Annotated in this window: 24 protein-coding genes and 1 pseudogene; 6 read left to right on the plus strand and 19 right to left on the minus strand. The window is 61.1% G+C overall.

The window, feature by feature from the left end:
• Positions 1-665 (plus strand): metal ABC transporter permease (locus tag KBY85_RS07850; protein WP_254960960.1); only part of this gene is annotated, 665 nt, incomplete at its 5' end.
• Here the strand turns inward: KBY85_RS07850 and KBY85_RS07855 are convergent.
• Genes KBY85_RS07855 through KBY85_RS07875 form a run of 5 tightly spaced genes read right to left on the minus strand, consistent with a single transcriptional unit; the run spans position 574 to position 4,766 of the window.
• Entirely contained in the window at positions 574-1,476 is a 903-nt protein-coding gene (locus KBY85_RS07855; protein WP_254960961.1) for an alpha/beta fold hydrolase, read from the minus strand. The two genes, KBY85_RS07850 and KBY85_RS07855, sit on opposite strands and share 92 nt — an antisense overlap.
• Entirely contained in the window at positions 1,473-2,183 is a 711-nt protein-coding gene (locus tag KBY85_RS07860; RefSeq protein WP_254960962.1) for a phosphoesterase, read from the minus strand. Before KBY85_RS07860 ends, KBY85_RS07855 begins: the two co-directional genes overlap by 4 nt.
• The gene (locus KBY85_RS07865) at positions 2,183-3,004 is read right to left on the minus strand and encodes a metallophosphoesterase (protein WP_254960963.1); all 822 of its coding nucleotides are present in this window, start codon (positions 3,002-3,004) and stop codon (positions 2,183-2,185) included. Before KBY85_RS07865 ends, KBY85_RS07860 begins: the two co-directional genes overlap by 1 nt.
• 5 nt (positions 3,005-3,009) lie before the next feature.
• Positions 3,010-3,759, minus strand: a complete 750-nt coding sequence (locus tag KBY85_RS07870; RefSeq protein ID WP_254960964.1) for a GTP-binding protein — start codon at positions 3,757-3,759, stop codon at positions 3,010-3,012.
• Entirely contained in the window at positions 3,756-4,766 is a 1,011-nt protein-coding gene (locus tag KBY85_RS07875) for a GTP-binding protein (protein WP_254960965.1), read from the minus strand. The genes KBY85_RS07870 and KBY85_RS07875 overlap by 4 nt, the downstream gene beginning before the upstream one ends.
• Positions 4,767-4,904: 138 nt before the next feature.
• On the opposite strand from KBY85_RS07875, the gene KBY85_RS07880 reads away from it, so the two are divergent.
• A complete protein-coding gene (locus KBY85_RS07880; RefSeq protein WP_254960966.1) occupies positions 4,905-5,102 on the plus strand; it encodes a hypothetical protein in 198 nt (65 codons plus the stop codon).
• Positions 5,103-5,288: 186 nt separating this feature from the next.
• Here KBY85_RS07880 and KBY85_RS07885 read toward each other — a convergent pair whose 3' ends face one another.
• From KBY85_RS07885 to KBY85_RS07915, 7 genes are all read right to left on the minus strand, one after another.
• The gene (locus KBY85_RS07885; protein ID WP_254960967.1) at positions 5,289-5,735 is read right to left on the minus strand and encodes a PIN domain-containing protein; all 447 of its coding nucleotides are present in this window, start codon (positions 5,733-5,735) and stop codon (positions 5,289-5,291) included.
• Positions 5,708-5,968 (minus strand): prevent-host-death protein, encoded by a 261-nt coding sequence (locus tag KBY85_RS07890; RefSeq protein ID WP_254960968.1) that lies wholly within the window; start codon positions 5,966-5,968, stop codon positions 5,708-5,710. Before KBY85_RS07890 ends, KBY85_RS07885 begins: the two co-directional genes overlap by 28 nt.
• A 27-nt stretch (positions 5,969-5,995) precedes the next feature.
• Positions 5,996-6,565, minus strand: coding sequence for a hypothetical protein (locus tag KBY85_RS07895; RefSeq protein WP_254960969.1), 570 nt, complete (start codon positions 6,563-6,565; stop codon positions 5,996-5,998).
• A gap of 9 nt (positions 6,566-6,574) precedes the next feature.
• Positions 6,575-6,874 carry a hypothetical protein gene (locus KBY85_RS07900; protein WP_254960970.1) on the minus strand — a complete coding sequence of 100 codons (300 nt, stop codon included), beginning with the start codon at positions 6,872-6,874 and terminating at the stop codon, positions 6,575-6,577.
• Between the two features lie 49 nt (positions 6,875-6,923).
• Positions 6,924-8,549, minus strand: a complete 1,626-nt coding sequence (locus KBY85_RS07905; RefSeq protein WP_254960971.1) for a transposase — start codon at positions 8,547-8,549, stop codon at positions 6,924-6,926.
• 65 nt (positions 8,550-8,614) lie between these two features.
• Positions 8,615-8,878, minus strand: a complete 264-nt coding sequence (locus KBY85_RS07910) for an IS3 family transposase (protein WP_254960972.1) — start codon at positions 8,876-8,878, stop codon at positions 8,615-8,617.
• A gap of 161 nt (positions 8,879-9,039) precedes the next feature.
• Positions 9,040-9,207, minus strand: a complete 168-nt coding sequence (locus KBY85_RS07915; RefSeq protein WP_254960973.1) for a transposase — start codon at positions 9,205-9,207, stop codon at positions 9,040-9,042.
• Between the two features lie 319 nt (positions 9,208-9,526).
• Between KBY85_RS07915 and KBY85_RS16055 the strand changes: the two genes are divergently transcribed.
• The gene (locus tag KBY85_RS16055) at positions 9,527-9,784 is read left to right on the plus strand and encodes a DUF1517 domain-containing protein (RefSeq protein WP_396121830.1); all 258 of its coding nucleotides are present in this window, start codon (positions 9,527-9,529) and stop codon (positions 9,782-9,784) included.
• On the opposite strand, the pseudogene KBY85_RS16060 reads toward KBY85_RS16055, so the two are convergent.
• Positions 9,735-10,933 (minus strand): annotated as a pseudogene (locus tag KBY85_RS16060) (ISAs1 family transposase). The gene KBY85_RS16055 and the pseudogene KBY85_RS16060 overlap by 50 nt on opposite strands.
• 92 nt (positions 10,934-11,025) lie before the next feature.
• On the opposite strand from KBY85_RS16060, the gene KBY85_RS07935 reads away from it, so the two are divergent.
• Complete coding sequence (locus KBY85_RS07935; RefSeq protein WP_254960976.1) at positions 11,026-11,199, plus strand: DUF1517 domain-containing protein; 174 nt, start codon at positions 11,026-11,028, stop codon at positions 11,197-11,199.
• Between the two features lie 107 nt (positions 11,200-11,306).
• On the opposite strand, the gene KBY85_RS07940 is transcribed toward KBY85_RS07935, so the two are convergent.
• Positions 11,307-39,887, minus strand: a complete 28,581-nt coding sequence (locus tag KBY85_RS07940; protein WP_254960977.1) for an Ig-like domain-containing protein — start codon at positions 39,885-39,887, stop codon at positions 11,307-11,309.
• 281 nt (positions 39,888-40,168) lie between these two features.
• Between KBY85_RS07940 and KBY85_RS07945 the strand changes: the two genes are divergently transcribed.
• Both KBY85_RS07945 and KBY85_RS07950 read left to right on the plus strand, forming a co-directional pair.
• Positions 40,169-40,789 carry a class I SAM-dependent methyltransferase gene (locus KBY85_RS07945; RefSeq protein ID WP_254960978.1) on the plus strand — a complete coding sequence of 207 codons (621 nt, stop codon included), beginning with the start codon at positions 40,169-40,171 and terminating at the stop codon, positions 40,787-40,789.
• A 10-nt stretch (positions 40,790-40,799) separates the two neighbouring features.
• Positions 40,800-43,322 carry a tetratricopeptide repeat protein gene (locus KBY85_RS07950; protein WP_254960979.1) on the plus strand — a complete coding sequence of 841 codons (2,523 nt, stop codon included), beginning with the start codon at positions 40,800-40,802 and terminating at the stop codon, positions 43,320-43,322.
• Between the two features lie 21 nt (positions 43,323-43,343).
• On the opposite strand, the gene KBY85_RS07955 is transcribed toward KBY85_RS07950, so the two are convergent.
• The 5 genes from KBY85_RS07955 to KBY85_RS07975 form a co-directional block, all read right to left on the minus strand.
• The gene (locus KBY85_RS07955) at positions 43,344-43,739 is read right to left on the minus strand and encodes a type II toxin-antitoxin system VapC family toxin (RefSeq protein ID WP_254960980.1); all 396 of its coding nucleotides are present in this window, start codon (positions 43,737-43,739) and stop codon (positions 43,344-43,346) included.
• Positions 43,736-43,981, minus strand: a complete 246-nt coding sequence (locus KBY85_RS07960) for a FitA-like ribbon-helix-helix domain-containing protein (protein ID WP_254960981.1) — start codon at positions 43,979-43,981, stop codon at positions 43,736-43,738. The genes KBY85_RS07955 and KBY85_RS07960 overlap by 4 nt, the downstream gene beginning before the upstream one ends.
• Before the next feature lie 85 nt (positions 43,982-44,066).
• Positions 44,067-45,626, minus strand: coding sequence for a class I SAM-dependent methyltransferase (locus KBY85_RS07965; protein WP_254960982.1), 1,560 nt, complete (start codon positions 45,624-45,626; stop codon positions 44,067-44,069).
• 134 nt (positions 45,627-45,760) lie between these two features.
• Positions 45,761-46,564, minus strand: coding sequence for a TIGR03032 family protein (locus tag KBY85_RS07970; protein ID WP_396121831.1), 804 nt, complete (start codon positions 46,562-46,564; stop codon positions 45,761-45,763).
• 1,043 nt (positions 46,565-47,607) lie between these two features.
• Positions 47,608-47,847 (minus strand): hypothetical protein, encoded by a 240-nt coding sequence (locus KBY85_RS07975; RefSeq protein WP_254960984.1) that lies wholly within the window; start codon positions 47,845-47,847, stop codon positions 47,608-47,610.
• Between the last annotated feature and the right edge of the window lie 247 nt (positions 47,848-48,094).

A 48,094-nucleotide genomic window follows, 5' to 3' on the forward strand; every position in this document is an offset into this window, starting at 1 on the left:
TGTTCGCCCTGCTGGTGAACCAGCTGGTGGCCCGCAGTGGCCTGCCGGCAGACGCCCTGCTGAACATCGTGTATTCCACCTCCCTGGCCTTTGCGGTGGTGGCCCTGAGCCTGGTGGAGACCTACCGCGGCGGCATCCAGCAGCTGCTGTTCGGCGACATCCTCGGCATCAGCTGGAGCGATCTGGTGGTGATCGGCCTGCTGCTGCTGATTGCATTGGGCTATCTCGCCTTGAGCCTGCGGGCCCAGGTGCTGCTCACCCTCAACAGCGATCTCGCTGGAGCCTTCGGGGTGAGGGCCAACCGTCACCGCCTGATCTTCATCGTGCTGCTGGCGGTAGTGGTGGCGGTGTCAATCAAAGCGGTGGGAGTGCTACTGATCAGCGCCTTTGTGGTGATCCCTGCCTGCGGGGGGCGGCTCGTGAGCCGCCACTTCCCGCTCTATGCCCTCGCCTCAGCCACCTTGGGCGGCAGCTGTGCATTGCTTGGCCTACTGGGCTCGGGCCTCACCAACCTGCCCTCCGGTCCGTGTGTGGTGATCGTGCAATTTGCAGGATTCCTGCTGGCGCTGCTGGTCAGCCAGCAGACACGCAACTCTCCAGCAGTTGCCGTGCCAGTAGGGCCCCAAATTCCTGGTGCAGCCCCAGTCGACCAGGAATCACGCTGAGCTGATCAGCCGCCTCCCAGGCCAGAACCTCCATCTCTTTCTTTGAGCGCGGCGGAGCCTCAGCCGCCAGCACCACCTGCAGCGGGCATTTGAGCAACCGCGCCTGCTGCAGCCACCAGGTGCGATCACCTACCGGATCAAGGCCACCGCTCACGAAGGCCACGCTGGCAAAGCGCGCTCCGGGGCGGCGGGCAAGAAGCTGCTGTTCGCGGATCCGAGCCGGTGTGAGCAGGGCGGGGGCGACCCAGACATGACGCCGCAGCATCAGGCGCAGCAGCATTCGGCTGGTGTTGAGCCGGTAGAGCGCCGGGCCGATCCATGGTGCTGCCACAAGACTCCGCAGCCAGTTGAACTGCTGCTGCGGCAAGCCGGTCATCGTCGGCAGGGGGCCGCGCCAGGTGGGGGCCACCAGCACAAGCTCCTGCCACAGCCCAGACCATTCGGTGGCCAGCCCCAGGGCCACCGAGACACTGTGGCCGGCGGCAACCACAATTGGCAGCTGAGGGGTTGTGGTGCGGAGGTAGGAGAGCACGGCCCGCAGCGCCGAGCGCAGCAGGGCGGCGTCGTAGGCAATCGCTGGCCGGTCACTGTCGCCGAAACCGGGCCAGTCGAAGCTCACCAGCTGGCGCCGATCGCCCATCACATTCGCAAAGGCTTTCCATTCACCGCGGCTCGACACGGTGCTCAGCGCCGGCAGCAGCAACCAAAGGGGGGCCGCCGCATGCCCCCGGCGCTCCAGCACCAAGCGCAGCTGTCGGCCGGCCAGGTCAACCTGCAGGGTCTCCAAAGTCCCCCCCAGCTGCGGGGTCATGCAAACCCCCGCGCCCGCTCCTGGGACCTGCTGCCGGCGGTAAGAAAGTCAAAGCGATCAGTGCCGGGGTCGTAGATGGTGTAGTGGACGCCAGCCCCGATGCCGATCACCTGGCGCTTGGGAACGCTCTGCTGCTGGTGCCGTTGGCCCTCCAGATCCCGCACCTGCGACTCAATGCCGCCGCCAGTGAGTTCGATGCTGAACTGCTGGCCGCTGCGCGCTGTGAACAGCCGGTTCACCTCCATGCGGGTGAGCCGATCAAGCAACAACAGGGGTGAGCTGTCCGGGCCCAGGCTGTCTTCCACGGTGGCCGAGCTGCCATGCAGCAGGGCGCAGTCGAGCTCGATGAAGCCGAACTGCAGCTCCGCCAGCCAGCCCATGTGGCCAGGATCCACGGCCTGGAGCAGGGCATCCACGGCCGTCTCCCCCTGGCTGAGGCGCAGGGCATCGGCTCGCCGCCCGCCCCGGTATCCCCGTTCGGCCAACAGCTGGTCCTCCCACCAGCCATATAGGCACTGCGGCTGCAGTTCGCCACGACGCGGCTGCTGCAACCGGCTCAGCAGGGCATCGCAATTCCGTGCCGGACCGATCACATCCCCCAACACAAAAAGGGTGTCCACCCGCCGGGTGTGGCGCAGATCTTCCTGGATGGCCTCATAGGCCTCCAGATCTCCGCGCAGACCACTTATTAAGGCCCAGCGTGCCATCAGCGCTCACACACGTGGCTGGCGTCATCGGCCCGCTCGGCGTATTCGAAGCCATGGCGCAGTCGCCACGCGAAGATCGCCGGCAGGCCGGATTCGACGATGGCCCGGCAGGTGCGCTCCACGTCGTAGGCCACCTCCCGGATCTCCACGCTGTCCGCGGCTTCGTCGTGAATCACGTAAGTGGCGTTGGTGTTGCCATGGCGCGGCTCACCCACCGAGCCGGCGTTGATGATGCGGCGCACCGGCAAATTGATTTCTCTTTCTACAGATGGGCCGCCGCTGGCTACACCTTCCTGCACGCGCACCCGGATCGATCCATCCCGCAGCTCCCTCACATAGGGATGATGGGTATGACCACAGAACAGGGTGTCGGCTCCGGCGGTTTCGACCCGCTCCAGCGCCGCGAAGGCATCCATGTTGGGCAGCAGGTATTCGTGCTGACTGTTGGGACTGCCATGGACGAACAGCAGCCGATCGCGCCGCAGCGACATCGGCAGGTTGGCAAGAAAATCCTTGTTCTCCTCGCTCAGCTGATCGGCCGTCCACTGATGGGCCAGATGGCCTCGCCTTTCCGCCAGCTGGGAGGGGTAGCTGCAGTCGCAGGCGTTGAGGCCTTCGATGATGTCCTCATCCCAGCAGCCCTGGCAGGTGGGGATGGCGCGCTGACGGATTAACTCCACCACCTCATTGGGCTGGGGGCCGTAGCCCACCAGATCGCCCAGGCAGGTGATGGTGTCGATGCCCTGTTGGTCGATGTCGGCGAGCACGGCCTCCAGGGCGGCGTGGTTGGCGTGCAGGCAGGAGATCACGGCGTGGGCCATGGCGATCAGGCGGAAGGGGATGAATGGGGCAGGGCTTGGCTCAGCAGGCAGTCGGCGAGGGTCACCTCTATGGCGGCAGGTTCGAGGTCCTTGCCCTGCACAACGAGGCGCGACATTCGCTCCGGGCGGCAGTCAGGGGGGGCGATCGTCTGCAAAGGCAGAAACTGGGAGCCCTCCTGGCTCACAATCCAGTTGCAGAAGAAGGCCCGGCCATCGGGCAGGTTCATTAGGGCCTTGGCGCGGTACACATCGCCATAGGCAGCGTTCACCAGTTCAAACCAGAAGCTGCTCAGGCTGGCCGGATCCCACACACTCCCAGCCAGGTTCCTTTCCCAGGACTGCAAACTGCTGAAATCCAGGGTGTCCTGGCGGGGCAAGGCGGTGTCTCGCCCGAAGTGCAAATGCTCGTCGGGCTTGAGATGCAAGGCCTCCAGTTGGGGAATCACGCGCCGGTCCACCCCACCAAGACCCGATTCCGTCGGCGGCTGGAACTGGGGTAGTTCAATCAGCGCCAGAAGGTGCTCCGGCCTTGGTGCCAGGGCCTGATCGAGATCGGCCAGATCCAGCAGCCTCGGGCACTGGTCCTGCAGGTAGGCCAGATCGATACCGCCGTCAGGCGCCTGGGCTAGCCCTTCGTCGGGGTAGCCGGCCAGCCGCAGATACCCGCATGGGCCTCGATGAGCCTGGACCCGCTTCAGAATCCAGCTGGTTTTACCGCAGCCAGGCGGTCCAGAGATCAGCAGGGTCTGGCTCATGGCAGCGCTACGCAGGCCTCGAGCTGGGCCTTAAGCGTTGCCTGGTCAATGCCCTTGCCGATCACCACCACTTTGGTGTGGCGCTCTGAGCCATCGGGCCAGTCGGAGTCATCGATCGTGAAGCGCTTGCCGCAGAGGTGAAACAGGTGGCGCCGCTCGCTTTCGCGGAACCAGAGCACCCCTTTGGCGCGAAACACCGATTCAGGCAGCTGGATGTCAAGGAAGTGCTGGAAGCGCCTCAGATCGAACGGCGCGTCCACCGCCAGGCTCACCGAACTGAAGCCCTCCAACTCCGGGGTGTGGGGATGGTGGTGATGCTCGTGGTGGTGGTGATCCCCGTGGTTGTGATGTTGTTCATGGGCATCTTCCTGGGCCTGGAGCGATGCCAGGCGATCAGTTTCAAACAACCCCACGCTCAGCAGCAGGCCCAAAGGAACATCACCACGGCTGGCCCGCAGAATTCGTGCGTCGGTTTTGATCGCCCGCAGCTCGGACTCAACCTCCTTCAGCCGTTGCTCATCCACTAGGTCGGCTTTGTTGAGCAGAAGGATGTCGCCATACACCACCTGAGCGCGAGCGATCGGGCTTTCGAGGGCTGTGACGCTGAAGTGTTCGGCATCGATCACGGTGATGATCGAATCGAGCCGCAGCCGATCGCGCAGGTCCCCGGCCATGAACGTCATGGCCACGGGAAGCGGATCGGCTAGGCCGGTGGTTTCCACCACGATCAGATCCAGTGGCTCGGGGCGTTCGAGCACCCGATGCACCGCCTCCTGCAGCTCCCCATTGATCGAGCAGCAGATGCAGCCGTTGCTGAGCTCCACCATCTGATCACTGGTGGCCACCACGAGCTCGTTGTCGATCCCCACCTCACCGAATTCATTGACCAGCACGGCGCTGCGCAGCCCCTGCTGGTTGCTGAGGATGTGGTTAAGCAGGGTGGTCTTACCAGCGCCGAGGAAGCCGGTGAGCAGGGTGACGGGCACCTGAACGACCTGCTGACCCATCTACCCACCCATTACTGAGAACGGTTCTCATTCTGACTGATCGATGGCCCCTTTGGCCAGGGATTTCGGCAGTCCAGCGGTTGCTGGTCCAGAGGGCCTGGCAGTGGCAGATTGTGCACATGCACACAAAAATGCTCGATGTCCACGCCTGAGCGCCATTGCACCTCCAGCCGCGAGGGCAAGGTGATGCTGTCCTGCTGGATCCCTGAGAAGCTGCGCCAGGAGCTGGATCGTGTGTGGGCCGAGAAGAGCCTGCGTCCCCATGGGAGAACGCAGAACGGCATGGAGCAGATGATCCACAACTTCCTGCAAGGCCAGGCGGTGAGAGACCAGTAGTCGAATCACCGACCCCTGACCTGCACACCGATCACCCCCGCGCCGGGTGAGCTAGTCACGCTGAACTTTGGACCCCATGCCAGAAGAACCATTAATGCTCGTTGTCAAATCACCTCGCCTCTGATGCAGGCAGTAGTGATAGTGGAATTGGAAGATGCAAATAGCATGACCCATCTCGACGACAAGTCAACTGTTCAAGTAGATCTCCACCGTGCGAGTCGTCCACGTGGCGATACCGCTGCCAAAAAAGTCTTGGTCCTCCGTCCAAATGGCGCACTCCAGTTGCAGGCCAAGCGCTAGTGCAGGCCAGTCATCAGCATCGCGGATTCTGGCCAGCGCCTCCGCTCGAGCTGACTCGAGTGCCGTGTCCGCCACCAGCTGAACAACACGCATCAAACTGAGCAGGGCTTCTGCGCAGAGCACTTCATCGAGGTTCTTTTCTCTGGCGAGATCAGCGATGTAGCCCGCCGCCTCGGCGACATTGGCTTCCGCGACAAAGAAGTCCACTCGATCGGCGTAATCGGCGATCAGGTTCCTCACCCGCACGCCAAGGCAGCCACGAATCAAAATGTTGGCGTCAAGGACGAGTCGTTTGCGCTCCACCTTCAGTGCTGCTGGCGCCGCTGACGCCAAGCCTTGAAGTCAGCACTCAGCTCCTCCTCTGTTAGGCCAAGGCGCTCCAGCTCGGCCTGCATCAGCCGGCCGGCTTCCAGCAGTCGTTCCCGCTCATCCCGTTCAGCCGGCTGGGGCAGGGGTACGTAGAGGCCAATAGTGCGGCCGTGGCGCGTCACCTCAATCGGCGTCACCGACTCAAGGTGAGAAGCCAACTTGGCCCTCAGCTCACGAATGCCGACACGGACGGTCACTGTCTTGGCCATACAAGTGTGTACACCTTAGGACTGGTCCAACCGATTCGGCTTAAGCGTGCCAAACACCCGTTCACCAATCAACGGCTGCACCAGGCTGCCGATGCCGCCTGAGCCGTAGCTGGCACCAAACTCCAGCACGGTGAACAAGGTGTACTGGGCATAGGGATCGACACCTGCATCACCTGCGGCATTGAGCAGGGTTAGATCACCAAGCCAAATTGCGCCCTCGCAGGGAGCCACAACAGTTTTGCTGGCAGTTGAGACACGCCGGCCGTTCTGACTCCACTCCAGCTCCCTACTCAGCCAGATCGCACCAGGGTGCGGTGGCAGCCGGCTGGCGCGGCAGATGTAGCCCTGGTAGGTGAAGTCCCCGGTCTCCACCCCCGGGCCGTTTTCCTTGGCGGAGATGTAGTTGGCCCGCTCCAGAAAGCACTCGAGGACATGGGCCGCCACCACCGGCGAGGTGGTGTCACCAGGGGTGGCGTTTTCGCCCAGCAGCAGGCGGGCATTGGCAAATGGCTGCAAGGGGGTAGGGCCCCACAGCGCTGAGTTGCGCTGGTGCATGCCACTGGTTAACTGGCGGGGGCTGATCATTGCCAGCGCTCAACCCCTCAGCAGGGCCGCGCTACCAGTCACCCCGGCGGCAGCAGCTGTGAACTGAACCCAGCTGGCAAGCCCTGGCAGCAACAGGCTCAGCTGGTCGGCGTAGCGGCGCCGCTGGTTAATCAGGGCAGACGAATTAGAGCGGGGATTGGCATAGACGGTCTCGCTCTCCTGGCGCAGTAGTGCCGTGTCGTAAGCGATCACGTCGGCTTTCTGCAGCGGTGCATCTCCGCCCGCTGCAACCGAACCAGCGATCGGCCCGGAGGAGGACTGTTTCTCGATTGCCTTGCCCGGTGTCAACTACGTAGGCGGGCGCGTTGCCTCGCCGCATTTGTTACCCGTTTAATTGTCACCTTTGCTTTAGCTCCTCTTTCCTGTTGAGCTGGTTGTTTTCCTGCTCTTGGAATGCCTCCATCTGCATGCCCACCACCTGTTCGGCATTGGCAACACGCCAGTCCGTCATCCGTCGCTGCAGGGTTCGCAGGCTGCCGCCATAGAGCCCGGGTTGTTCGCGATCCAGCCTCTGCATTGCCTGCTGGCCTGTGAGTAACGGATCTGCCAGCAGCCACTCGAGAACTAGATGCCAGCAACTCAGCGTCGGGTCTGCCCGAGTGCGATACGTGCGGGTGGGCGTTTGCCAGCCGCCCCGTTTGGCAGGTTCACTCCGCTGCCATAACAGCCGCAGGCTGTTCAAGAAGCTATCCAGCTCCTGGGAAGTGGTTGAGGCGGATTCTCTTTCCTGGTCTGGCTCGCGCCCCCCATTCACCAAGGCCGCTTGGTTGTGGCGGATCGTCCCCAGCAGGGCGACCGGGTCGCATTGTTGCTGCAGCTTCTCGATGCGTTGGCGGCCCTTGCGGCCCATGCCTCCCCATCGCAGCAGCCGATCAGCTGGGGTGAGCGGTTCGTCATGGCGGCGGCGGGGACGGCGGCCCTCCCGCAGGTCAGTCTCCTCAAACGGGATTCGCTTGGCCGATGGTTGATAAATGTTGGTGAACAGGCGCAGAGCGGCATACAGCTGGCAGAGCCGCTCCAACTGCTGAGCTCCTTCCAGCCGGCGGTGCCCCACTACGCGGCGCACCAGCATGCCGTTCTTCTGTTCCACCCAGGCCTGGTCATTGGATTTGTAGGCCCGTGATCGAGTGAGTTCGACTGGCACGCGGGCCTCGGCGCACCAGCGCTCGAACTCCTCGTTCATGAATACGGTGTCGTTGTCCACGTCGATGCCGCGCAGAGGCATCGGTATCAGCTTCCGCAGCTCCTGGAGCGCTGAGCGCACCAGCAGGCCATCGCGGCTGGGAAGCGGGACACATTCGCTCCAACCACTGGCCACATCGGTGAGCACCAGCGTCCACAGGAACGGGCCCTCCATGCGCCCACCGCAGTGGGCCACCAGATCCATCTCGAACCAGCCGGGCTCGACACCCTTCCAGCCATTGAACGTGCGCACCGTGGTGCGCCTGCGCACTCCGGTGACGATGCGCGAGCGGCGGCGCCGATGCTGACCGCCCTGGGCAGAGCGAGCCGGTGCCAGCAGCCGATCAATCGTGGCCGGGCTCACCTGCAGCAGCAATCTCTTGAGAACCGGTTCGATCTCCAGGTGACCATGGCGCTCGAGAGCCTCCACAAGGGTGGGCAACACCGCCGCCAGGCGTTTGCCGCAGAGATGGTCGCTGGCCTCCCACAGGGTCTCCAGTAGTTGCACCACCTCGGGGCCATAACGCCTCCGGCCGAGCGCCGCCGCTGATTCGTGATCAGCGCCAGCACGGGCCGGTGGACCCCCATGGTCCGCAGGCTGCTGGCGCAGCAACCGCAGCACCGATTTGCGGTGATACCCGCTGAGTTCCACCAGTTCATCCACCAGGGCACCCTTCTCCTGGTAACTGAGCAACTGGTAGCGGCTACGGGCTGTCTCCAGCAGCTGCCTGCGCCGCTGACGCTGGAGCCGGCTTTCACCAGAGCTGGATGCCGACGCCAAAGGAACAAATTGACTGAGGCAACACTATATGACTGGTAACAAGAATTGAGATTCAACGCCCCCGCCTATCTAATTGTCGCCATGCACTCACGCCAGATCCGTTGCACTCGCTTGTGATTGATGCTCCAGCCATCAAGCCTCAGCCGCCGGTAGACAAGCCGCCGGCCCCAGCGCACATGGCGCCGCGCCAGCTCACGGATCCGACTGCGCAGCTTCTGCTCCTCGATGTCTGCCAGTGGCACAGGGCGCCGCTGGGTATTGCGGTGTTGACCTGTCAACCGGCAGGCACGCCGCTGGGAAACCCGGAATCGATCCTGCAGAACCACCACGGCCCTGCGACGACGCTCCGGGCTTAGAAGTTTCCCGTCGCACCGCAAGGTGCGCCTCACAGCGCAACAAGCTCCTTGAGCATTGCCTTATCCAGTTCAGCATCTGCGAGTAACCGCTTGAGGCGGGTGTTCTCCTGCTCAAGCTCCTTGAGGCGTTTGGCCTAAGTCGCTTTCATCCCGCCATATAGCTGCTGCCAGCGGTAATAAGTCGGAGCTGAGACCTCCAGAGCCCTGCAGACATCGGCGACGGTTTGGCCTTGGTTAAGCAGTTGTTCCGCGGTGCGCAGCTTGCGGATGATCTGCTCGGGGTTGTGGCGTTTGCGTTTCATGGGGCTTATCCTGGCCAATTCTGGCCGGTAGGAAAGCTCTCATAAGGACTGGCTCAGTTTCCGGGGTCCACATCACCTGGGCCTGTTGGTCATTGAGCTCGATCGCGATTCCCACCGGCGCTCTCCAACTGAAGGACTGATGGCATCCACGTTGGCACCTCCGTTGGCGGATGGCTTGCAGCGGATTGATCGGTTGCGCGGGGAAGGCTTGCTCCGGTCCTCTCCAGTTTGAGGCCATCCTGACGCCGGACCTCCGCTGGGATCGGTCCCGTCGCTGCGCCAGCAGCTGAACGGGGTGGAGTGAGGCCCTATTCATCTATTGCTGCCAGGGCCGTTCAGCGCAGCAGCCCTGGTAGGCGGCGAATCGGCCGCACCTACAGCGAGCTGCCGGAGAGCCGAATCTACTTTCAATCGCCTGTCGATGACCGAGCGCAGCAAGCTCGATCGCGAGATCACCAGCAACGTGGCAGGTCAGCGCCTCAGCGCTGGCGATGTTGCTTCAGGTGACAGCGACGCCAGCAGCGATTTCACCGCGATAACCCTGCTGGTGGCCAGCCGCCACAAGCTGCAGGGCTGATACAAAGTTTAGCAGGAGTCGGTTCCGGCAGGCGCCGCGCCATTGCCAGCAGCGCCGTGATGTCGTGCATCACTGCCTGTAAGCCAGTCCGGATCGAGCGGAACCCAGCCAGGCGCAGCAGATTGAGGGCTGCTGTGCGCAGCGTGGCCATCACACCGGCGCCATTACCCCGGTAGCGGTGGGCGTCCTCACGGAGCTGGGTGTCACGGATCCAGTGCCAGCCCTCAATGCTCCAGCGGTCGCGCACCAGTTGCAGCAGTGCTTCTGGCGTGGTGCGCAGGCTCGTCAGAAACAGGTGGGTGGCTTGAAACGGCCTGCCGTCATGAGTGCCTCTGGCCGTGACTTCCACGATCCAGCTGGTGCCGATCCAGGCCTCGCTGATGTGCTCTGGAGCCTGTTTGGCGCGCAGCGTCCAGGCGATGTCGCGGCCGTGGCCAATCTCGTAAACGTCCGCCACGAAAGGAATATGCCGCTTTCCGTGGAACTGAGATCGGATCTGACGATGCAACGTCTTCTGGTTGCCTTTCACGGTCAGCAGGAAGTCGGCTCCCTGCTCCTTGAGCTGCCGAAAAACGGTTTCTGGGTGTGCAGGGCATCCGCCTGGATCAGCACGCCGCACAGATCCAGCTCGCCGAGCAGCTGCCGCAGCACCGCCCGCTCGTGGTTTTCGCCGGTGGCGTAGCAGGCCTGGCTGATGGCCACACCGAGGGCGGCCGAATACAGCGTGACCTGGGCAATGAACGCCGAGCCACCACAGGTTGTTGGCACAATCGACCCTCGCAAGGCCTTGCCGTCACACACCAGCTGATCGAGATCTGCTGCGCCACCTGGGATTTGGGCGATCGTCCAGTCACGGATCGCAGTGCACAGGGCGGCCACATCCACCTGTTGGAAGAAGTAGCGGAACGAGGAATCCGATGGCGGCCGCCGCAACGCCAGGCCGAGTGCCTCGGTCAGAACGCTGTGGTGGCGGATGGCGAAACGCTCCAGATCCCGCAAGCTCTGGCATCCACTCAGGATTCCGAGCACGGCCAGCAGCAGCAGATACCAGGCCGGAAACCGAACCCCGCGCCGCATCCGCGCATCTGGGATTGACCTCAGATAGCTGATCAGGTCGAGATCGGTTACGGCGGAGGCGCTTTCAGGCACAAGGAGGGGGCGATTCAGCCGACCTCAACCCATGCTGACAGCCCCGGCAAGGACGCCTGTGACGGACTTTGAATCAGCCCTGCCACAAGCTGTTGCTCAAGGGCTCCGATACGGCGGAGAAGTTGCGCGAGTCGCTGCAGCAATTGGGGGCTGTGGGCGTGGATGAGTTGATCGCCCTGGAAGTGATCTGGCAGCCCGAAGGGGTGAGCGAAGTGCTGAACACCGATGCCTTGATTACGGCCTATCCGGATTTGCAACATCTATGACATTGGATTCATGGCACCAACAGGCTGAGTATTGACTTCTCATGGGCATTCCGGGATGCCTGACAGCTTTGATGCACTGCACCGTAAGGGACAAAACTTTTAGGGTTTTAGTCACTGATGCTCACCCTGATCTTGGTGTCATTGAAATCCCAATCGGAGCCCTGGCTAGCGAGGAGATCCTCGAAGCCAAAGGTGTTGGTGCCAAGCAGTTTGACGTGCTGGCGTCCATCACTGGCGGTGGTGGCACCAAAGGTCAGCACCTCACCCCCTTCGGTGATCATCACCGGGGCGTAATAGCCGGCAGCAGTGCTGTCGAGGGTCCAGGAAATACTTTGCCTGGATTGGCCATTTTGGTGCGAAGTGCCTGAACCTTGGTAGGGATTGATGAATTGGCTAAGGACGGCGCTGCGGAAGGCGGCGCCATCATTCTGGGAAATCCCATTAACCTTATAGGAAGTGCCTGTTAAGGGGTCGAGTTTTACGAATCCAAATCGGTTGCGCAGGCTGCAATCGGTTGAAATATCAAGAGTCAACCGGATGCCCGCTGCCGTGATGCTGGTTAGGTCCAGGATCGTGTCGCTGCTGGTCAGCTGTTTGCGGGCCATGGCCAGGCTGGCGGGTGAGCTAGCCGCGAACGAGCTGCTGATGTCAAGCATCAAGTCGGTGTACGTGCCGTTACGGTCGGCATCGAGGCCAAGCCTGAAGCCGTTGGCTGTATTAGTGATATTGAGGGCGGGATTGCTATTGGCCTGGCCGGCACCATCGCTGTAGCGGAAGCTGATCGTCGTTCCGGCATCAATGTAAATAGTCTGGATTCCTGTAGGGCCAGAGCCTAGGGTGGCACCGATTGCCCCATAGAAGTTCCCAGTGCCGCTGTCGAAAATTTCTAAATTGCTTTGGGTTGCGGAGCTAAAAGAATTGACATCCAATGTGATCCACAGACCGGTACCTTCTACCCCATCAACAGTAAATCCCTTGTTGTCGTTGCTAATCCGCAATGTGGGCGCAGATACCGTTGCCATGCCAACAGGATCAACAATGCGGCCATTGACCGTCTCATCAAAATCCCCAAGTTCACCGTCTTTTAAATAAAGTCTTGCCCCATCGACCTTGCCATCATTGTCTCGATCAAGAAGTATTCCGCCCAGGCCAGTGATCGGATCGTAATTAAACAGGAAATAGTCACCATCTTTATTCTTTTTATAGATCGCATTCCAGCTTTCGCCTGCATCTGGATTTGCGGGGAAGTAAAGATCAACTTCCTGAACTGTCGACTCAAACTTTGCTATTGCATTATCCCTGATCTTTTCAATATCCAGGCCGCTGACATCGCCGGACGTGGCAACTTTTGGCGAAACCGTAAAGCTGATCAGCTCTGAAGTTCTTTTAACCGTAGCGGTAGAATTGGGATTGGAATCATTAATGCTAGCCTGAAGGCCCCCGAAGGAGGTGGGGTTGCTGGTTGCGTTGTCAAAAAATAGTGAAGTAGTGGTAGTAACGATGCCGCCATTTAGGCTAGTTTGCTGGGTTGAAGCGGGAGTTTTCAAGACCAAGCTGCTGGTCCCTTGTGTCGACGCGAAGGTCGTCACAGTTTCCTGTTTGCTGTCATCAATGCCATCTTTATTGAAATCTTTACCAAGCTCATAAGAATCATCAGCGCCATCGTTATCGAGACCGATAGTGCTCGGATTGGTATCGATGATTAGGGTTCCATTGCTAGCGAGCGATCCAATATTCCCAGGCTGAGCCAGGCTGAGGATGGCGTCATTGCCAGCGGCGTCCTTGATGGTGGCGCCGTTTAATTCCAGTGCACTGGCAGAGTGTTGATCAAGATCTTCAGTGGTATCACCAACCTGGATTGTGTAGGTGAAGGTGAGGGTATCGTCCGCAATTGCCGTTCTGCCTAAGGCCGTGAAACTGGCTAATTGATCAATACTGCCGGTTTCAAGTTTCAGTTTAGGAGAGCCGGTGATTACAAGCCCTCCTGAGAACTGAACTTGAAGGGTAATGATGTCACCCACGCCATAGGTTCCATTTGGAGTCGACGAGCGAACAGCCACGACAGAGGGTGCAGAGCTATCAATGGTGTAGTTGGCTGTGTTGGCGGTGATGCCGGTATTACCAGCGAGATCGGTATAGGTATTGGCGAGGGTGAGGATATTGGTGGCATCTTCTATTACTGCCAATGGCGAGAAGGTGCCAGTCCAGGTGATGCCTCCATTGGAGGTGGTCATCGATGAGAGGATACCGTTTTGAGCGGTGATATCAGCGGCGCTGCTGAAAGTGGTTACGGCTTCTGAGAAGTTGAGGGTAACAGTGGCGGTATCGCCGATTTGTAGTGCTGAATCAGAGAGTGTGAAGGAGCTAACGGCAGGAGCGAGGGTATCAACGGTGTAGTTGATTGTTGTGGCTGTGACGCCATTATTGCCAGCGAGATCGGTATAGGTATTGGCGAGTGTGAGGATATTGGTTGGATTTTCTATCGATGATGTTGGTGTAAAGGTGCCAGTCCAGGTGATGCCTCCATTGGGGGTGGTCATCGCTGAGAGGCTGCCGTTTTGAGCGGTGATATCAGCGGCGCTGCTGAAGGCGGTTACGGCTTCTGAGAATGTGAGTGTAACGGTAGCGGTATCGCCGATTTGTAGTGCTGAATCAGAGAGTGTGAAGGAGCTAACAGCAGGAGCCTTGGTATCAATGCTGTAGTTGGTTGTGGATGCGGTTGGTCCTGTATTACCAGCTAAATCGGTATACGTATTGGCGAGTGTGAGGATATTGGTGGCATCTTCTATTGCTGATGTTGGCGTAAAGGTGCCTATCCAGGTAATGCCTCCATTGGATGTGGTCATCGCTGAGAGGATACCGTTTTGAGCGGTGATATCAGCGGCGCTGCTGAAGGCGGTTACAGCTTCTGAGAAGGTGAGAGTAACGGTTGCAGTATCACCGATTTGCAGTGCGTAATCAGAGAGTGTGAAGGAGCTAACGGCAGGAGCGAGGGTATCAACGGTGTGGTTGATTGTTGTGGCGGTGACGCCGGTATTGCCAGCGAGATCGGTGTAGGTATTGGCGAGTGTGAGGATATTGGTGGCATCTTCTATTGCTGCCGTTGGCGAGAAGGTGCCAGTCCAGGTGATGCCTCCATTGGAGGTGGTCATCGTTGAGAGGATACCGTTTTGAGCGGTGATATCAGCGGCACTGCTGAAAGCGGTTACGGCTTCTGAGAAGGTGAGTGTAACGGTAGCGGTATCGCCGATTTGTAGTGCGGAATCAGAGAGTGTGAAGGAGCTAACGGCAGGAGCGAGGGTATCAACGGTGTAGTTGATTGTTGTGGCGGTGACGCCGGTATTGCCAGCGAGATCGATATAGGTATTGGCGAGTGTGAGGATATTGGTGGAATCTTCTATTGCTGCCGTTGGCGAGAAGGTGCCAGTCCAGGTGATGCCTCCATTGGAGGTGGTCATCGCAGAGAGGATACCGTTTTGAGCGGTGATATCAGCGGCGCTGCTGAAGGCGGTTACGGCTTCTGAGAATGTGAGTGTAACGGTTGCGGTATCGCCTATTTGTAGTGCGGAATCAGAGAGTGTGAAGGAGCTAACAGCTGGCGGGGTGAAATCGATGGTTGCGGTGTAGGCGCTGCCGGCGGGGGACTGGTTGGCGGCGGCATCGGCAACTCGGGCCGTATAGCTGAGGTTCTGGTTATTGGTGAGGGTACGGCTATCGACATAGCTCCAGCTGGTGCCGGAGACATTGGCGGTGCCAAGGAACATGCTGCCGTCGTAGATCCGAACGGTTTCACCGGTGGCCAGGGCCGCGGAGAGGGTGCCGCTGATCGACAGGGAGGTGTCGTCGGTGGTGCTGCCTGGGTTGACGGTGCCGCTGATAATGCCGACGTTGTCGTTAATGGCGCTAACGGCCGCGGTGGTTGTCGGAGCCGTTGAGATTAGTCCAGGCATGCCCGGATCGTCGATGATGCCATTGACGATGCCGTCAATATCACCGCCAGCGGGGTCGCCATCGGTATAGGTCAGGACGATCTGATTAATGAGTCCATCACCGTTGAGGTCTATCAGCTCTGCACCATTGTCGTAGGTGTAGGGATTGCCGTCGGCGAGGAATTCAAACCAACCCCCTGTGCCGTTATTGGCTGATGGGTTCCATTTGGTGTAGGTATTCATCGCAAGGCCATTGCCTGGCAGAAGGATCACCTGCCGTACCTGATCTCCCGGGTATGGATCACTGCCGTCGGCTAGTGCGGGAGCTAGATCGATAAACCTGTCGAGTCGTTCCTGGGTGACGTTGTCGATGCTTTCCAGCCGGAATGCCAGGGGGTCGTAGGGATAGCTCACGACGACACTGCCGCTCTGACTGCTCCCGGCTGTTGTGCTGACGATCACGGATGGAACAGCTGATGAGCCATTCCCAGGTACGGCAAGCTCCTCTGGTTTAAGGACGTTGACATTGACGATCCGCACATCGCTGTCGGCCTGCAGCGACGTAAAGCTGTCGGGCAAAGCCTCTGTCGGATTAGAAGAGGCTGTTTGGAAGTTTCCTTTGCTGACCCACGGCACGGAGGCCACGTTGGGTTGCCGACTATCGAGAATGCCGTCGTTGTTGAGATCTCCCGGGGTTGTGCTGCGGCCATTGGTGGCTGCATCCTCAACACTTTGGCTAATTCCATCTTGGTCAAAGATATCCAGCGCCTGATCCGTGATGTTGATCACTGCCAGGGTTAATGGCTTCTTGGTTTGATTGCCGCGGGCATCGGTGGCTATAAGCGTAAAAGGAATCGAGAGATTGCCGAGGGGCTTGTTAGCAGCATCTCTATCAGCGAGCTGGATGGGCTTGAAGAAAGAGAAGCTACCGCTCGTGGGGTTAATTCCGAGCTGGGTGGGATCGACATCTTGCAGGCTCCAGGTGACGGACTGGTTGGCTTTGAACTGGGCGATCAGGAGTGCACCTTCATCGGCGCTGATGATCTGATTGGTGGGTAGATCAAGGATTACCGGTGGTGTGGTGTCTACTCCGGTGACGTTAAAGGTCTGGTCGAGGATGGCTGTGTTGCCGGCGAGGTCAGTGGCTTTGAGCAGCAGCCTGTTGCCGGCTGCATAGAGTTTTTGCAGCACTTTGCTTCCAAGGCTGAGGCTCCAATTGAGTGGGTTGCTGGCGTCACGGATGGCCCACAATCTGTTGTTGTTGATTTCCACAGAGACCGCCTGGCCAGCCTCGAGGCCTGCCGTCGTGCCAGTCAGCGTGATCGGATTAGCATCGGGATTAGTGGCCGCATCACCCCACTGCTCTTCGGTTGGAGTCGTAACGGCCAGCACCGGCGCTACCGTGTCCACCGTAAAGTCGCTCGTGCTGCTAGCACTATTGCCGGCTTGATTGGTCAGCGCCAGTCCTACCGTATAAGAGCGTTCGGTGGCGCCATAGGCCTCCAGCAAATCGGCGGGAACCGGCAGGCTCCAGGCTCCCCCCGACACAACGGCGCTCACGCTGCGGCTGGCAAGTGATCCAGCTCCAGGCAGCGTCACCTGCACGATCTGGCCGTCCTCTACGTTGCTCACCAAACCCGAGAGGATCTGCTCCAAGCCACTGCTCAGTTCACTGGCATTAATAAAGGAGTCCCCAGCCATGGCCGTGGACCTAAACACTGGCGGACCGGCGTTGATGACAAAAGACTGGCTTGCGGAAACCAAATTTCCGGCACCATCACGGACACTGGCACGCAGGCTGTAGTTGCCGTTAGCCAAGCTGCTGAGGTCCAGGGCCGGAGTAGTCCAGCTATTCGTGGAGAGCGGAACTGAACTTGTGAATGTCGGTGTTGTGGCCTTATCAGCCAGCACATCAATCACCACGCTGGCACTGGTATCACTCAGCACATTGGCGACCGTTCCAGAAATCGTTACTGCTGCCGCCTCAGCAGGATTGAGCAGATTATTACCGCCAACCCCATCGACAGGCGAGCTGATGGTGATCGCAGCCAAGCGGTCAATCGTGATTGAGCCGCCGCCAGTGGCACGATTGCCGGCCTGATCAGTCACGGTTGCCGAAACACTGAAGGCTCCCTCATTGGGCAGCAAGAAGCGTTCAGCATCCAAGGCCAAGCCCCAACTGCTAGTGCCGTTGCTGCTGCTCGGCGCCACCAACTGGCTGACGCCATTGACGCTAACCAGCGTGGTAGCGGCATCAGTGCTGGCACTGCTGCTGAGCAGTACACCGGCAGCCAACTCAGCGGCGTTGAGGGTGGCAGAGGTGTTGATCGCACCAGCGAACTGGCCAGCAAACGATGGATCGAGGAAACGGACAGCTGGCGCCGAACCAAAGGACAACTGCAAATCAACGATGGGAGGCGTCGTATCGACCGTCACCGTTTTTGTGGCAGAGAAGGGGTTACCAACAGCATCGCTACCGATCACGGTAACGGAGTAAGTGGTGCCATTGAGCCAGCTAAACGCCGGCACATTGAAACTGAAGGCTCCTTGGCTCACCGAGCCGGATGGACTGCTGTAAAGCGTTGACGTGCTGCTACCACTGGTCGATGTAATCGCCAAGTTGACAGAAGCACCCTCCTGCACATCCGCAGCCACGCCACTGATCGTGAGGGCTTGGCTGCTCTCGGCGAGGTTGATCCATGAGTCAGTGGAAATCGTCGCCAGAGTCACCAGCGCTGTGGTATCCAGCGTGAGGCCGTAATCAGCAGTACTGAGATTGCCGGCCAAATCACTCACCGACAGGCCCAGGTTGATCGATCCATCGCGAAGGGTCCGCAACTGGCTATCGCTGAATTGCACCTGCCAATTGCCATTACTCACCACGCCGGCGCCATTGAAGCCGCCGAGGCTCACATCCACTTGCTGACCGTCTTCTGCATCAGTGGTGCCCTTGATCGTTAGGCCAGCAGCAACTTCTGCCTTGTTGAGCAGGCCACCACCGGAGAAGAAGGGGTTGTTACCGGAATCGGTAATCGGATTACTTAGGGTAGGTGGATCCCGATCAATCGAAATATCCTTGGTTCCTAGGGTGCTGCTGCCCTGCTTCAGAGTCAGGGTGTAGGACCCCGTGCCATGGGGATCCAGGCTGGCTTTGGGCACCACTGCGCTCCAGCTGCCATCGCCCTGGGCCGTGATCGTGGCCAACAACACAGGGTTATTGGAGGACCCAGTAGGCGAGATCAGGACATCCAACTGTTGCCCCGCCACGGCCTGGGACACCGTGCCTTTGACCTGAATGCCGTTGGGGTTGGTGGCCTCCGCCAGGCTCAGACGGTCATCACCGGCTACACGGCTAAAAGCACCAACCCGATCCACTTCAATACTGCCGCTCGCAACTGCCCCTACAGCAAGCGGATTACCAACAGCATCGGTAATACCGGTGCCACTGCTCTTGAGTTGGAGCACCAGACGGCCCAGGCCACTGATCTCGCTCACCGTGACATCAAAAGTTGCAGTAACACCATCAGTTGCAGTAACACCATTAATGGGATTCACGGCCTGCACATGGCTCAACGAGCCGATGGCAGTACCCGTTGCCGTGAGGCGGAAGTCGGTGGCATCGACGTTGCTCACAGGCTCTGAGAAGGTGACGCGGAAGGTCTGCACCGCGCGGTTACTTTCACTGCCTGCAGCCACCTTGATTGTTGCCAGCCCCGGCAGCACACCATCAACCAACACAGCGGAGCTGGTTGCTGGTGGCAGCGTGCGGTTCACATCCACGCTCACACCGCCATCGGTGTTGGTGAGGCTGCTGCCATCGGGGAGGCTCAGGCTGGTAGGCAATCCGATGCCGCTGGAGCTACGCAAATCACCGTCAGCGACGGTGTAAGCAAAGGTGAGCTGATCACCGGCGGCGTAATGGGTGATTGCGTTGTCTGGCGCGCCCTCCAGAACAGCATTGACGCTGCGGTTGCCATCGAGTTGCAGGCTCAGGCTTGGCAAACCGCCAGCGGAATCGAGGCTGATGGCGCGATCGAGGCTGATCGCGAACTTGAGCTGGGAGCCGATGCCATAGCTGCCATTTGCCGGCATCTGGAAGCCAGTGATCTGGGCAATGTCCGCCACTGGAGTGACATCCACCGTCACCGCAACCGGTGTGGTCGACACCACACCGCCATTGGCGCCGTCATCGCGGGCGACCACGGTGAAGGCACTGATTCCATCACCGTTGGCGTCAGCGGCAGGTGTCCAGAAGGCCTTGGTGTTGTCCGTGATGGCGTCATTGGTGCCTACCGCCCAGGCCGTGGCGGTTTCAGCGCTGCTGCCCAGGCGCAGGCTGCCGCTGGTCACCGCTTTCACCACGTAGGCATTCACCTGACCATCGACATCGCTGGCGTTGGAAACAGACGCCAGGGTCTCAAAACTGATCTCAGCGGCGGTGTCTTCCTCGGTGCGGACAACACCGGTGCCCAGGATCGAGAAGGTGGGTGCATCGTTCACCGGCGTGATGGTGAACGTGCCCGCTGCCACGGCGCTCGTCGCCTGGCCGCTGTCGCTGACCTGCCACTCGATGGTGCGGCTGGTGCTGGTGGCGGTGGGGTTGTCGCTGCTGCTGGCGTAGGTGACCGCCCGCAGCGCCCTGAGCAGATGGATCAGGGTTGGTTGCGGCGCGTTCTGATCGGTGCTCGGGGTGAGCGTGAGGGTGAAGGTATCGGCATTCCAGCTGCCCTGCACACCGGTATCGCCACTGACCTGAGTGCTCAGTGCCAGGACATCGCCAGTGGTGAAACCAGCGCTAATGCGCACCGTGGCCGAGCTGAAATTGGTGCTATCGGCATCACTCAGGGTCAGCTCAGGGTTGAGGAGTAGGGCGGGATCACCCTCGCGGTAGGAGAGTGCCAACGTCGCTGTTGAGCTGATCTCAGGGGCGTCGTTGATGCCATCGACGAGCAGACCAGTGGTGGAGGCAAAGCCCGGCAAGGTGAGGGTGCTGTTGACGGGTAGGCCGTCATCGATGCTGGTGATCTGACCGCCATTGAGATTGAGGGCTGCTGCAACGGCGATGCCGCTGCTGTCGAAATCACCGCCTCGGACGGTGTACTGGAACAGCAAGGTGTTGGTGCCAGTGCCGCTGAGGTAGCTGGCGGCGGCACCGCTGCCGGTATCGAGGGTGATCGGCAGCAATGGGGTGCCATTGGTGGTGTTGACCGTGACCGCACGATCAAACGCAATCGAGAAGAGCAGGTTGTCGTCAGTGCTGTAGGTGCCATTGGCGGGCAAGGAGACCTTGGTGATCAGGGCTGCATCGCTCTGGTCAGGGGTCACATCGACGAGCACGGTGCGCGGCGGTACCGACACAGCACCGCTGTTGTCGCGTGCCACGACGGTGAAAGCACTCAGGGCATTGTTGCCTGTGCCATTGGCATTGGCCGCAGGTGTCCAATAGGCATTGGTATTGGCATCAATCCGGGCATTGCTGCTCGCGCTGTAGGCGGTTGCTGTATTCAGCGTGGTGCCAAGCAAGAGCGAACCGCTGAGCAGTTCTTTAATCTCCAGAGCACTGACGGTGCCGTCGACATCCGCCACCTGGCCCTGGGCAGAACCGTTGCCAATCAGATCGCCGTAGCGGATGGTGATCGTGCTGTCCTCTAGGCCTGAAACAGCCCCAGCCGAGAAGACTGTCAAGGTGGGGTTGTTATTCACCGCCGTCAGATTGACGGTGGTGGTCGTCACCGTGCTGCTGGCTGGAGCGGGGGCGCCGACATCCGTCACCTGGAGGGTGATGGCGCGGCTGGTGCTGGTGGCGGTTGGGTTGGCGTTGGTTGTGCTGTAGCTCACGGCCCGCAGGGCCTTCTGGTAATCGCCCAGCGATGCATCGCCGGTGAGTCTCAACACACCGGTTGCAGCCTTGTAAGTGGCGGTAATGCCGCTGACGGTGATCGGCAGGCTCAGGACATCGCCGGTGGTGAAACCAGCGGTGATGGCGATGGATGCGGCGCTGATCTGGGTGCTATCTCGATCCGTGAGGGTCAGCTCAGGGTTGAGGAGTAGGGCGGGATCACCCTCGCGGTAGCTGAGGGGACCCCCAGACAAGGTGCCGATCTGGGGTGCCTGATTGACCGCCTGCACGGTGAGCGTTGTGCTCAAAGCGTTACTGGAGGCGATGCCAGTGCCATCGGAATTGCCGTCACTGACCTTCCATTGGAAGCTCCGGGTCTCGCTGGCAGCACCACCGGTGGGATCGTTATTCGTGCTGGAGAACACGATGCTGCGCAGCGTTTGCTGGTAGTCCGCCAGCGATGCCGATCCCGTCAACCTGAGGACCCGGGTATCGCTGTTGTATTGCCCGCTGATCGACGTTGTCGCTGCCGTGAAGGCCAGGGTGTCGCCAATGCGACCACTGCTGATCGTGACCGTCGCGCTGCGCAATTGCAGATCATCGACGTCGCTGATCGTCAGGCCAGGCGCCAGCGCGGTCGCAGGACCGGCCTCGTTGTAGGTCGGAGCAGCAGAGGGTGCACCACTGAGCAGCGGCGCATCCGTCGCCGCTGCAATCGTGATCGTGGTAGCGGAAGGAAGAGAATGGCCCAGGTTGCCGCCGCTGGCACCGTCACTGTTGGCATCGGTGATGCTCCAACTGACGGATCGGGTGGGGCTTAACGCGGTGGGATCGTCGGAGCTGGAGCTGTAGGTGACCGTGCGCAGGGCGTCCCGGAAATCAGCCAGTGATGCTGTGGCGTTCGAATTCGCCGGCGTGAGCAGCAGAACACCTTGGTTGCTGTCGTAGTTCCCGCTGATCGTCGACGGCGCAGTGCTACCAAGGGCCAGCACGTCACCGGTCGTGGCGGGAGAGATCTGAACACTGGCGCGGATCAGTGCCGTGTCGTCGGCATCACTGAGGCTGATGCCAGCGTTGAGAACCACCGCAGTGCCGCCTTCGCTGTAGGCAACGCTTGTGTTGCCCGATCCGAGCGTGATCAGGGGGGCACTGTTCACCGCGTGGATCGACAAGGTGCCCGTTGCCGTGCCGGTGGCGGCGCCAGCCGCATCGGAATTGGCATCGACCACGCTCCAACTGATGGTGCGATTGGGCGCAGCGCCATTGGCGGTGAGCTCGATGTTGCTGCTTGAGAAGGTCACCGCGCGCAGGGCCTCCTGATAGGCCGACACCTTGGCTATCCCGGTGATGCTCAAGACACCGGTGTTGGCGTTGAAGCTTGAAGTGAGACCTAAATCACTCGCCAGGGCGGCATTGAGGCTGAGGGTGTCCCCGGATTGGCGGTTGTTGGCACTGATGGTGACTGTGGCACTAGCGAGCTCGGTGTCATCGACATCGGCGAGACTGAGAGTGGGAGCAACGACAACGGCGTTACCGCTTTCCGTGAAGGAGGCGATGGTGCCGGGGGTGATCCCTGGCGCATCGGCAACAGCGATGATCGTGAGGCTGCGATCGGCCCAGCTGGTGTTGTAAGAGGCACTGGTGCTATCGGCCTCTAGGAACCAGCCGATCGTGCGGGTCGCGGTGATGGCCGTGGGGTCATCACCGCTATGGAACTGCACCGATTGCAGGGCAGACCGGTACTCACCAACGGGGGCCGTGCCACTGAGGGTGAGGGTGGCGGTATCACCATCCCACTGGCCTGTAATACCGGCACTATTGACTGGAAGGAGTAACTGATCACCACTGCTGTAGCCCTTCGAGATTTGAATGCGTGCCGTACTGAGGCTGCCGGATCCACTGAGGCTGAGGCCACTTCCTAGGGCCTGATCGCTATTCTCCGTGGCAGTGATGGCGTTGAGATTGCCCTGCAGGGTGACGCCGTTGACAAGCAGGGTGGCGTTGCGAGTGGCGCTGCTGAAGGCCGTGCTCAGCCCGTTGCTTGTGGTGTTTGCCGTGCTGCCATTGATGCCGCTGGTGGTGTCCCAGGCGCGGAATGTCAGGCCACTGATCACATTGCCGACGGTGGTTGCATCCGGCAGATAGCGCAATTGGGCGTTGGCATTCAGCAAGCGCGCCGCGCTATCGCTGGCTGTGGTGAGGTCGCTCCAGGTGCTGCCGGAGTTAGTGCTGTACTGCCACTTGCCGCTGTCGGTGAGGGCGCCATTACTACTGTTGGTTTTGCTAAGCCCCGTGATGGCAATGCCAGCGGAGGCGCCGCTGTCAACATCAGCGACGGAGCCGGCCAGCAGTTCGGCGACGCTGATCACATCGCTTGCTTGTGAACGCACGGCGGAAGGGAGCTTGATCGCCGTGGAGTCCTGCCAGGTGGGGGCATCATTCACGGCCGTCACGCTGATGCTGGCGGTGTTGCTGGCACTAGAGAAGGCTGTGATTCCGCCGTTTTCAGAGGTATTCACCAGGCTGCCGGCGGTGCCGCTGCTCTGGTCCCAGGCGCGGTAGGTAAAAGTGGCGCTGGTGGCGTTTTCGCCATCGGGAAGGAAGCGCACCGCATCGGCGGCGGGGCGCAGTAGAAGGGACGAGGTATCCGACAGGCTCCCGATCGCCAACCAATTGCCGCTGTTGTTCAGCCGGTATTGCCAGGTGCCGTTGCCATTGTTCAGGCTGGTAATAGCAATGCCGCCTTTAAGGGCACCGGTATCAACATCGGTGATTGTGCTGCTGCTGATTTCACTGGAAATCAGCAGGCCTGTACCGGATGTGGCATCTTCCGTGATGGCTGTGAACACAGGCGAGGCCGATGCGAGCACAGGCGCATCATTCTGAGGCTCCGGCGTCAGGGTGATGGACTTACTGAAACTGATTGAAGTTACTGAAGGGCTGCTGTACTCAACCAGATAAGCAGAGCGGTAATTATTGTTGTCAATGTCGTTCCAGTCTCCCGTGCCATCGGCCAGGATCTGAGCGTAATCTTCACCACTGGAATTATTCGGCTCGTGGGTAGCCCAGTTGGAATAAATACCTGAAACAGCCCCGGCGCCAGACAACGACCAGGTTGTAACGTCTCTTGATTGCAAGTTTAAAAACCCGTATCTTTCCGTAGTTGTTGTTGAGCTCCAGTTGCCTCTCCAGAAGGTGGTACCTTCTTCTGGTCCGGTTACCCACTTCCAGGTGCCTTCGGAGGCGGCATCGGAAGCGCCGATCCATGCCGCGCCGCTCAGACGCGTTTTTATGTAATTACTTTCAGTGGAGCTGGTAATGGTGGCCAGGTAACCCTGCATGCCTGCATAGGTTCTGGCTTGAGCGGAATCTTTGGCATTTGTCCAACTGATACCACTGCCGCCAACAGTCACATACTCATAAAAGTGTGGTCTGACAATATTGTCAGCATCCGTAAGGTATTGCACCAGCATGCTGCCTGCTGTGGCTGTAATTTCACGCGCACTGGTATTGGGATTTTCACTGCTATTGCGATAGCTAATTCTCCTTAGGGCCTCCTGATAGCTTTCCTGGGATGATGTCCCGGAGAGTGACATCAGGCCGCTGCTGAAGCTGTAGCTTATGGTGGAACCATTGATCACCATGGTTCCGTTGGTGGCCGTACCACTGCTGCGGTTTGCAGCGGAAACCTCGAGATAGTCTTCGCCGCTTCGGTAGGTGGCAGCACTGATTTCTATCCTGGCGCCAGTTACTGATGTATTGCTATCGGGGTCATCTAGGGTTAATCCAGCATCAAGAAGATGCTGGTCATTTTCAAGATAGGTAACTGCAGCAGGTTGGGATAGGCTCAGGGTAAGGGGATCATCCACCGCGCTTACGGTCATCGTGGCCGTATTGGTGGTACTCGAAAATGCACTGCTTCCACCCGTGCTGGTGGCGTCCACCTTGGTGCCAACTGTGCTGCCATCGCTGCCATCCCAGGCGAGGAAGGTGAGGGTAGGTGCGCTACCACCGCTTTCGCCATTGGTGCCATCAGGCACATATCGCACCTGGCTGGTGTTGGCGAGAAGTAAGGCATTGCTGGTGGCCAGGGTTCCAAAGGCCGTCCAGCTCGTGCCGCTGTTGGTGGAGTACTGCCAGGTTCCTAGCCCCGTGGCCGTGAGAATGGCGATGCCAAGGCTTGCGCTGGCCGTCTCCTGGTCGCTGGCTCGGTTGCTACCGCTTCCGCCGAGCAGATTGAGCACGGTCACGCCACTGGTCGCCGTTTCCTCATTGACGCCGGTAAAGCTGTAGCTGCCGGCGCTAAGGCTTGGCGCATCATTGACCGGCGCGACGGTGATCGAAACAGGTACGGCCGTTGTCGATGTCAACCCAGCGTCGTCAAGGGCTTTGACCTGGAACGCACCGGAGACAGGGTTGCCGTTGAGGTTGGAAGCTGGCGTCCACTGCGCCTTGCGATCCGCATCAATGCGGTTGTTGGTTGCCGCATCCCAGGCGCTGCCGTTAATCGAGAGGTTGCCTTTGCTGCTGTCGACAGTGGTGACGACAAAGCCGATCACACCACCGCCGGTATCGGCTTCATTGGCGGCGTCCATCAGATCAGCGAGGTTGATGTCAAAGATCTGATCTTCTTTGGCACCGTTCAGGGTATTGACCAGGGTGAGCGTTGGAGCCGCATTGGTGGCCGTGATGCTGTAGGTCGCTGTGACGGGTGTGCTGATCACACCGTCGCTCAGACTGGCGTTGATGCTGCCTGCCCCATCGGCACTGGCGACAAAGGAGCCAGCCGCCAGGGCTGCATTAATTGCACTAACGCTGCCATTGAGTTGAATGCCGCTGGCATTGAGGTCGGCATCGCTGAGCCCGCGCACGTTGCCGCCAGTAGCGTTCAGAGTGAGGGTGAGGCTCTGATCGCTATCGGCGTCATTGACGCTGATGTAACTCAGACCATCGGCCACACCCGTGGTGAGAGCACGGCTAGAGCCAGGCGTGCTGAGGGTAGGGGCACTATTGAGCTTGGTGGCACTAAAGCTGTAGCTGGCTTTCACCAGCTCGGTGCCGCCATCGTCCAGCGTCAGGTTGATGCTGGCACTGCCAACGGTGGCTGCGGTGAACGTGGCAGTGGCCACGGCTGCATTGATGTAGCTGGCGCCGCCACTGAGCTGAATGCCATCGCGGCTGTTATCGGCATCTGTGAGGTTGCCGATGGTGCCATTGACAGGCGAGAACGTCAGCGTTAAGGCGGTGCTGTCGATATCGGCAACGGTGAAATCAACCAGGGCGCTGCTAATGCCGGTATTGACAGCGGTCGCAACAGCCGGCACTCCGCTGATGGTTGGCGCATCATTAACCGCCGCGACGATGATCGAAACAGGAACGGCTGTGGTTGATGTCAACCCAGCGTCGTCGAGGGCTTTGATCTGGAAGGCACCGGAGACTGGGTTGCCGTTGCTGTTAGCGGCTGGTGTCCACTCCGCCTTGCGGTCAGCATCAATACGGTTGTTGGTTGCCGCATCCCAGGCGCTGCCGTTAATCGAGAGAGTGCCTTTGGAGGTGTCGACAGTGGTGACGACAAAACCGACCACGCCACCGCCGGCATCGGCTTCATTGGCGGCGCCCAGCAGATCAGTGTGGGTGAACTGGAAGGCCTGATCCTCGATTGCGCCGCCCAGGGCATTCACCAAGGTGAGGGTGGGTGCCGCATTGGTGGCGGTGAGGGTGTAGGTGGCCGTAACCGGCGTGGTGATAACACCGTCGCTGAGACTGGCGCTGATGGTCGCGGGGCCATCGGCAGTGGCGACAAAGGAACCGGCGGCGAGGGCTGTATTGATGGCACTAACGGTGCCGCTCAGTTGGATGCCGGTGGCATTGGGATCGGCATCGGTGAGGCCGCGGAAGCTGCCGCCGCTGGCACTCAGGCTGAGGGTGAGGGTCTGATCGGTGTCTGCGTCATTGACGCCGATGTAACTCAGGCCATCGGCCAGCCCCGTGGTTAGAGGACGGGGGGTAGTGCCTGGAGTGCTGAGGGTGGGGGCACTATTGAGCTTGGTGGCACTAAAGCTGTAGCTGGCTTTCACCAGCTCAACGCCACCATCATCCAGTTGCAAGTCAATGCTTGAACTGCCAACCTTGGCAGCTGTGAAGGTGGCATTAGCCACAGCTGCATTGATCTGCGCGGCTGTGCCAGTGAGCTGAATGCCATCGCGGCTGTTATCGGCATCCGTCAGGTTGCTGATGGTGCCATTGACAGGCAAGAGCGTCAGCGTCAGGGCGGTGCTATCGATGTCGGCGACGGTGAAATCAACCAGGGCGCTGCTAATGCCCGTATTGACGGGCGCCTCCGTGCCGGGCACACCGCTGATCGTCGGCGCATCATTCACCGGTGTGACGTCGATTGACACCGCAATGGGTATGGTTGATTCACCGCCGCTGTTGTCCAGCGCTGTCACCGTGAAGGCACTGATGGCGCTGGTGCCCGTGCCGTTGGCATCGGCGGTGGGCGTCCAATAGGCGTTAGTGGTGGGGGTGATGTGGTTGTTGGTGGTGGCATCCCAGGGGGTGGCGCCCTGCTCTTTGGTGCCGAGCTTGAGCGTGCCGCTGTTGACGGCTTTCACCACGAAGCCTTCCACGCTGCCGCCGTTGTCGGCATCATCAGCGGCGGCGGATAGATCCGAGAAAGTAATCGCAAACGGCTGATCTTCCTGAGCGCCGCTCAGCGTGTTGATCTGGGTGAGGGTGGGTGGTGAATTGATTGCTGAGAAGCTGACGGTGCTGCCGATTGCAGGTGCCAGCCCATTACTGAGGCTCAGCTCCAGGCTCGAATTCCCCGTGGTCGATGCCTTGTAGCGGGCATCGTTGAGTTGGCTGTTGATCTCAGCTGCGGTTCCCTTGAGCTGAAGACCACTGGCAAGGCTGTCGCCGTCAGTCACGCCGTACAGGGCTATGCCAGCAGCTGGATCACTGATCGTCAGCGTGAAGGTCTGGGGGCTGCTGGCGGCATCGGGATCGCTGATCGAGAGGAAGCCCAGGCTTTCGCCGAACCCGGCCGTGATCGGGCGGGCCGAACTGCTGGCGGAGTTGGTGAGAACCGGATCACTAACCGCACGGAATAAAAAGGAGCCTTTGCCTGTCCATGGTCCAGTCTGGGAGCCAATGACTCCGGAGCCATCATCCAGAATCAGTCTCACTGGGACCATACCGGGGGCAGTCGATTGCAGCGTGATCGCTGGATCGGCCAAGAGGGCATTGAGCTGGGCCAGTGTGCCCGTCGCCAACCAGGAACTGGTGCTGTTGATCACGAGCGTGGCGCCGCCGCTATGGGCTCCAGCGCTGAGGCCAGCCAGGCTGGCCTTGAGCACCTCGAGACTCAGCTGGGTGGAGGTGCCGTAATCGGCCAGATCCAAATCAGCAACGCTAATCGGCGTGCTGCCCAGCAGGCTCTGCAGGGTTGTGGCCACACCGTGGCGTAAGCGCCCAATCGTGCCGACTGGCGGAACACCACTGAACACGGCTGGATCATTCACCGCCGCCACCGTGATCGTGGTGCTGGCCAGGCCCAGGGGGGTGCCGCCCGTCACCAGATCAAAGCTCAAGACATGGTTGCCATTGGCATTGCTGGCGGGGGTGAAGTTGAGAACCTCACTGGTTTGCAGATAGCTATTAAGGGCACTGATCGTGCCCACCAGGGTCAGTTGGGCGCTATTGCTGCCACTAACCGTGACCCCCGGGCCGTTGTTGGCGCTGAGGCTGCCACTGAGCGTGCTGCCCTGGCGCACCGATAGTTGCAGCGTTTGCGGCCCATTGCCGCTATCGGGATCGGCCAACACCAGGGCGCCCAGGTTGAGCGGCGTCGGGGTGTCTTCCGTGGCGGCGATCGCAGGCGGCAGGTTGGTGAGCGTGGTGGGGTCATCGGTAGCGACCACCGCCACCGTGAGGCTGGCCGTGGCCGTGGCATTGGCCAAACCGCTGCCGTCATTGGCCGTGACACTGATCTGGCGCGGTGTGGTGTCGGGGTTATCGGAGCTGTTGGAGTAGCGGACCGCCAACAGGGCGGCCTGGAAATCGGCCAGGGTGGGGGTGGCATTAGCAGCGGCCTTAATCATCAGCGAGCCACTGGAGGCGTCGTAGGCCGCCGTTAAACCGCTCGGGGTGCTCGCCAAGGCCAGCAGATCACCGACTTGGCCATTGCTGATTGCCACCTGCAGCGATTGCAGGCTGTTGTCAGCGTCGCTGACGCTGGCGAGTGGACCCACGATCGCCATGGGGCTGCCGTTTTCGGTATACGAATTGGGCGCATTCGTGGGATCCAGATTCAGCTGGGGCGCCCGGTTGGTGATCGGTGCGCTGCTGCTGGTGAGGCTCGCTGGCAGGGTTCCCTTGAGCAGCGGGCCTGAGGCTGAAATGCGCTCGGCCTTCAAGGCCAGAGCCACCGTGGGGCTGCCGCTGGGGTTGGTGGTGGTGAGCTGCAGGGCACCGAGATCGATGCTGCCATCGCTGCCGATGGCCTTGCCATCGAGGGTGATCGTGGTGGCGCTGCTGTCACGGTCGCTGAACGCGCTAGCGCCGCCAAGCGAAAAGGCGCTAACAACCTCATCGAGGGGGGCATCGCCTGGGCCCGTGAGGCTGAGCCTTACGGTTTGACCGCTGGGCAGCCAGTTTTTATCGATCACTCCCGAGGCATCCACACCCACCAGGCGCAGACCGCTAAGGCTGGCTGCCACGCCCGACTCCAGGGTTGTGGTGCTGGAGGTGCCCTGGATCTCGAGTGTGGTTGCTACGACATCGGCGCTGATCGGCTGGGTGGCTGGGCTGCTGAGGCTGCCGGAGGTGGCTTTTAACGTGAACGATTCACCATCGGCAGCGGCCCGATAGACCAGGCCCGGGAAGGTGGCCACACCATTGATCAGGTCGGCGGTGAGGTCACCGGTGCTGCCAGCTCTTTCCAAGCTGCCGGAACCGTTAGCCACCAGCGTCACCGTGCCAGTGGCGGTTTTGTCGACGTTGCCATTGGCATCAACAGCCTGAACCAAAACGGTATTGGTGCTGCCGCTCTGCACATCAGTCGGAGCCACGATCTTCAAGGCCGTGGCGGGCAAGGCGCCAAGGGTGAGAATGAAGCCCGTTGAAGCATCAGCACCGAGGCCGTTGCTCGCCGTGACGGAGAAGGCATAGTTGCCAACCTGGCCTTGGGGGGTGCCGCTGAGTACGCCGGTTATGGGGTTGAGGGTGACACCTTCGGGCAGTTTCCCCTCGGTGACGGAGAAGCTTGGGGCGGGATAACCGCTGGTGGTGAACAGGAAGCTATTTGCAGTGCCGGCGTTGAAGCTGCCGTTGGCTGCGCTGGTGAAAGCGGGGACTTCGTTGAGATTCAACGAGAAGGCCTGGGTGGTGCTGCCGGCGCCGTTTTTAGCTTCTAAGACGTAGCTGTAGGCGCCGCCAGCCGCCGTGGGGGTGCCTGCTAACTCGCCCGTGGTGGGGTTGATCGTTAGGCCTGCGGGGAGGGGGTTACTGCCGGCGGCCAATCCGTAGGTGACGGCTGTGGGGAAGCCGGTCGCAGCGACGGTGAAAGTATCCGACTTGTCTTTATTGAACGTAGTGCTATTGGGGCTGGTGAACGTGGGCAGCGCGTTCACGGTGAGGATGTAGCTCTGTTTGGAGCCATTAGGGGCGTCGTTGCCCGCCACAACGAAGAACGCATACACACCACCGGTGCCTGCTGCCGGAGTGCCGCTCAGCTCGCCCGTGCTTGTCAGGGTCACACCCGTGGGCAGGGGGCCATTGGTGCTGTATCTGGGGGCGGGGTAGCCGCTGGCAATGAAGTTGAAGCTGCCGGAAGTGCCTGTTTGGAAGGTGTTCCTGTTCGCGCTCGTAATAAATGGAGCCTGAATCACCGTCAGCGTGAAGGCTTGGTTGGTGCTTCCGGCGCTATTGGTAGCGGTGATGATTAGGTTGCTCACGCCGCCGGTGCCCTCCACGGGTGTGCCGCTGATCACGCCGGTATTGGCGTTGAGGGTTAGGCCGCTGGGGAGAGGAGTAGTCCCAGACACGGCGTAGGTGGGCGCGGGGTCCCCGGTCGCAACGACGGTGAAGGTCCTCGGCGTGCCAATGGTGAATTCCGTGGTGAAGTTGGTGCTGGCGCCGCTGGTAAACGCGGGGGCGGAGCTTCCCTCCACCACCAGTTTGAACGGTTGGGAGGCGGTTCCCGCCGGGGTCGAGGCCGACAAAATGAACGCATAGGTGCCCTTGCCGGTGGGGGTGCCGCTCAGCACGCCGGTGGTGGCGTCGAGGCTCATCCCCGAAGGCAAACTGCCCACCGTTAGTTCATAGCGGGCGCCCACAGCCTGGGCGCCGAGGTTGGCAAAGAAGGGCAGATTCGCCTTGGCCAAAAATGCTGAATTGGCCGGGAAAGCGGCAAACGCCGGGTCACTCACCAGGGCCGATTGCACGGTGGCAAAGCTGCCGGCCGGCGCGCCGCTGCCGCCAAAAGCTGAGTTGCCCCAGGCACTGATCGAACCGTCGGCCTTCAGCGCCGCAAAGGCAGTGTTAATGGAAAAGACCTGCGTGAAACCGGTGCCGCTGGGGGCGTTGCTGCCACCGTTAGCTGAGTCGCCCCAGGCACTGATCGAACCGTCGGCCTTCAGCGCCGCAAAGGCAGAGCCCGTGGAGAAGATCTGCGTGAAACCGGTGCCGCTAGGGGCGTTGCTGCCACCGTTAGCTGAGTCGCCCCAGGCACTGATCGAACCGTCGGCCTTCAGCGCCGCGAAGGCACCGCCCGTGGAAAAGACCTGTGTGAAACCGTTGAGGGTGGGAGCGGGAGCGCCGGTGCCACCGAAATATGCATAGCCCCAGGCACTGATCGAACCGTCGGCCTTCAGCGCCGCGAAGGCACCGTTATTGGAGAAGACCTGCCTGAAACCGGTCCCGCTGGGAGCGTTGGTGCCACCGGAATAGGAGTCGCCCCAGGCACTGATCGAACCGTCGGCCTTCAGCGCCGCAAAGGCAGAGTTATTGGAGAAGACCTGCGTGAAACCGCTGCCGGTGGGAGCGCCGCTGCCACCGAAAGATGCGTTGCCCCAGGCACTGATCGAACCGTCGCCCTTCAACGCCGCAAAGGCAGAGCCCGTGGAAAAGACCTGCGTGAAACCGCTGTCGGTGGGAGCGCCGCTGCCACCGAAAGATGCGTTGCCCCAGGCACTGATCGAACCGTCGCCCTTCAACGCCGCAAAGGCAGAGCCCGTGGAAAAGACCTGCGTGAAACCGGTGCCGCTGGGAGCGTCGCTGCCACCGGAATATGCGTAGCCCCAGGCACTGATCGAACCTTCGGCCTTCAACGCCGCAAAGGCAGAGTTATTGGAGAAGACCTGCGTGAAACCGGTGCCGGTGGGAGCGTTGGTGCCACCGGTATCTGAGTTGCCCCAGGCACTGATCGAACCGTCGGGCTTCAAAGCCGCAAAGGCAGTGCCAGAGGAAAAGACCTGCGTGAAACCCGTGCCGGTGGGAGCGCCGGTGCCACCGTGAGCTGAACTGCCCCAGGCACTGATCGAACCGTCGGCCTTCAGGGCCGCAAAGGCTGCCGAATTACTTGCAGACTGGCCGGACCCCGCGCTGTAAACAGCCCCGCTGCCCACCCTCTGGTTGGGCAAAATCACCCCCAACGGCTGTTTCACCTCCAGCACATACACCTGGGCCGTCGACCCCACCGCGCTGGTGCTGGTGACGGTGAACGAATAGGTGCCGGCTAGGCCGGATGGCGTGCCGAACAGGAACCCGGTAGCCGGGTCGAGGGACAACCCTCCGGGCAAGGCGCCGGCGGTGATGCTGTAATAGGCCCCCTGGCTGATCGCACCCACCTGGTAGGCCGTTGGGCCGGCGCCGCCGTCGTTTCCAATCGCTCGGCCGAGATAGGCCGTGGGCAGGTCGCCGGTGGTGCCGTACTGCTGATACGGAATCATCTCCCGGGCCGAGCTGACGGTTAGGCCGGTGCTGGTGGGTAAGCCGAAGCCGCCGTTATTGGTGTTACCCCAGGCCGACAGACTGCCATCGATTTTTTGGGCCACGAACGAAGTATTGTTTGAGTAGACCGAGGTGAAGCCGGTGCCAGTGGGCTGCTTGCCGGCGCCAAAGGCGCCATTGCCCCACGAGAAGAGCGTGCCATTGTTCCTAAGGGCGGTGAACGCCTGTTCGTTGGAATAGATCTGGGTGAAGCCGGTGATTGAGCTCGCTGGCGCGCCCTGGCCGCCGGCGTTGGCGTTACCCCAAGAGTTAATGGTGCCATTGGTCCTTAGGGCCGCGAAAGCGCCATTGGTGGAATAGATGGCGGTGTGGTTGGCGCCAGTGGGGAAGCTGGTGTGGCCGCCGCCGGTGGAACTACCCCAGGCCGTGAGGGTGCCATCGGATCTCAGCGCTGCAAAGGCCGAGCCGGTAGCCGCGACGCTCATAAAGTTGCTGCCGCCGGTGAACGGATTATCGCCAAGGGGTGTGTTGCCCCAGGTGGTGATGGTGCCGTCGGCGCGCAGTGCCGCGAAGCCGTAGTAGTTGGAATAGATGGCGGTGTAGCTGTTATTGCTGGCCAGGGAAGGCAGCAGGCCGCCATAGGTGCTATTGCCCCAGGCCGTGATCGAGCCATCGGCCTTCAGGGCGGCAAAGGCGGTTTCGTTGGAGGTGATGGTGACATAGCCGGTGCCGGCGGGCGCGTTCGTGCCGCCATTGGCAGAATTACCCCAGGCGACCAAGCTGCCATCGGCCTTCATGGCCACCATGGCCTTTTCGTTGGTGAAAATCTGGGTGTAGCCGGTGTCGGTAGGTTCGCCAGTGCCGCCGGCAAAGGTCGCTCCCCAGGTCGAGATGCTGCCATCGGCCTTCATGGCGGCGAAGGCGTAGCCATTGGAAAACAAGCGGGTGAAGCCGGTGCCGGTTGGAGTATCCAGTCCGCCGTATTCGGTGTTGCCCCAGGCCTGAATTGAGCCGTCGTAACGCAGCGCAGCGAAGGCTTGGGAAGTCTGGGCGATCTGCACATAGCCGGCATCGGTGGGCACGCCGGTGGCCCCGGCGCCGCCATAGCCGCTTGCGCCCCAGGTGACGATGGTGCCATTGGGCCTGAGGGCGGCATAGGCCCTCTCGTTCAACCCCTGGGTGCCGGTGCTCATGGCATCGACGGTGGAGTACTGGCCTATGTTTTGGTTAGGCGTGTCGGCACTCACCTTGATGGTGAAGGTCTGCGCCGAGATGCCTTTGCCATCGCTGGCGGCCAGCGTGAACTGGTAGTTGCCGGGCGTGGTGGGCGTGCCGGCCAGAGTGCCACTGGCTTCCATCTGCATGCCGGGGGGCAGGGTGCCGGCAATGGGCGAATAGTTCAGCTGGACATTTGTTGGAGTCGCAACCGCGGCCAGGTCGTAGCTGGCGGCTTGGCCGACGGCGTAGTTGGCATAGCCGATCGGTTTGGCCGTGCTAAAAGTGGGCTCCGCGGTGGAAGTGCTGGCACTCGACACCGTCAATGAATAAGCCTGGCTCGATTGGCCGGTGCCGTTGAAGGTGGTGACGGTGAAGTTGGAGGTGCCGGTTTTGGTGGCCGTGCCTTCCAAATAGCCGGTGGCGACATTGAGGCTGAGTCCATCAGGCAGGGCGCCGCTGGTGATGGCGCTGCCGAGGCCGAGGCCCGTGTTGGCGCCCACCTGGTAGGCCGCCACGCCGTTGAGGTTCAGGGCCTGGATGGCCAGCGAGGTGCCGAGTCGGGCGGCGGGCAGGTTGCCGGTCACGGCGAACTGGCGGGCGGGCACCACCGCGGTGGCGTTTTGAAGCGAGGCGAACGCCACCTGAGCCGTAGCGCCTTGCAAGCCGCCACTTGATGAACCCCAAACGGAGAGGGTGCCGTCGGCCTTCATGGCGGCGAAGGCGTATGCGCGGCTGAAGATCTGGGTGTAGCCAGTGCCGCTGGGAGCGCCTGTGCCACCAAAGCTGGGTTTACCCCAGACGGTGATGCTGCCGTCGGCCTTCATGGCGGCGAAGGCGTTGTTGTTGGTGTAAATGGTCTTGAAGCCGGTGCCGCCAGGCGCGCCGGTGCCACCGCTATCGGTGGCACCCCAAGAGACGATCGAGCCGTCGGCCTTCAGCGCCGCGAAGGAGCCGCCGGTGGAGAAGACTTGAGTGAAGCCGGTGTCTGAGGGGAAGCTGGTGTCGAAATTGCCCGAGTAGCCCCACGAGACGAGGGAGCTATCGCTCTTCAGGGCGGCAAAACCGTTGGCGGTGGACCAGATATCGACAAAGCCGCTCCCTGTTGGCCCGTTGGTTCCACCCCCATTGTTGGTGTTGCCCCACACGGCAATGCTGCCATCAACTTTGAGCGCCGCATAGGAGCCGTTATTGGCAAAGATCTTGGTGTGGCCGGTGCCCGTGGGCGCGTTGCTACCGCCGCCAACACTGTCTCCCCAGGCGGTGATGCTGCCGTCGGCTTTGAGCGCCGCATAGGCATCGCCGTTGGGAGTAATGCTGGTGAAGCCGGTGCCAGTGGGAGCACCCACCACAGTGCCCCAGGTGGTGATGCTTCCGTCCGCCTTTACGGCCGCAAAGCTATAGATAGTGGAGGAAATTTTGGTATAGCCAGTGCCGGTGGGAAAGCCGCTGCCGCCCACGGAAGTGTTCCCCCAGGCGAAGATGCTTCCGTCGGCCTTGAGGGCGGCGAAGGCAAAATTCGTGGAATAGATCTTGGTGTAACCGCTGCCAGTGGGCGCGCCAACGCCGCCGTAGCGACTGTCACCCCAGGCGGTGATGCTGCCATCATATTTAAGTGCGGCATAGGCGTTAGAGCTGGCGGTGATCTGGGTGTAGCCGGTGCCGGTGGGTTCGCCACTGCCGCCATAATCATTAGAGCCCCAGGAGTAGACGCCGCCGTTGGCAGTGAGGCCGGCAAAGGCCGCCCCGTTGGCGTATTCCGTGCCCGAGCCGATGGTGTAGACGGCACCAGCGCCCTGGCGCTGGTTGGGCAGCAGCGAACTTTCCACCCTGAGGTTGAAGTTTTGGGTGACGCTGCCGGCGGCGCTAGTGGCGTTAATCGTGAGCGGGAAGCTGCCCGGCTCGGCGGGGTTGCCATGGATCCAGCCGGTGGCGGCATCGAGCTTCATGCCAACGGGAAGCTTGCCGTTGGTGATCGTGAAGGTGAGGCCCTCGCCCTGGATGCCCAGGAACACCTGCGATTGCTGCGTCTGGTTGACAACGAAGCTCGTCGGCGCGCCGGCGGAAAGCGGCAGGTAGGGCGCCGCCAGGGTGGGCGATTGCACGGTGAGGAAGTTGCTGCCCGTCGGCGCGCCGCTGCCGCCGGTCGTTGAGGAGCCCCAGGCATAAAGCGAGCCATCGCTCCTGCGGGCGGCAAAGGCCGTGCCCGAAGTGGTGATTTCGCTCCAACCGGTGCCAGTCGGCCCGCCCGTGCCGCCCATGGTGGTGTCGCCCCACACGGAAACCGAGCCATCGGCCTTGATCGCCGCAAAGGCGCCCTGGCTACTGAACAGGTTGGTGTAGCCGGTGGCGACGGGGGCCACCTTGGTGTTGCCGCCCTCTAGGGAGCTGCCCCACACGCTGATGCTGCCGTCGGCCTTCAGCGCCGCAAACGAATTGAGCGTGGAGTACACCTGGGTGTAGCCCGTGCCGGTGGGGGCGCCGGAGCCGCCATTGAGCGTGCTGCCCCAAGCAGAAAGGGAGCCGTCCTGGCGGATCGCCACGAAGGCGGCGCTGTTGCCGTAGAGCTGGCGGTAGCCGCTGTCCTTGGGTGCGCTGGTGCCGCCGTAGGCCGTGTCACCCCAGGCTGTGATGAAGCCATTGCTGTCAATCGCCGCCATGGCCCGGGAGGTGGTCACCACCTCCTGCTGGCCCGTGGTGGTGGGTTTGCCCGTGGTGCCGCCGGTAAGGCTCGAACCCCAGGTGCTGATCGTGCCCGAGGTGATGATCGCCCCGAACGCGCCGTAGGAGGTCGTGCTCGGCTGGTAGTCGTTGACGGTGACGCGGGGAGCGAACGCCGTGGTGGCAAAAAGGGCGCTTGTGCCGATGCTGTTGGTGTTGCCCCAGGTCTTGATCGTGCCATCGATCTTTTGGGCCGCGAAGCCACCACCGTTGGCGAAGATTCGGATAAAGCCGGTGCCGGTGGGTGAGGCGGTGCTGGTGGCGCTAAATGTGCCACCGTTGGCGGTGTTACCCCAAGCGGTGATGCTGCCATCGCTTTTGATGGCGGCAAATGCATCGCGGGTGGCGGAAATCATCTTGTAGCCGGTGCCCGTCGGCTCGCCGGTGGCGCCGTTGCCGCTAAAGCCCCAAGAAACAATCGAGCCGTCGTTTTTGAGGGCGGCGAAGGCCTTCTCGTTGGAGGTAATGAGGGTGTAGCCGGTGCCGGTGGGCGCATCGGCTTGTTTGCCGCCGTTGGCGGTGTTGCCCCACACCGATACCGAGCCGTCCTTGGTGAGCGCCGCAAAGGCTGAGAGGTTGCGGAACTGCTCGCCGGTGGCGCCCAAGAAATTGGGGCCACCGAGGCTGGTGCCCGTGCCCGGGCGCTGGCCGGTCAGGGTGTTGCTGGCGGTGACATCGAGCTTGAGCAGCTGGCTCGTGCTGCCCGCAGCATTGGTGGCCGTGACAGCCACATACGGGTCCACCGCGGTGCCGAGGCCCAGCTGGCCGCTGATCACGCCGGTGGTGGGATCGAGGCTCAGCCCCGGCGGCAACACGCCGTTGCTGCCGATCACCACATCCTTAATGGTGTGGAAGTTGTTATTGCTGGCGCCGGTGGTGCCCGTGAAGCCGAAGGCCCAAAGTGATTTGTCGACGGTTTGCCAACCCGTGACATTGCCTGTGTCAAAAGCCAGGACATTGTTCACCCACACCTGCGGGCGCCCCTCGGCGCTCATCGCAATCTTGACAGGTAAGTAGGGATTGCTACTGGAATAAAGAGCGCTGGTGAAGGGGTTAGCGATCGTGGTTCCGCCAACTTTGGTGTTGTTCCACCAAACAGCCACCTCCAGGTTGGCATTCGTGGTGGCATTGGTTGGCAGTTCCGTGATGGAAACGCGCAACCCCTTGCTGTTATCGCCGGGGTTGCCATAGTTAAAGCTGATGCCGCCACCGCCAACGGCGGTGCCGCCGCCCACCTTGTAGTTGAAGCCGGCTGTAAACGCCGTGGGGTTCTGCTCACCCTGGCCCAGGAATTGAACAAAGCTGGTTTGATTGTTCGTATTCTGGGTGAGTTCGATCGCGCCGTTATTGAATCGGCTATTGCCATTGATATAGGCACCCGCGGGCAGGCTGCCGGCATTGGCCAGCGTGGTGCTGATCAGGGCCTGGGGCGCCACGCTGTAGGTGGCGGGGCCGGCGCTGCCGGCTGCCGCGATGGCAATCGCGCTGGGCACTCCAGGTAGCAATGCCTGGGTCGAGGAGTTGCTGAAAACGGGCGCGCCAGAGGCCAGGTTCAGCCTGAATGATTGCGAAGTGGCGCCATCTGCATTGGTGGCCACAACATTGAACACGTGCTGGCCTGCGCTCGCCGCCGTGGTGGGCGTACCGGAGATCACACCGGTGCTGGGGTCGAGCGACAGACCGGCGGGCAATCCCCCGTTTGACACGATCGCGAGGTTGTCGATGCTGTGACTGCTGGTGTTCGCGCTGGTGTTGGCGGAGCCCAGGGCGAACTGCCAGTTGGAGCGGTCGGCGGCGTTCACCTTGCCGCTCAGGTTCGCGTTTAAAACCTGGGCGCCGACATAGCTGACTGTGAGCAGATTGGCCGCATCGAGCTTGATCTGCACCGGCTTGGCACCGATGCCAAAACTGACGGGCGCCGAGGCGATGACCAAGCCGTTCCAGCGCACCTCAACGGACGAGGGCGCTGTTGTGGTAATCGCCCCCGCCTTGGTGTAGGCCTCAAGAAAGCTGACTACAAGGCCATTGCTGCCGACCATGGAGGTCGCGCTGCCTGTGGTGCTGGTGATCGTGCCGTAGTTGAAGCTGGTTCCGCTTGCAGTAGTACCGCCGACGCTGACATTGCCAGCGGTGTAGTCAAAAGCCGCCGTGAAAGAGCCCGGGCTTGCGCTACCTAGCTTGGGCAGGATGAGCGCGCCGTTGGTGTTAGCGGTGGCCGGGTTGAGGGCAGCCGAACCACCACTGATTTGGGCGTTGCTCAGTGCCCAATCCGATGGCAGGGTGGAGAAACTCGTTTCAAACAGGGTCGCTGGAGCTATCGAATAGGTCGGCGAGCCCGTGGCCGCCACCGCAAACGATCCGGCCACGGTGCGGCTGAAATCGGCGCTGGCTGGGCTGGTGAACACCGGTACCGCCAAGATCAGGCCGGAGTGATCCCAGGCCTGGGAGAAGCGTTCCGTTTGGGCCTTGATCGGCCCGGTGGCATAGCCAAGCGTTAAATCACCGCCCTGGGCGGCCGAACCGGTGGGGGTGACACTGGCGGCCACCGCGGCCCCCGTGAGTGCCGCCAGCCCATCAACCAAGGCCCGCCCTTCAGGGGTTGCGGCCACGGAGCAGCCATAGAGCAGGATCTCGGCGCCAGGAGCCAGGTGCTGCCGCCAGGCGGTCAGGGCGTCCGCACGCAGCTGCAGGGTGGCATTGCTGATCCGTTGACCCGCAAGGAGCAACGCGCCCGGTTCGCCGTGGCTGATTACGCGAACGACCGAGGCGCCCGGATGGGCGGCCAGGGCAGCGCCGATCTGGCCAATGCCATCGCGGCCCGCCTCCAGCACCACCACCCGCGCACCGGCGAGCTCCTCTGGCGGCACGGAGCCAGCGAGCTCGGCGCTGAGCAGCACCAAGTCGAAGGGGTCGCCGGCTGGCTGCGGCGCCGCAGCCGCACCGCCAGTTTTGGCGGCAGGCCGGCCGCAGACTGTTGCAGACAGGCCAAAAGCCCCTTTGCTCTGGCTGGCGCGCAACGCGGTAACGGCCACAGATGTTAAACAAATAATTATTGGATTAAATATTACACTATTACACTAAGCTAAGCGTCAGATTGACGCGTTAAAATGGCTCCTCAAATAGGTAGTTAGTCATCACTACAGCCTGGCGGCCCTAGCCATGCTATCACTTTTGCGAATTGCATTAAAAGCACATTAGCGTTCAAATATAATAGTTTGCCGTATAAATATGGTCTCTTTTTTGTTCTAAATGCAAGACTTCTGTTAGGATTTAAATATTGCCCAGCTTCCTAGCCCTCCCTATGGATGACGTCGTGACACAGCAGAGACGGGTCCTCAATGTGGGCGGCCAGTCCCGCGGGATCCAACTCCCTGGCCCCTACGCCACGTTTGAGCAGGTCCTGCTCGACCTAGATCCGTCGGTTGGGGCCGACATCGTGTTGGATGTGAGAGAGCTCACCAGCCTGGAGCCGCAGCAATTTGATGCCGTCTATTGCTCCCATAACCTCGAGCATGTGCGCCAGCACGAAGTGCCCGTGGTGCTGGCGGGCTTCCGCCATGTGCTCAAGCCCGGCGGCCTGGCCCACATCATCGTGCCCGATCTGCAGGAGCTGATGCTCGCCTGCGTGCAGCAGGGCATCGACCTCGATGGCCTGCTCTATGAATCGCCCATGGGTCCGATCACCCCGCTCGATGTGCTCTTCGGCCACGGCGGCATGATCGCCCAAAGCGGCCAGGACTATTACGCCCATCGCACCGGCTTCAGCCGCCGCACCCTGGCCAATGTGGTGGAAGCCAGCGGCTTTAGCCCGATGTTCTGCCAGCAGGGCAACCTGGAACTCAACCTGATCACCTTCAACGGCGATCCCGACCCCGAGCTCGCGGCCCTGTTTGATCTGCCGCTGTCCAGCCTGGACCCGTCAGCAGCCTTCTAGGAAAGGGGGCATGGCTTTCGTCCAGACCGGCCCTCTGGCCGCAGCGATTGCCCTGCATCAGCAGGGTCAGCTGGAACAGGCGCGCCAGGGCTATGGAGCGATCCTGGCGAGTGATTCGGGCAACGCTCCTGCCCATCACTACCTGGGGTTGCTGGAGCACCAGAGTGGCAACCCGATGGCCGCGCTGCCGCACCTGCGCACGGCGGTGCAAAGCGAAGCGGCTGAGCCCTTTTACTGGGTGAACCTGGGCAACCTGCTCAAGGATCTGCAGCGGCCCCAGGAGGCCGAGGCGGCCTACCAGCGCGCCCTGGCCCAGGAACCCGGCGACGCCCTGGCGCTCTACAACCTGGGCCATCTCTACCAGCTCTATGGCCGCTGGAACGAGGCGGCCGCCAGCTTTGGCCAGGCCACAGCCGCCCAGGACGACTTTGTGCTCGCCTGGCAAAAGCTCGCCGCCATGGAGCTGCGCGCCAACCGGCGCGAGCAGGCCTTAGCGGCGGCCGAACGGGCCGTGGCCCTGGCGCCCGATGACGCGGCGAGCTGGTTTCACCTGGCCGATGCCCTGGGCCGCTTCGCGCGTTGGCCCGAGTCCCTGGAGGCCCTAGAGCGCTCCCTTGCCCTGCAACCGCAGTTTGCCGAGGCCTGGAACAACCTCGGGCTGGCCCGCAAGCAGCAAGGCGATCTAGCCGGGGCAACGGCCGCCTTTGAGGCCGCCCTGGAGCAGGCTCCACCTAGCGATCCGGCCAATGCCTCGCTGGCGGCCGAAACCTGTTCCAACCTGGCCCAGCTCGAGCTCGACGCCTACCAACTCCAGGGCGCCCAGCAGTGGAGTGAGCGGGCGCTGGCCTTGGATCCCCAAAACGCCCAGGTGCAGTTCACCAAGGGCAACGTGCTCAATGCCTTGGGGCAGTATGAGCTGGCAGCTTCGGCCCTGCGCCGGGCCTTAGAACTCCAGAGCGATTTTCCCGAGGCCCTCAACAATCTCGGCAATATCCTGCTCAACCTGCGGCGCCACAGCGAGAGCATTGCCACCTTTGAACGGGCCATTTCCCAGCGCAGCGATTACGCCGAGGCCCTAGCCAACCTGGCCAATGCCCAGCGCGAAGCCAGCTATCCCGACCTGGCCGAACAGGCCCTGCAGGAGGCGATTCGCATCAAGCCCGAGTTCGCCGCTGCCCACTCCAACCTCGGCAACGCCTATTTCGACCAGGGCAAGGTGGATCTGGCCCTGGAGAGCTACCACCGCGGCATCGACCTTGGCCAGGACGATCGCGATTTTGTGCCCAACTACCTGTTCGCACTCAATTACAGCCCCAGTGCTAGCGATGCCCACCTGGCCGCCGAAGCAAGGCGCCTGGCCCAGGCCAAATTCGACGGCCTAGGTAGCGAGGCCCTTGGCAGCGAGGCCGTTGCGCTTGCACCAGCAGCGATCGGCGCGCGCCGGCTGCGGCTGGGCTATGTGTCGCCCGATTTCTGGATGCATCCGGTGGCGCGGTTCCTGCTGCCGGTGCTCGAGCACCACGACCACAGCCAGTTTGAGATCTTCGCCTACTCGTCGCGCTATCTCAAGGATGGCTTCACCAGCGAGATCGCCAAGCACGTCGAGCAATGGCGCGATGTCCACCAGCTCAATGATGGCGCCCTGGCCGAGCAAATCCGCGCCGATGGCATCGACCTGCTGATCGACCTCACCATGTACGCCCGCGATTGCCGTCCGGGCCTATTCGCCCGCAAGCCGGCGCCGGTGCAGATCAGCTACCTGGCCTATGTGGGCACCACCGGCCTAGCCGCCATGGATTACCGCATCACCGATCGGGTGCTCGATCCGCCCGAAGGCGGGCCGCTGCCCTTCAGCGAGCAGCCCCTGCGCCTGCCGCGCTGCTGGTGGAGTTTTGCCGTGCCGCCGCCGGTGGTTGCCATCCCCGAGGTGGTGCCGCCCCCCTGCCTGGGCAGCGGCGTGATCAGCTTCGGCAGCCTGAATAACTTCGTGAAGGTGAACGAAGGGCTGCGCGAGCTCTGGGCCCAACTGGTCGCCAGCGTGCCCGGCTCGAGGCTGGTGCTGCACATCAAGGAAACCCGGGCCCGCCTGGGCTTGCTGGAGTGCTTCGCCGAGCGCGGGGTTGCGAGCGATCGAATCAGCCTGATCGGCTATCAAAACGGGCCCGATTACATGGCCACCTACGGCCAAATCGACATCGCCCTCGACACCTCCCCCTTTGCCGGCGGCACCACCAGCTTCGATGCCCTCTGGATGGGGCTGCCGCTAGTGACCCTGGCCGGCGGGCGCAGCTCCAGCCGCGGCGGCGCCAGCATCCTCACCAGCCTGGGCCGGCCCGAGTGGATCGCCCGCAGCCCCGAGGAGTACATCGCCATCGCCCAACGCCTCGCCGCCGATCCCCAAGCTCTGGCGACAATCCGCAGCGGCCTGCGCGCCGAACTGCAGGCCTCGCCCCTGATGGATAACGCCGGCTTCACGCGGGAGCTTGAAGCGCTCTACCTGCAGGCGTGGGACGAGAGGAGTGGGGGCGAGTAGGACAGCGAGCAAGGAGTGCCCTCAGCTGCAACCCAGCGGCCTGGTTAAGGCAGGGAAGGCCTTGAGCAGGGCACGATCAGCGGTGACAAGCGGTGCATCGAGTTGTTGAGCCGCAGCAACAAACTCACAGTCGTAAGCGCTGCAACCGCTGCTGGCAGCCAACTTCAGTACGTCCTCGGATTGGACCGGTTCCTCATGGCCAATCACCAGGGTTTCGGCCTGCTCTTGCAGGGCAATCACCTGCTCAAGGCTGAGGGTGCCGCGTCGCAGGTAACCACACAACACATTGCGCCATTCACTCCGCCACAGCGGCGGCGCAGCCCAGGTGGGGTGCTCTTCCAGCAAGGCTTCTGCGGCAGCGGTTTGGGGTCCCCGTAACAGCAAATAGGCCACCAAGTTGGTGTCAACCACAATCATGGGCGGCCCTCCGCCTTGAAGGCCTCGATCACGTTCGGATCAAAATCACTGCTACCAAGCGTTTGCCGTAACGCCCGAATCTCACGCAAGCGGTCCGGCACAGGAACGGATGCAGCGGCAAGACCAGCCTCCAGGCAGACGATGGCTTCGTTGTTGAGGCTGCGGCGATGGTGCCTGGCAGCTGCACTGAGGCGCGCATGCAGGGCTTCGGGCAGGTTTTTGAGCGTGAGGGTCTTGGCCATCCCAGCAGCCGGCAGTTGGGCATGGAACCATTATGGATCCATTCTGGTTGCGCAGTCCAAGGCCTGCATCTCGAGCCTGCCGCAATCAGCCCGGTTGGGGCGGCGCTGCGGATCCCAGCACCCCCAGGCGGCGCAGCAACGGCAGGCAGCGGCGGCGAAAGTTCTCGGCCAAGCGCTCCAGATCGGCTTGGCGTTCACTCTCCGGCACAGGCTGCCCATCGCGCAGCATGGTTTGATCCAGGGCCCGCAGTCCGGCATCGATCGCCCCAGCCAGGGCGGCTTCGCTACATCCCTGGTTTAAGGCGTTGAGGGCGAGGAGCTCCATCCCGGTGAGCCTGTGGAGGTTGCCGCTCACGGGGCAGGCCAGCAAGGTATAGGGAGCACCGGCGGCGACGCTGGCGCCGATGTGGGCGTTGAAGCGCTGGCTGGGGCCCCGATCCCGCTCGGCCGGCACCAGCGCCACCGCATTGCGGCCCAGCAAGAGGGACACGGTCGGCACGAGCGAGAGCTGGGGCGTGCCAGGGGGAATCAAGCGACCGAGCTCGACCAGGGAGCGGGGCCCATCCTGCAGGCCCGCAAGCAGGGCCCGAATCCAGTCGCGGTTGGCCTGGACCTCGCCCCAGGCAAGCGGAAAGCGATGGCTGGTCTCGTCGACTAGGGCGTCTGGATCCAACAGGCTGCACACCCGCACCTGCTCAAGGGCGGTGGACACCTCCAGGGGCCAGAGGGGGTCCACCCCCTTGACATACACATCGCGGCGGAACGCCTGGTTGGTGAGCAGGTCGCGCACCAGCTCCCTCAAGGCCGGGTCACTCAGGCGTTGGATCTGCTGCTGGGCGGGCACCGGCAGCAGCGCGTCAAAGTTCTCGGCCAGGGTGGCGCTGCCGAGGTAGCCCAAGCCCAGCTCGCGCATGGACTCAATCACCTGGTTGGCATAGAGGGGCTGCCAGTGGCTGTTGTTGTATTCGTGCAGCAGGTAGCTGGGATCCAGCTTGCCCAAACCATCGAGGCGGCGTGGCAGATCCCGCTGGGTGCCAAAAACCTGGGCATTGGCCTGGCGAAGACCCTGAAACAGGTCCCGGGCGCCGTCCAGCGCCGGCATGCCATCCCCGAGCGTGGCCTGCAAGCTGCTAACGCAGTGCTGGAACGGCAGCATCGGCAGCCAGCCGGGCAGGGTGTTGTAAGAGAGGTAAAACAGGCCTCCGGGACGCAGGGCCCGTTCAGCCAGACGCATCAGGCTGAGGCGGACCTCCGGGGCGACCCAACTCAGGATCCCGTGGGCCACGGTGAAGTCGAAGTCGCCCCAGGCAATGACGCCGCCTGCGGCCTGCTCCAGCTCCAGGAAATCGGCCTGCTCAAAGCGCACATTCACCAGGCCGCTGGCCGCCGCCAGGGAGCGGGCGTGGGCGATGTGCTCGGCGTTGAAGTCGATGCCGAGGAAGCGGGCCTGGGGATAGTTCGCCGCTTGCAGGCAGAGGTTGTAGCCCTGGCCGCAGCCGAGCTCGAGCAGCTGGAAGGGCCCGCAGACCTCCGGGGGCCGATGCCGGTGGAGCAGGGCCAGGAAGGCCAGCCGTTCGGGGGACGGTTCTCTTTGGGCGTCATAGGTGTAGCCGGCTCCCGTGAAATAGCCGTGGCGAAGGGTCATGGGTTGGAGGGCTGCTGGGCTCGGTTCAGCCCGGGGGACTGGATAACAACATATACAGCTGGAAGTAAATTTATTCACGACTGCTTATTGACTTCGATTCTGCATTAGTCTTTTCTGTAATCTTTCTATTATGACTAGACAGCGGGATTTACTGTTTCTGCATATTTCATGGCATGATTGGGTAATTCGTAAGAGCTGTGAATTATTTCAGGTTCATCAATGACTAGGTCTGGACAGACGATGCCTTGAAGAATCTGAACCGCAAAGATTTCCTGCAGAGCATCTTCAAGCCTCACAAAGGCAACGAGCTGACCTATTTCGATATTGATAATCCAAATTCCGCTGTTGCGTGCAATGTTTTGTTCTGTGATGGGAATGCCACTGAAAACTGCCGTTTCCCTTGCCTGGGATAGTCCAATGAAAGCAAGGGGACCCCAAAAATCCAAGCCCCGTGTGAAGCCTGGAACAGTTGCAACTGCCTCATGCTTGTCAGTTTTGAGATCAACAACAGAGAGAGTTCCTTTGCCAGATTCGAGTACCCAGAGTTGCCCGTTGTGCCAGCGGGGCGAGTGAGGCATAGAAAGATTATGTGCGATGACTTCGCCACTGGGGATATCGATCAAAATTTCGCCGTCTTTTTTATTGTCTCGCCAACCAGTGGGTGTGTTTGTTTCACCAAGGGCGGTGACATATTTGGGTTTGCCATCAACCATGCCTAGGCCATTAAGATGACAGCGATCATTCGGGGAATATCCGGTGATGAAGCTTGGCTTCCAACGGGGTAGAAAGCTATTGATATTATCCAGGGTGCATAAGCAAGAAAAACGTGTGTTCACTACCCAAAGTTCATCGTTCTCGCCATAGGCCATCTCGTGCACAAGGATGTCGCCTGTGGTGTGCGAATCGCGGGGCATATAACAGGCGTCTACGTGACCAATTGGTTCGCGTTTTGCGCAACTGCTGGCATGTTGCGGAAGTGATGTATATGCCCTGGTGTGCCAATAGAGAGGATCTGATGATTGGCAGCTAGACTCATAGGCGAGTCAAAGGTCTGGAAGTGGGTATTAAGCAGGCCGTCTTGAGGTCTAAGAAAAACTAACTTTCCGGCTTGATAAGTGTTACAGCAAGTGAAGAATTTATTTCCTCTAATATTAGGGGAAAGTTTTCTGTATGAACGCTCCGCAGGGCTGGCAGTGCATCAGCATCATCTTCTTGAGTGGCATTACATTCATCTTCCTTTCTTTGATTGGCCTTCAAGCAAACCTCCTCGTAGATTGGTCAAGGATAGTTAATGAGGCTTTGTCGACTAAGGCATTGGGCGTAAAGCCAGGGGGAGTGCCTTGGACCATCTCTATAAGGATATGGCGGCCAACCACACATCCCAAAGTTTTTGTCTGCTGTCTATTAATCAAGGATCTGTGGCCCTTGTAATCAGAAGGGAACATACCCACCGTAAACGATGGCAGCTACCGGGGTTGCTCGGGGCGGAGTTAGCGGTTGGGTGGTTAAGGTCACTGGGCCGGTCACTCGATCTGGTCACTTCTGCCCAGCGCTGGCTGCTTGACTGGGGTTAGCCCGCTATTTGGTTCTCTTATAGTTCTTGGTCGATGCCTTTTGGCACACTGTGTTTCTTGGGCAAGTTTGCCTCCGATCAGCCGCATCTCGCTGGGAAGCAACTTCGATCAAGCCTTGAGGCATTGAGCGGAAGTCTTGGGCCATCAGCTAGACATCAAATTCTCCACATCGAATGGACATCTCTGTCAATAGCGATTGATTACCCATACCCAACAGATCGTGGCTGGCCAAATGGTTGCCGTGCAATCGCTTACGTGTGGTGCTATGTTATCTAAACGCCATGATGGATTTGCATTCACTTTGATACATGGTATCCGCTAGCTCTAATTATCCTTGATAGAACTTAGGGGTTGGTTGATACCGTTTGCCCGGGGAGTTGCTGCCGATATACGGATTTCTGTTCACTTCATGGGCCATCCTTTTTTGCATCAGGACTCTGCAGCTCCTTGGCGACGGCTTTCACAAGCGGGTCATCACCGGCGCGGAAGATTCCATCACATAGCAGACCCAGTCCGGCACTCAGCAGTAATTCCTGAACTTCGGCCAGGTTCAAGGAGAGCAGCTCTGCGCCAGCGCATCCAATTTTTGCCTCTTTCGTTTGATGATCCGCAGCAGCTCTGGTTTCCGTTACCTCAGTGATCGGCACCAGCCGACTGCAACCTCAGGCTTCTCACCAGCAATTCATATCAGGGATCCAGTTCGCTCAGGGGAATGCCGTCACGCTGGTGCCGGTACACGCCGCGCTGACCACCCAGCAGGCCGCTGAAGCGGCGTCCCATGGAGTGGTGTAACTCGGGGGGATCAGCCCCGGCGTAGCCGGGGCTGACGGCTCGCCTCCCTCAGACATCAGCTGTGGCAATGGGTGGGCCGGTCTGTGACCCTGTTCGGAGAAC

The organism is Cyanobium sp. BA5m-10 (assembly GCF_024346255.1).
GTDB lineage: Bacteria > Cyanobacteriota > Cyanobacteriia > PCC-6307 > Cyanobiaceae > Cyanobium_A > Cyanobium_A usitatum.

Excerpts from the sequence above, each read along its gene's own strand:
- KBY85_RS07855 (WP_254960961.1), bottom strand. The coding sequence starts at position 1,476 with ATGACCCCGCAGCTGGGGGGGACTTTGGAGACCCTGCAGGTTGACCTG.
- KBY85_RS07860 (WP_254960962.1), bottom strand. The coding sequence starts at position 2,183 with ATGGCACGCTGGGCCTTAATAAGTGGTCTGCGCGGAGATCTGGAGGCC.
- KBY85_RS07865 (WP_254960963.1), bottom strand. The coding sequence starts at position 3,004 with ATGGCCCACGCCGTGATCTCCTGCCTGCACGCCAACCACGCCGCCCTG.
- KBY85_RS07870 (WP_254960964.1), bottom strand. The coding sequence starts at position 3,759 with ATGAGCCAGACCCTGCTGATCTCTGGACCGCCTGGCTGCGGTAAAACC.
- KBY85_RS07875 (WP_254960965.1), bottom strand. The coding sequence starts at position 4,766 with ATGGGTCAGCAGGTCGTTCAGGTGCCCGTCACCCTGCTCACCGGCTTC.
- KBY85_RS07880 (WP_254960966.1), top strand. The coding sequence starts at position 4,905 with ATGTCCACGCCTGAGCGCCATTGCACCTCCAGCCGCGAGGGCAAGGTG.
- KBY85_RS07895 (WP_254960969.1), bottom strand. The coding sequence starts at position 6,565 with ATGATCAGCCCCCGCCAGTTAACCAGTGGCATGCACCAGCGCAACTCA.
- KBY85_RS07915 (WP_254960973.1), bottom strand. The coding sequence starts at position 9,207 with ATGAAACGCAAACGCCACAACCCCGAGCAGATCATCCGCAAGCTGCGC.
- KBY85_RS07950 (WP_254960979.1), top strand. The coding sequence starts at position 40,800 with ATGGCTTTCGTCCAGACCGGCCCTCTGGCCGCAGCGATTGCCCTGCAT.
- KBY85_RS07955 (WP_254960980.1), bottom strand. The coding sequence starts at position 43,739 with ATGATTGTGGTTGACACCAACTTGGTGGCCTATTTGCTGTTACGGGGA.
- KBY85_RS07960 (WP_254960981.1), bottom strand. The coding sequence starts at position 43,981 with ATGGCCAAGACCCTCACGCTCAAAAACCTGCCCGAAGCCCTGCATGCG.
- KBY85_RS07965 (WP_254960982.1), bottom strand. The coding sequence starts at position 45,626 with ATGACCCTTCGCCACGGCTATTTCACGGGAGCCGGCTACACCTATGAC.